This is a genomic window from Rhizobium sp. UBA1881, assembly GCF_002338015.1.
Classification (GTDB): Bacteria; Pseudomonadota; Alphaproteobacteria; order Rhizobiales; family Rhizobiaceae; genus Rhizobium.
Genome location: NZ_DDHH01000057.1, coordinates 1 through 51,803 on the forward strand (window position 1 = coordinate 1; position 51,803 = coordinate 51,803).

Annotated in this window: 46 protein-coding genes; 10 read left to right on the top strand and 36 right to left on the bottom strand. The window is 59.7% G+C overall.

What is annotated here, in order from left to right; all coding sequences use genetic code 11:
• The 4 genes from B3605_RS05560 to B3605_RS05575 all read left to right on the top strand — a co-directional run.
• The coding region (locus B3605_RS05560) for an NAD(P)(+) transhydrogenase (Re/Si-specific) subunit beta (protein ID WP_296433177.1) at positions 1–1,342 on the top strand (1,342 nt) is incomplete at its 5' end.
• 174 nt (positions 1,343–1,516) lie between these two features.
• Complete coding sequence (locus B3605_RS05565) at positions 1,517–1,810, top strand: BA14K family protein (RefSeq protein ID WP_296433180.1); 294 nt, start codon at positions 1,517–1,519, stop codon at positions 1,808–1,810.
• A 91-nt stretch (positions 1,811–1,901) separates the two neighbouring features.
• Positions 1,902–3,296 carry a sensor histidine kinase gene (locus tag B3605_RS05570; protein ID WP_296433386.1) on the top strand — a complete coding sequence of 465 codons (1,395 nt, stop codon included), beginning with the start codon at positions 1,902–1,904 and terminating at the stop codon, positions 3,294–3,296.
• The gene (locus B3605_RS05575; protein ID WP_112943462.1) at positions 3,293–3,913 is read left to right on the top strand and encodes a response regulator; all 621 of its coding nucleotides are present in this window, start codon (positions 3,293–3,295) and stop codon (positions 3,911–3,913) included. The genes B3605_RS05570 and B3605_RS05575 overlap by 4 nt, the downstream gene beginning before the upstream one ends.
• Positions 3,914–3,925: 12 nt before the next feature.
• Here B3605_RS05575 and B3605_RS05580 read toward each other — a convergent pair whose 3' ends face one another.
• The 14 genes from B3605_RS05580 to B3605_RS05645 all read right to left on the bottom strand — a co-directional run bounded on the left by B3605_RS05580 (position 3,926) and on the right by B3605_RS05645 (position 15,573).
• Positions 3,926–4,498, bottom strand: a complete 573-nt coding sequence (locus B3605_RS05580) for a hypothetical protein (protein ID WP_296433387.1) — start codon at positions 4,496–4,498, stop codon at positions 3,926–3,928.
• Between the two features lie 79 nt (positions 4,499–4,577).
• Positions 4,578–4,865 carry a hypothetical protein gene (locus B3605_RS05585; RefSeq protein WP_112943461.1) on the bottom strand — a complete coding sequence of 96 codons (288 nt, stop codon included), beginning with the start codon at positions 4,863–4,865 and terminating at the stop codon, positions 4,578–4,580.
• Positions 4,862–5,287, bottom strand: a complete 426-nt coding sequence (locus B3605_RS05590; protein ID WP_112943460.1) for a response regulator — start codon at positions 5,285–5,287, stop codon at positions 4,862–4,864. The genes B3605_RS05585 and B3605_RS05590 overlap by 4 nt, the downstream gene beginning before the upstream one ends.
• Before the next feature lie 8 nt (positions 5,288–5,295).
• A complete protein-coding gene (locus B3605_RS05595; RefSeq protein WP_112434214.1) occupies positions 5,296–5,613 on the bottom strand; it encodes a hypothetical protein in 318 nt (105 codons plus the stop codon).
• An 80-nt stretch (positions 5,614–5,693) separates the two neighbouring features.
• Positions 5,694–6,290, bottom strand: a complete 597-nt coding sequence (locus B3605_RS05600; protein WP_112943458.1) for a BA14K family protein — start codon at positions 6,288–6,290, stop codon at positions 5,694–5,696.
• A 111-nt stretch (positions 6,291–6,401) separates the two neighbouring features.
• Entirely contained in the window at positions 6,402–6,800 is a 399-nt protein-coding gene (locus B3605_RS05605; RefSeq protein WP_112943457.1) for a DUF1236 domain-containing protein, read from the bottom strand.
• Between the two features lie 161 nt (positions 6,801–6,961).
• Positions 6,962–7,687 carry a hypothetical protein gene (locus B3605_RS05610; RefSeq protein WP_113168291.1) on the bottom strand — a complete coding sequence of 242 codons (726 nt, stop codon included), beginning with the start codon at positions 7,685–7,687 and terminating at the stop codon, positions 6,962–6,964.
• A 255-nt stretch (positions 7,688–7,942) separates the two neighbouring features.
• Positions 7,943–8,785: an HpcH/HpaI aldolase/citrate lyase family protein gene (locus B3605_RS05615; RefSeq protein WP_112943455.1), complete on the bottom strand. Its 843-nt coding sequence runs from the start codon at positions 8,783–8,785 to the stop codon at positions 7,943–7,945.
• Positions 8,782–9,234 carry a MaoC family dehydratase gene (locus B3605_RS05620; protein ID WP_112943454.1) on the bottom strand — a complete coding sequence of 151 codons (453 nt, stop codon included), beginning with the start codon at positions 9,232–9,234 and terminating at the stop codon, positions 8,782–8,784. Before B3605_RS05620 ends, B3605_RS05615 begins: the two co-directional genes overlap by 4 nt.
• Positions 9,234–11,090 carry a biotin carboxylase N-terminal domain-containing protein gene (locus tag B3605_RS05625; protein WP_296433194.1) on the bottom strand — a complete coding sequence of 619 codons (1,857 nt, stop codon included), beginning with the start codon at positions 11,088–11,090 and terminating at the stop codon, positions 9,234–9,236. The genes B3605_RS05620 and B3605_RS05625 overlap by 1 nt, the downstream gene beginning before the upstream one ends.
• A gap of 26 nt (positions 11,091–11,116) precedes the next feature.
• Positions 11,117–12,712: a carboxyl transferase domain-containing protein gene (locus B3605_RS05630; protein WP_112943452.1), complete on the bottom strand. Its 1,596-nt coding sequence runs from the start codon at positions 12,710–12,712 to the stop codon at positions 11,117–11,119.
• On the bottom strand, positions 12,712–13,875 hold the full coding sequence (locus B3605_RS05635) for an isovaleryl-CoA dehydrogenase (RefSeq protein WP_113168289.1): 1,164 nt from the start codon (positions 13,873–13,875) through the stop codon (positions 12,712–12,714). Before B3605_RS05635 ends, B3605_RS05630 begins: the two co-directional genes overlap by 1 nt.
• Before the next feature lie 105 nt (positions 13,876–13,980).
• Positions 13,981–14,658 (bottom strand): gamma-glutamylcyclotransferase, encoded by a 678-nt coding sequence (locus B3605_RS05640; protein ID WP_113168364.1) that lies wholly within the window; start codon positions 14,656–14,658, stop codon positions 13,981–13,983.
• Between the two features lie 78 nt (positions 14,659–14,736).
• Entirely contained in the window at positions 14,737–15,573 is an 837-nt protein-coding gene (locus B3605_RS05645) for an alpha/beta fold hydrolase (protein ID WP_289727825.1), read from the bottom strand.
• On the opposite strand from B3605_RS05645, the gene B3605_RS05650 reads away from it, so the two are divergent.
• Entirely contained in the window at positions 15,554–15,868 is a 315-nt protein-coding gene (locus tag B3605_RS05650) for a hypothetical protein (protein ID WP_289727824.1), read from the top strand. The genes B3605_RS05645 and B3605_RS05650 overlap by 20 nt on opposite strands.
• On the opposite strand, the gene B3605_RS05655 is transcribed toward B3605_RS05650, so the two are convergent.
• Both B3605_RS05655 and B3605_RS05660 read right to left on the bottom strand, forming a co-directional pair.
• A complete protein-coding gene (locus B3605_RS05655; RefSeq protein ID WP_113168287.1) occupies positions 15,848–16,225 on the bottom strand; it encodes a nuclear transport factor 2 family protein in 378 nt (125 codons plus the stop codon). The genes B3605_RS05650 and B3605_RS05655 overlap by 21 nt on opposite strands.
• A gap of 24 nt (positions 16,226–16,249) precedes the next feature.
• The gene (locus B3605_RS05660) at positions 16,250–17,002 is read right to left on the bottom strand and encodes an SDR family NAD(P)-dependent oxidoreductase (protein WP_112943448.1); all 753 of its coding nucleotides are present in this window, start codon (positions 17,000–17,002) and stop codon (positions 16,250–16,252) included.
• A 126-nt stretch (positions 17,003–17,128) separates the two neighbouring features.
• On the opposite strand from B3605_RS05660, the gene B3605_RS05665 reads away from it, so the two are divergent.
• Positions 17,129–18,031 (top strand): LysR family transcriptional regulator, encoded by a 903-nt coding sequence (locus B3605_RS05665; protein WP_296433388.1) that lies wholly within the window; start codon positions 17,129–17,131, stop codon positions 18,029–18,031.
• 18 nt (positions 18,032–18,049) lie between these two features.
• Here B3605_RS05665 and B3605_RS05670 read toward each other — a convergent pair whose 3' ends face one another.
• The 5 genes from B3605_RS05670 to B3605_RS05690 all read right to left on the bottom strand — a co-directional run bounded on the left by B3605_RS05670 (position 18,050) and on the right by B3605_RS05690 (position 26,874).
• On the bottom strand, positions 18,050–19,183 hold the full coding sequence (locus B3605_RS05670) for an RHE_PE00001 family protein (RefSeq protein WP_289727823.1): 1,134 nt from the start codon (positions 19,181–19,183) through the stop codon (positions 18,050–18,052).
• A 1,168-nt stretch (positions 19,184–20,351) separates the two neighbouring features.
• Entirely contained in the window at positions 20,352–21,563 is a 1,212-nt protein-coding gene (gene repC, locus B3605_RS05675; protein ID WP_113168285.1) for a plasmid replication protein RepC, read from the bottom strand.
• A gap of 191 nt (positions 21,564–21,754) precedes the next feature.
• The gene (gene repB, locus B3605_RS05680; RefSeq protein WP_112943444.1) at positions 21,755–22,792 is read right to left on the bottom strand and encodes a plasmid partitioning protein RepB; all 1,038 of its coding nucleotides are present in this window, start codon (positions 22,790–22,792) and stop codon (positions 21,755–21,757) included.
• Positions 22,789–24,051 carry a plasmid partitioning protein RepA gene (gene repA, locus B3605_RS05685; RefSeq protein WP_112943443.1) on the bottom strand — a complete coding sequence of 421 codons (1,263 nt, stop codon included), beginning with the start codon at positions 24,049–24,051 and terminating at the stop codon, positions 22,789–22,791. Before repA ends, repB begins: the two co-directional genes overlap by 4 nt.
• Positions 24,052–24,489: 438 nt before the next feature.
• A complete protein-coding gene (locus tag B3605_RS05690) occupies positions 24,490–26,874 on the bottom strand; it encodes a membrane-bound PQQ-dependent dehydrogenase, glucose/quinate/shikimate family (protein ID WP_296433213.1) in 2,385 nt (794 codons plus the stop codon).
• Between the two features lie 240 nt (positions 26,875–27,114).
• Here B3605_RS05690 and B3605_RS05695 point away from each other — a divergent pair, with 240 nt between their 5' ends.
• Positions 27,115–28,023, top strand: a complete 909-nt coding sequence (locus B3605_RS05695) for a LysR family transcriptional regulator (RefSeq protein WP_113168284.1) — start codon at positions 27,115–27,117, stop codon at positions 28,021–28,023.
• Between the two features lie 164 nt (positions 28,024–28,187).
• On the opposite strand, the gene B3605_RS05700 is transcribed toward B3605_RS05695, so the two are convergent.
• Both B3605_RS05700 and B3605_RS05705 read right to left on the bottom strand, forming a co-directional pair.
• Positions 28,188–28,724, bottom strand: coding sequence for an OmpA family protein (locus tag B3605_RS05700; protein WP_113168283.1), 537 nt, complete (start codon positions 28,722–28,724; stop codon positions 28,188–28,190).
• Positions 28,725–28,737: 13 nt separating this feature from the next.
• Positions 28,738–29,412 carry a L,D-transpeptidase gene (locus tag B3605_RS05705; protein WP_112943439.1) on the bottom strand — a complete coding sequence of 225 codons (675 nt, stop codon included), beginning with the start codon at positions 29,410–29,412 and terminating at the stop codon, positions 28,738–28,740.
• A 390-nt stretch (positions 29,413–29,802) separates the two neighbouring features.
• Between B3605_RS05705 and B3605_RS05710 the strand changes: the two genes are divergently transcribed.
• A complete protein-coding gene (locus B3605_RS05710; RefSeq protein ID WP_113168363.1) occupies positions 29,803–31,137 on the top strand; it encodes a solute carrier family 23 protein in 1,335 nt (444 codons plus the stop codon).
• A gap of 288 nt (positions 31,138–31,425) precedes the next feature.
• Here the strand turns inward: B3605_RS05710 and B3605_RS05715 are convergent, their stop codons facing one another.
• From B3605_RS05715 to B3605_RS05735, 5 genes are all read right to left on the bottom strand, one after another.
• Positions 31,426–32,406 carry an ABC transporter ATP-binding protein gene (locus tag B3605_RS05715; protein WP_113168282.1) on the bottom strand — a complete coding sequence of 327 codons (981 nt, stop codon included), beginning with the start codon at positions 32,404–32,406 and terminating at the stop codon, positions 31,426–31,428.
• A 3-nt stretch (positions 32,407–32,409) separates the two neighbouring features.
• The gene (locus tag B3605_RS05720; RefSeq protein ID WP_296433226.1) at positions 32,410–33,234 is read right to left on the bottom strand and encodes a carbohydrate ABC transporter permease; all 825 of its coding nucleotides are present in this window, start codon (positions 33,232–33,234) and stop codon (positions 32,410–32,412) included.
• Positions 33,231–34,094 carry a carbohydrate ABC transporter permease gene (locus B3605_RS05725; RefSeq protein WP_113168281.1) on the bottom strand — a complete coding sequence of 288 codons (864 nt, stop codon included), beginning with the start codon at positions 34,092–34,094 and terminating at the stop codon, positions 33,231–33,233. Before B3605_RS05725 ends, B3605_RS05720 begins: the two co-directional genes overlap by 4 nt.
• 54 nt (positions 34,095–34,148) lie before the next feature.
• Positions 34,149–35,429, bottom strand: coding sequence for an ABC transporter substrate-binding protein (locus tag B3605_RS05730; protein ID WP_409457170.1), 1,281 nt, complete (start codon positions 35,427–35,429; stop codon positions 34,149–34,151).
• Between the two features lie 72 nt (positions 35,430–35,501).
• On the bottom strand, positions 35,502–37,823 hold the full coding sequence (locus B3605_RS05735; RefSeq protein WP_113168280.1) for an alpha-L-rhamnosidase: 2,322 nt from the start codon (positions 37,821–37,823) through the stop codon (positions 35,502–35,504).
• A 137-nt stretch (positions 37,824–37,960) separates the two neighbouring features.
• Between B3605_RS05735 and B3605_RS05740 the strand changes: the two genes are divergently transcribed.
• Together B3605_RS05740 and B3605_RS05745 are read left to right on the top strand one after the other, a co-directional pair.
• The gene (locus B3605_RS05740; protein WP_113168279.1) at positions 37,961–38,986 is read left to right on the top strand and encodes a LacI family DNA-binding transcriptional regulator; all 1,026 of its coding nucleotides are present in this window, start codon (positions 37,961–37,963) and stop codon (positions 38,984–38,986) included.
• A 113-nt stretch (positions 38,987–39,099) separates the two neighbouring features.
• Positions 39,100–41,049, top strand: a complete 1,950-nt coding sequence (locus tag B3605_RS05745; RefSeq protein ID WP_409457171.1) for an adenylate/guanylate cyclase domain-containing protein — start codon at positions 39,100–39,102, stop codon at positions 41,047–41,049.
• A 60-nt stretch (positions 41,050–41,109) separates the two neighbouring features.
• On the opposite strand, the gene B3605_RS05750 is transcribed toward B3605_RS05745, so the two are convergent.
• The 8 genes from B3605_RS05750 to B3605_RS05785 all read right to left on the bottom strand — a co-directional run.
• Entirely contained in the window at positions 41,110–42,927 is a 1,818-nt protein-coding gene (locus B3605_RS05750; RefSeq protein WP_296433237.1) for an ABC transporter ATP-binding protein/permease, read from the bottom strand.
• 192 nt (positions 42,928–43,119) lie between these two features.
• Positions 43,120–43,353, bottom strand: a complete 234-nt coding sequence (locus B3605_RS05755; protein WP_112943431.1) for a hypothetical protein — start codon at positions 43,351–43,353, stop codon at positions 43,120–43,122.
• A gap of 155 nt (positions 43,354–43,508) precedes the next feature.
• The gene (locus B3605_RS05760) at positions 43,509–43,961 is read right to left on the bottom strand and encodes a hypothetical protein (protein ID WP_113168277.1); all 453 of its coding nucleotides are present in this window, start codon (positions 43,959–43,961) and stop codon (positions 43,509–43,511) included.
• 65 nt (positions 43,962–44,026) lie between these two features.
• Positions 44,027–45,565 carry a SpoVR family protein gene (locus tag B3605_RS05765; protein WP_113008980.1) on the bottom strand — a complete coding sequence of 513 codons (1,539 nt, stop codon included), beginning with the start codon at positions 45,563–45,565 and terminating at the stop codon, positions 44,027–44,029.
• 12 nt (positions 45,566–45,577) lie between these two features.
• Positions 45,578–46,897: a YeaH/YhbH family protein gene (locus B3605_RS05770; RefSeq protein ID WP_296433242.1), complete on the bottom strand. Its 1,320-nt coding sequence runs from the start codon at positions 46,895–46,897 to the stop codon at positions 45,578–45,580.
• Positions 46,898–46,934: 37 nt separating this feature from the next.
• Positions 46,935–48,884 carry a PrkA family serine protein kinase gene (locus B3605_RS05775; RefSeq protein ID WP_018896655.1) on the bottom strand — a complete coding sequence of 650 codons (1,950 nt, stop codon included), beginning with the start codon at positions 48,882–48,884 and terminating at the stop codon, positions 46,935–46,937.
• A gap of 281 nt (positions 48,885–49,165) precedes the next feature.
• Positions 49,166–51,595, bottom strand: coding sequence for a glucose/quinate/shikimate family membrane-bound PQQ-dependent dehydrogenase (locus B3605_RS05780; RefSeq protein ID WP_112943427.1), 2,430 nt, complete (start codon positions 51,593–51,595; stop codon positions 49,166–49,168).
• Positions 51,596–51,604: 9 nt separating this feature from the next.
• Positions 51,605–51,803 (bottom strand): hypothetical protein (locus tag B3605_RS05785; RefSeq protein ID WP_296433246.1); only part of this gene is annotated, 199 nt, incomplete at its 5' end.

Sequence of the window (51,803 nt, forward strand, 5' to 3'; positions counted from 1 at the left end):
GCGCGCCGCCTGGTACGGCATCGTCGGCATGGCGCTTGCCATTGTCGCGACCATCTTCGGCCCCGGTGTGAGCAACTGGTTCATCATTCTTCCGATGATCCTGGCCGGCTCCATCGCCGGCTACTACGTGGCCAACCGCGTGCAGATGACCGAGATGCCGCAGCTCGTGGCGGCACTTCACTCCTTCGTCGGCCTCGCCGCCGTCTTCATCGGCTACAACGCCCACATCGAAGCATGGCGCGTTGCCGGCATGGATGAGGCGGCACGCGCTGCACTCGATGGCTTTGCCGGTATTCTCGCGCACAAGACCCCGGTCGAGCTCGCGATCATGAAGGTTGAGGTCTTCCTCGGCGTCTTCATCGGTGCGATCACCTTCACCGGCTCGGTCGTCGCCTTCGGCAAGCTGGCCGGCAAGGTCGACGGCAAGGCGAAGAAGCTGCCGGGCGGGCATTTTCTCAATGCCGCCGCCGCGATCCTGTCGCTGATCCTACTCCTGATGTACGCCAACGATGCTGGCGTCTGGACGCTGATCCTGATGACGCTGCTCGCCTTCTTCATCGGCTACCATCTGATCATGGGCATCGGCGGCGCCGACATGCCGGTCGTGGTTTCGATGCTGAACAGCTATTCCGGCTGGGCGGCCGCCGCCATCGGCTTCACGCTCGGCAACGATCTCCTGATCGTCACCGGCGCGCTGGTCGGCTCCTCGGGCGCGATCTTATCCTACATCATGTGCAAGGCGATGAACCGATCCTTCGTCTCCGTCATCCTCGGCGGTTTCGGCGGCACCACGGGTCCCGCGATGGAAATCGAGGGCGAGCAGATCGCCGTCGATGCCGAGGGCGTCGCATCCGCGCTCAACGATGCCGACAGCGTCGTCATCGTGCCCGGCTACGGCATGGCGGTCGCGCAGGCGCAGCAGGCCGTCTCCGAACTCACCCGCAAGCTGCGCGCCGCCGGCAAGACCGTGCGTTTCGCGATCCATCCCGTCGCCGGCCGTCTGCCCGGTCACATGAACGTGCTGCTTGCCGAAGCCAAGGTGCCTTACGACATCGTGCTTGAAATGGACGAGATCAACGACGACTTCCCCGAGACCGACGTCGTCATCGTCATCGGCTCCAACGACATCGTCAATCCGGCCGCTCAGGAAGATCCGAACTCGCCGATCGCGGGCATGCCGGTTCTCGAAGTCTGGAAGGCCAAGCAGGTCTTCGTCTCCAAGCGTGGACAGGGCACCGGTTATTCCGGCATCGAAAACCCGCTCTTCTACAAGGAGAACACACGCATGTTCTACGGCGATGCGAAGAAGTCGGTGACAGAGCTCGTCTCCCAAATCCAATAGTCTATCGAAGAAGCCAGCGGGCGGCTTACTCGTCCGCTGGCAGAATAGCAGCAAGACCACAGACAATGTTACCCTGGTAACCCGTACGTGTTTCCCGGTTAGACAGGCCGCACGGAACAAAAGTTAACGCCTATCGTTGTTACCCCGAGATATATTCCGGAGGCGGCGATGGCCATGACCTTTAAAATAGCACCTCTTGTTGCGACCGCTGTGTTGGTCGCGTCGTCCATTGGAACGGCCTACGCCTTCAGCATGGCCGGTGCCGCCGATGGAATGCAGGCTCGCTCGCAAGGCGCCGTTGCTGCGTATACCCAAGAAGGTGCCGTCGGGGATGGAGACAATTCCGTCCTGTCACCCGCCGAAATCAGCCATATCCGCTGGTGCGCCGAGCGCTATCTCTCCTATCACGCGACCGACAACACCTACGAGAGCTCGGCCGGCAAGCGCTCGGCCTGTGTTTCCCCTTGAGGGCATATCCATATGCGCATGGCATAGTGAGCGCCGAGAAAAACTCTTAATGCGCGATAGGTATCGGGGGTCACATTACAACTGGTTGATCATGAACTGGATTTCCCGCTGGACGGCCCGCTCTCTCGCCCTGCGATTTGTCGTGGTTGGTGGACTTGTCAGTTTGGCGGCGATGTTCATCGTCGGCTATCTGGTGTCGAAGGTCATCGAAGATGCCGTGATTCATAATTCCGGCGCCGCGACCGCCCTTTATGTCGACAGTGTCGTTGCTCCGCTCCTTCCCGACATGCAGAGGGCTGCACTGCTCGACGAAGCGAGCGCGCTGGCGCTCGATGAGACGCTTGGGCAAGGAGCGCTTGGAAAGCGATTGGTGTCGTTCAAGCTGTGGCGCGCGGACGGGACAATTCTCTACTCCAACGACAAGGCGCTTGTCGGAAAGCAGTTTGCCGTCAACGACAAGCTTCGCCAGGCATTCGCCGGAACGCTGGTTGCGCGCTATGAGATCGCCGACGACCCCGAAAGCACCACCGAACGTTCCCTCGGCAAGCCATTGATGGAGATTTACAACCCCGTGCTCCAGCCCTGGTCGGGCCAAGCTGTTGCGGTTCTCGAATTTTACGAGACGGCCGAAGGGCTGGGTGAAAGCCTGACGCGGGCGAGATTGTGGAGCTGGTTTGGCGTCGCAGGTCTCACATCCGTATTCTTCGCCGTCCTGTCAGGCCTGGTTTTTCGCGGGAGCCGAACGATCGAGGACCAACAAAGGGATCTCGCCAAACGCGTTGCGGAACTCTCCGCATTGCTTGCCGAGAACAAGGGGCTGCAGGGTAGGCTACAGCGCGCATCCCAACGCGCCGCATCGCTGAACGAGACATATCTGCGCAGCATAGGCGCCGATCTCCACGACGGGCCTGCACAACACATCGCCTATGCCTCGCTGCGGCTGGATAGCGAATTGCTGATCAGCGCGGAAACGCTGCCCGACGAGCGTGAGAAGGAGCTCACCTGGATCCGCTCCAGCCTCGCCGAGGCGATGACCGAGATCCGGGATATCTGCAAGGGACTGGTGCTTCCGGAGATCGAAAAGGCTTCGTTTGCCGGAATCGTCAACCGCGTCACCGAGGCCCACCAAATGAGAACCGACACGACCGTCAACACGGTGATCGAGCAGGACGGCTCAGAGCCGGTAGCGGCGGTCAAGATCTGTATCTACCGGTTTATTCAGGAAGCCTTGAACAACGCCCATCGCCACGCCGGCGGCATTCAGCAGGCCGTTTGGGCCACCCTTCATCGCGGGCATGTCACGATTGAGGTCAGTGATCGAGGCGAGGGCTTCGATCCGACCCATGTCAGGCCATCGAGCCTCGGGCTTGTCGGGCTCCGCGAGCGGGTCGATAGTCTTGGCGGAACGTTTGAAGTGAAGACCGGGGACAAGGGCACGATCCTGACCATGACCTTCGAACCGATGGAAACGGGAGAGCAGAGATGACGTCCATTACTGTTGGGATCGTGGATGACCATCCGCTATTTCGCGAAGGTGTGACGCGAAGCCTTTCCGAAATCAAGGACTTCCTGGTGGTGGGAGAAGGCGCAACCAGCGACGACGCGGCGATGATCGCAGCCGACAAACATCCCGATGTCATGCTGGTCGATGTGTCCATGCCGGGCGGCGGCTTGAGCGCGATAGGCGAGATATTGCAACACAGCCCATCGACGAAGGTGTTGATGCTGACCGCGTCGGAGGAGATCGACACGCTGCTGGGCGCGCTTCAGAGGGGCGCGATGGGATATGTTCTAAAGGGCGTCGGCTCCAGGGGGCTCGCAGAGGCGATCAGGACGATCCTAAAGGGAGCCCGCTATGTGTCACCAGCCATGTCCGCGAAGGTGGTGGATGTCTCGCTGGACAAGGAACCATCCAAGAACAGCCTGACGCCGCGCGAACGCGAGGTGATGGACCTTGTGGGCGAAGGCCTCTCCAACAAGCATATCGGCCTGCGGCTTGATCTGCAGGAAAAGACCGTCAAGCACCACATGACGCAAATCCTGACGAAATTAGGCGTTTCCAATCGAACCGAGGCAGCTCTGCGCTGGCGCGGGAAGGGTTAGGGTCTACACGCTCTAGCGAACGAACCGGTTCAGCCGCCGAACATCGTTGGCTGTCGCCTGCCTGTCAACGATGGTGCGGCCTTTCGAATCGCGCATGATGTAGCGACCGCGCCGCAGCGTTTCGGTTATGCCATTGCCGTGGCGGACATCGACACTGCCGTCTGAACGTTCCGTGGCCTTAACGCCTGAGGCTGATGATGCGGAGGGAGACGACGGCGAAGAACTGCCTGCCCTGGCAGAGTTGCCGCTTGCGCCTGCACCTCCGTTGCCATTGCCGCTTGCGCCTGCACCTCCGTTGCCATTGCCGTTTCCGTTGCCACCCGCGTTACCGGAGCTGTTTCCGGCGCTGCCCGCGCCATTTCCGTTGCTTGAGCCGTTGCCGTTCCCATTACTGGAACCGTGTCCATTGTTGCCCCCATTGCCGTTTCCGCCGCCGTTGCCGTTATTGCCATCCTTCGCATGCGCGGCATTCGTCGTCGGCGCTTGAAACGGCCCGAAGCTCAGCGTCAGTGGCATCACCGAGATAACAAGGGCGACAGTCGCCCCGCATCCCAATTTCAACAGGCAGCGCCTTGAAAGCATGATTGCGCCCCTTCCGGCCTTGTGCCCTTGTCTACGCAGATGACGGCGCATGGATCTGCGCGGCACCGATCTTTCGCGTCGTTTATTCGACCTCCGGCTGATCGGTCCGCTGCTTGTGGCGAAATTCAAACACCTGCCGCATCTGCGCCAGCCGGAGTTCAAGTGCGGTTCTATCCATCGATGGGGCAAGCTTGGCGAGCTCATCGGCCAGGATGTCCATCTCCCGGAGGAAGAACAGCAGGTCGAAGCCACGTTCGAGTTCGGCGGATGCGTCGTTGGTATCAGGCGAACTGGTCCGCAACGACGTCCGGTCCGCCAACATGATCTCGGCGACCAAACCGCCAGCGTGCCTGGCTCGAATGTTTGTCACGATATGCTCCTGTCAGTGCTGTTGCGGTTTGGCGTGACATTTCCCGCGCCGTCTTGTGCATTCTGTTGCCGCGCGCGGCGGCTGTGCCACGCTGCGGCCTGGCGCAAGCCATCGACAACGCTCGGTACACTCGGTGGTTTGACGACGACGTGCACCCCGTCCCGGTCTCCAACAAGATCAGGATTGCCGGTCAGGTAGACGATGCCGACGTTGAAATGCTCGACCAGATGCCTTGCGATTTCCGGCCCTGTCAGCCCATCGGCGAGGCGCACGTCCAGAATGGCGATATCGGCCTCGGGAGCCAACTCCATCGCTTCGGCGGTGTTTCGGGCGATACCCGCGATTTCGAAACCTTCGGCCATCGCGATGTCTTCCACCATCAGCGCAAAAGCCGGCTCGTCCTCGACAATCAGAACACGCATGATCGCTCCTAATGTATCGTCGGTGACAAATGGCGAAGGTCGGGGTCCGGCGCGTCAAAAATTCCGAGCAGTTTCTCGAACTCAATCAGCACCAGCTGAAATTCCACATCATCCATGGCAGCGATCTGGATAAGCTCCGAAGACGCCCGCGCGATCAGCGTGTCTAGCCAGACGCATTTGTCCGCTCGGATACGGCCCAGCACGTCCTTCCTGATATCTCGCAACTCAGACAGAATGCGAGACACCAGTTCAATGCGCTCATCGTGACCCATCCACTGCAGGCCGTTTCGGGCTTGCCGAATCTCGGCTGTCATTCTCGACGGCATAACCCGCCCTCCTGTCGTATCGATGAAGCTAACCACGACGAACCAGCCGACAACACGGGCTTTGGTCCCAGATGGCTCGACTATTCGTTTGCGGCGACCGTCTGGGCTTCAGCCGGCGGCGTGCACTTGATACGGGGGCCATCGTAGGGCTGATAGGTATTGTCGTCCGCGCGATAGGATTTGTAGCGATTGGCACACCACATCGCAGCGTTTGCCAATGGGTCGGCGGCAGTTGATGACGTGGACGTCATGGCGGCACCGCTCGTTTCCGATGGGGGCTGGCAGACGCGAACTTGGCCCTGGAATGAGCGATAGGAGTTCGTCGCCGGGTCAAACGACCGGTAGTGCGACGCGCACCAATTTAGATGTTCGGCCGAAATTTCAATTGCTGGCGGCGGGATATCGGCGACCACAGGTGCGGCCGCGGCCGGTCGCTTTGCGGCGACCCTCCGGCTGTCAGCCATCGCATATGTCGAAAGTGCGGGAGGCAACCGCTCATAGGTTTGAAGCGCGGGATCGACACGCGTGGGCTCTGCCGTCCAGAGATCGGCGTCCCTCAGACCGCGCAAGCCGTGCTCCGTGTTCTCCGCCATGCCGATCGAGGCCACGGATGCGGCGAGCGTAACCGTGCCCACGACCGTGGCTATTCCAAACGCAACGCTTGCGAGCCCGTTCATTGTCGTCATCCGTTGTTATTGTGTGGGGACATTCGTCTGCCGTCATATCGTCGGCGCCGGATCGATGGGTCAGGCGGCACGGCATGCGCCAAGCCGCCCAACCGAGCGCGATCAATTGATGACCTGGATCACCTTGCGGGACGAAGGTTCGATGATGACCCGCTCGTTGTTGACGATCGCGTAGCCGTATTCCGGGTTTTCGGGAATCGGCGTGACGACGACTGTTTCCGGCAAGGCATGGCCGACGACGACCTTTTCCTGCACGACAACAGGCGCTGCCGGAGCCGGCGCTTCGCGAACGTAGGTGACGACCTTTGCCGGCGGCGGATCGATGATGGTACCGACCACGGCGCCCGTGACGCCGCCAACAGCCGCACCAACGGGACCACCGACGATGGCACCGGTAACCGCTCCGCCAGCCGCGCCATTAACGGTACCCGACTGTGCCATGGCGACGCCGGACATGAGGGTGATGGCTGCGATTGCAGTCGCTGCAAGTTTGAAAGACATTTTCATCTCCTCTTCTTTGCGACGCTCTGTCGCTGGGAGACAAACGGCTGTAATTGCTGCAGGTTCCGGGGTCGGACCTCAGTCGGAGACACGTCAGACCTTGGTCTGATACGGCTTGAACCTGTAGTGCCGAGAACCTGAAATGCAATCCGTCGGCGCCACTAAAGACCGTTGCTGAGCACCCGCTGGCATGCGGGCGCCAGGCGCGCGAAGTTATCGCGCAGACAATTGATGCCGCGACCGCCACCAAGCGGCACGGAGTGACAGAGCGCCCGGAAATCTGGACCGCAGCTGCGGCGCACGACGACCAGCTCTTCTCGCGGCGTGAAAGACGCCATCGGCGTAGCAACCGCCGCCCCACCGCCGGCAGGCGGCTTGGCAGGATTAGTCACGTGGGCTGCCCCGTCTCCACCAAGCGCGCCGACCGCGGCCTGGCATGATGGCGAGAGCGTTGCGCTGTGTTGCTGCAGACAGGCAAGTGCCTGCGTTCCCCCAGGTGTTACGCCCGAGCACTGCGTCATGAAGTCAGATCGGCAGGACGATTTGACGGCATCGCGCTGCGCGGCGGTCGGCTGTTTCTGTGCAGCGGCTGCCGTCGTTGTCGGCGGTGTCACATCCGATTGCGGCGGGGCCTCGTTCGAACTCTTCTTCGGTCCTTCAAGGTTCGAGATCGCTTCGCGACACGGCTTTGACAGCGAAGCATTGTGCTGCTGAAGGCAGGTCAGGGCTTCCATGCCCCCCGGCGTCACACCGGAGCATTGCGCGATGAAATCCGACCGGCAGGCGGATCGAACTGCATTGCGCTGCGCATCGGTCGGCTGCTGCGCCTGCACGCCGGCAGCGAGGCATAGCACCGAAAGGAACCCGACAACCGAGATGTTCGTCATTGACGGGATCAAGCTCACATCTAAACGGGTTGTGAAAAAGGCCTGCAACCTTTGCATTGCTCCCTCCCTCTCAGTAACAAATCTGTTGTGCCGCTGAAGCATCAGGCGGACCCAACCCCGAACACCGTCACGCCGATTTCTTATATTAGCAGTATTTAATGTTGATGAGAATACAGCTTCTGGTTCTCCTACGCGCCGCGCAAGTAAGCTAACGCAGAAAACCCGCCGCTCGAAGCTCGAGACCGTGAAACAGCGTCATGTAAAGTGTGCGTCCGCGAGCCCCAATATGCGGCGGGCATGCCGCAGATGGGGGGCGTCGATCATCTGGCCGTCAAGTTGAAGCACACCTTTTTCCGGGTTCGCTTCGAATGCAGCGACGATGGCCTGAGCTCTCTCGATTTCCGCTTCCGTTGGCGAGAAGGCCTCGTTGATGACGGACACCTGTGATGGATGAATTGCCATCATTCCCGTAAAGCCATCGCTGCGCGCCCGGCTTGCATAGCGTCGCAAGCCCTCAAGGTCACCGAATGCCGGGTAGACCGTCTCGATAACAGCGGCACCGGCAGCGTGACCGGCAAACAATGTCAGCGAACGCACCATTTCATAAGGATGGGTATAGCTGCCATCCTCATTCCGCGAACTTGCCGCGCCGATTGCCGCCGGAAGGTCCTCTGCCCCCCAGGTCAATCCCAGCATCAGGTGGCGAACGGCCGCATAGCTTCCGAGTTGAAAGATTGCGGCAGGCGTTTCCGTCGCGATCGGCATGATCGGCACACCAGGGGCTAGCGCCGCCAAGGCCTCGACACTTGCACCGCCCTCGGCCTTCGGCAAGACAAGTGCGTCAGGCCGGGCATCTAGAATGATCGCGAGATCCTGTTCCAGGAGGCCACCCTCAAGCGCGTTGACCCGCACGAACAGTTTGGCCCGCCGTTCGGCCGATCGCAGGAAATTAGCGACAGCCTCTCTCGCTGCTGGCTTCTCGGCAAGCGCAACGGCATCTTCCAGATCGAGAATCAGGGCATCAGCGGAAAGCCCGAGCGCCTTCTGCATCCGATCTGGACGATCTCCTGGCACAAAGAGCAGTGAGCGCAGCCTCATGCCGACCTCCTTTGTACCATCGCACTACGCAGGCACCGGCAAACCACTTCGCTGCGCTGATTGATCAATTCGTGCTGGAAGGTGACGATGCCGGCCGTCGGCCTCGATCGGCTCTCCCTTAGATCGGCGATCTCGGTTTCTGCACGCATGGTATCGCCGATAAAGACCGGTTTCGGCATGACCAGCTTGTCGTAGCCCAAATTCGCGACCAGCGTCCCCATAGTCGTATCGCCGACCGAGAGCCCGACCATCAGCGCGAAAGTGAAGGTGCCGTTGACGAGTATCTGGCCGAATTCGCTTGCCTTTGCCGCTTCCGCATCGATGTGCAGCGGCTGCGGATTGTGGGTCATGGCGGAGAAGAGGAGGTTGTCTGTTTCGGTGACCGTGCGACGGATTTCGTGCACAACCCTGTCGCCGATGGTCCAGTCCTCGAAATGACGGCCAGCCATCATGGGTCTCCTTCCAGCTGCATGAGGACACTGCCTTCGACGACCTGTGCCTCGGCAAGGACCTTCATCTCCGAAACGACGCCATCAAACGGCGCGCTCAGCGTCTGCTCCATCTTCATCGCCTCGATGACGACAAGGGGTTGCCCTCTGGTCACCCGATCTCCCTTGGCGACCATGAGCGCGATCACCCTGCCCGGCATCGGCGCGATAATCGCGCCGTCGGAATGGCCGGCGCTTCCGCCGGTATGGCCTGCGCGTAGCGGCCCATAAGCCCAGGCTTCGCCATCCACAAAGACTACGCCGGCATCGGTCACGGCCGGATCGCCGCCATCGCGCAGTTCCACGCGATAGGCTGCACCGCCGATCTCGACACCGACCTCCCGCGACGGCGGTGCGTTCATCCGGAACCCGCTTGCCGCAGTCCATATGTCGCCGCCCGGTTTCGGCAGGATCGCCCGCGCGGCTGCTTGCAACACGCGCTCGCTGGGCTCGGCCGGCGGGATGAGATCGGTCGCGTGCCTTTCGATGAAGCCGGTGTCGACCGTGCCGGCGCGAAAATCGGGGTGATTGAGCGTGCGTGCAAGGAAGGCGGCGTTGGTGCGCACGGGCCAGACCTCGACGTCAGCTGCCGCACCGGCCAATCGCCGCGCCGCGTCTTGGCGCGTTGCAGCTTGGCTGATCAGCTTGGCGATCATCGGATCGTAATAGGCGCTGATCTCGTTGCCCTCTTCGACACCGCTATCGACCCTGATGCCATCGGGAAACCTCAGATGGCTCAGCCGCCCGACCGACGGCAGAAAGCCGGTCGATGGGTTTTCGGCGTAGAGCCGCGCCTCCATCGCCCATCCGTTGATCGATAACTGCTCCTGGCGCAGAGGCAGCGGCTCGCCGGATGCGGCCAGTATTTGCCATTCCACCAAATCCTGGCCGGTGATGGCCTCGGTCACAGGATGTTCGACCTGAAGCCGGGTATTCATCTCCATGAACCAGATGCGATCGGCGCGAAGCCCATCAGACGCATCCGCGATGAATTCGATCGTCCCCGCCCCGACATAATCGACCGCTCGGGCCGCCTGAACCGCGGCCTGGCAGACAGCCTCGCGCGTCGATGCATCCATGCCCGGCGCCGGCGCTTCCTCGATGACCTTTTGGTGACGCCGTTGAAGCGAGCAATCCCGCTCGAACAGGTGGACGACGTTTCCGTGTGTGTCGCCGAAGACCTGGACCTCGATGTGTCGTGGCGAGTGGATGTATTTCTCCAGCAGCACCCGGTCATCGCCGAAGGCCGCTACGGCTTCGCGCCGGCAGCTGGCAAGCGCCGCCGGAAATTCCGCGGCGCTATCAACGCGACGCATCCCCTTGCCGCCGCCGCCGGCGACGGCCTTGATGAGAACAGGATAACCGATCGCATCCGCTTCCCGCTGCAACCGCTCGTCCGCCTGGTCCTCTCCGAGATAGCCTGGCGTGACCGGGACGCCCGCCGCGATCATCCGTTTCTTGGCCGCATCCTTGAGGCCCATGGCCCGTATCGAAGCCGCAGGCGCCCCGACCCAGATCAAGCCGGAGGCCGTGACCCGTTCTGCGAATTCGGCATTTTCCGACAGAAAGCCGTAGCCCGGATGGATCGCCTTCGCGCCGGTCCGCATCGCGGCCTCGATAATCCTGTCGACGTTGAGATAGCTGTCCTTGGCCGATGCCGGCCCGATGCACACCGCCTCATCCGCCTCGCGAACGAAGGGCATGTCGCCATCGATCTCGGAATGGACGGCGATGGTGCGGATCCCGAGCCGTTTCACCGTTCTAATGATCCTCCTCGCGATCTCGCCGCGATTGGCGATCAGCAGGCTGTCTATCACGGTCTCTCCTCTCCCTGCCCTTACGGCTACATGCGAAACAGCCCGAACTGGGCGCGCTCCGGTATCGACGCATTCAGCGTCGCCGCAAAGGCGAGGCCGAGCACATCGCGTGTCTGCGCGGGGTCGATGATGCCATCGTCCCATAGCCGCGCGGTTGCGTAGTAGGGGTTGCCCTCGTCCTCGTACTTCTGCCGGATGGGCGCCTTGAAGGCTTCGGCCTCTTCGACGCTCCAGCTCTCTGCATCACGATGCACGGTCGCCAGCACCGAGGCGGCTTGCTCGCCGCCCATGACGGAGATGCGCGCATTCGGCCATGTGAACAGAAAGCGCGGCTGATAGGCGCGGCCGCACATGCCGTAATTGCCGGCGCCGAAGCTGCCGCCGATCAAAACTGTTACCTTCGGCACCGATGCCGTCGCCACCGCCGTCACCAGTTTCGCGCCGTTCTTGGCGATCCCCTCGGCCTCATACTTCCCGCCGACCATGAAGCCCGAGATGTTCTGCAGGAAGAGCAGCGGGATGCGCCGCTGGCAGGCAAGCTCGATGAAATGGGCGCCCTTCAGCGCGCTCTCGGAGAAGAGCACGCCATTATTGGCGAGAATGGCAACGGGTATGCCCCAGATCCGCGCAAAGCCGCAGACCAGCGTGGTGCCGTAGAGTGCCTTGAATTCCTGCAGCTCCGAACCGTCGACGATACGGGCGATGACCTCGCGGACGTCATAGGGCGTGCGAACATCGCGCGGAACGATGCCGTATAGCTCCTGCGGATCGAGCTTCGGCGGCTGTGGCTCGGCCACCTCGATATCAACCCGCTTCTGCCGATTGAGCGTGGCGACGATGTCGCGAACGATCAGAAGCGCATGCTCGTCGTTCTCGGCGACATGGTCGACGACGCCGGATTTCCGGCCGTGCGTATCGGCGCCGCCGAGTTCCTCGGCGGATATGATCTCACCCGTCGCCGCTTTCACCAGCGGCGGGCCGGCGAGGAAGATCGTTCCCTGGTTGCGCACGATGACGGTTTCATCGGACATCGCGGGTACGTAAGCGCCACCCGCGGTGCAACTGCCCATGACGCAGGCGATCTGGGCGATGCCCGCCGCCGACATCTGCGCCTGATTGTAGAAGATGCGCCCGAAATGATCGCGATCCGGAAAGACTTCCGCCTGATGCGGCAGGTTGGCACCCCCAGAGTCCACGAGATAGATACAGGGCAGCCGGTTCTCCGAGGCTATTTCCTGCGCCCGCAGGTGCTTCTTCACCGTCATCGGAAAATAGGCGCCACCCTTCACGGTCGGGTCGTGCGCCACGATCATGCATTCGACGCCTGAGACACGGCCGATGCCGGCGATCATGCCCGCGCCGGGCGCCTCGTCGTCATACATGCCATTGGCGGCAAGCTGTCCGATCTCAAGAAACGGCGAGCCGGGGTCGAGAAGGCGCTGGACGCGGTCACGCGGAAGAAGCTTGCCACGTTCGACATGCCGCTCGCGATGTTTCGCAGAGCCGCCCAAAGCTGCCTGCGCCGCCTTGGATCGAAGTGCCTCCACCAGAGCCAGATTGTGCGCTTGATTGGCCGCGAACGCTTGCGAGCTGGGATCGACCATCGTCTGCAGCGCCGGCATCAGCCCCTCCCCTCAGCGCCTATGACTTCGCGACCGATCAGCATGCGGCGCACTTCGTTGGTGCCGGCGCCGATGTCGAGCAGCTTGGAATCCCGCCAGTAGCGCTCGACCGGCCAGTCTTTCGTATATCCCGCGCCGCCCAGCGCCTGGATCGCCTGCTCGGCCACTTTGACCGCACTCTCCGACGCGTAGAGAATGGCCCCGGCCGCATCATGCCGCGTCGTCTTGCCGGCATCGCAGGCTCTCGCCACCGCATAGACATAGGCGCGAGCCGAATTCAGCGCCACGACCATGTCCGCCACCTTTGCCTGGATCAGCTGGAAACTGCCGATCGGCGCACCGAACTGCTTGCGCTCTCTGACATAAGGTAGCACCACATCCAGGCAGGCCTGCATGATGCCGAGCTGGATGCCGGAAAGCACCACTCGCTCGTAGTCGAGCCCGGACATCAGCACTTTAACGCCGCCGTTCAGCTGGCCCATGATGTTTTCTTCCGGAACGAAGCAATCATCGATGACCAGTTCCGCCGTCGGCGAGCCCCGCATGCCGACCTTGTTGATCTTCTGACCGATCGAGAAGCCCGGAAAGCCCTTCTCAACCAGAAAGGCGGTAATGCCTTTCGAGCCGCCATCTGGCACGGTCTTGGCATAGACGACCAGCGTCTCTGCGTAGGGCGCGTTGGTGATCCAGAATTTGGTGCCGTTCAGGCGATAACCGCCATCGACCCTATCGGCGCGCAGGCGCATCGAGACAACATCAGATCCCGCTCCGACTTCCGACATGGCAAGGCTGCCGACATGCGCGCCCGATATTAAAGAAGGAAGGTATCGCTGCTTCTGTTCGGCCGATCCCCAGCGCGAGATTTGGTTGATGCAGAGATTGGAGTGCGCGCCGTAGGACAGGCCGACCGATGCCGAGGCGCGGCTGATTTCCTCGCAGGCGATGACATGTTCGACATAACCCAGCCCAAGCCCGCCAGAGTCTTCGGGTACGGTCACGCCATGAAGGCCAAGCGCTCCCATCTCGGGCCAGATCTCGACCGGGAACCAGTCTTCTTCGTCTATCCTCGCGGCAAGCGGGGCAATACGATCTGTCGCAAACCGATGCGTCGTCTCACGGATCGCCTCCGCCATTTCGGATAACCCGAAATCCAACTCCAGCATGTCGCCAGTCCTCCCAGACTGCGATCATGCTACCGCGACGAATGCGATTAGTAAAATCGTATCAACGCTATGGTCTTCCGGCAGATCGCCGGGGAGCACGATGGGCTACGCCTTCTGGCGCGCCAAGATCTCGGTCGCGACCAGCGCCTGCAGGCGCCACAGGTTGCGGTCGCGGATGCCCTCGGCTTGAAGATCGACGATCGTATTGTGCAGATACTCGGCGCAGGAGCCGCCCTCACCGCACGCCGCCGCGATCAGCGAAGACGCTTCCGCTGCGGGCAATTGTTTTGTCAGTCCGGCCCGCTTGGTGCTGGCCCAGAATGTCAGCGCTTTTCTGACGCCGCTTTCGGTTCTCACCGGAAGCCACCGCACCATGTCGATCACTTCGCTATACTTGATCTCGCGCGCGACGAGAGCACGCAGATCCTGGCGGCGGCGATCGGCTGAAAGCTCGAAGACGATACCATCGCACTGGCCGCCGCGCTCAAGCGCCATCATCAGCCCTGGCTGGTCGCTGGTTGCGCGCCAGCGCTGGATTTTCAGTGAGAAAGACCTGTGCCAGCCGAATGCAGTCGCGCGCTCGCGGCTGGCTGGTTCGAACTCCGGGTTCCAGATCAGGGAGCCATAGGCAAAGACCAGAAGAGGCTCACCTGCCGCTTCACGTTCGATCCTGTCGACGAGATCGTCAAGCTCAGCTTCCGAAAGCGGCGTCCAGCCCGGCTCCGGTCCATCATCACGGACATCTCGGATGGTCAGGGCAACAAGTTCGGGCGTCAGCTGCATGGTGGTATCGATCTGTATCAGGTCAAGGAAATGGAGTAACTGGCCGCGGCAGATGTCTGCCACGGCCAGATCTTTTCGTTAGGACTGCACGAAAGCGAGCAGGTCGGCGTTCAGCACGTCGGCATTGACAGTCAGCATGCCGTGCGAGAAGCCCGGGTAGGTCTTCAGCGAGCCGCTCTTCAGAAGCTTGGCCGACTTCAGTGCGGAGTCCGCGATCGGCACGATCTGGTCGTCTTCGCCGTGCAGGACAAGCGTCGGAACGGTGATCGCCTTCAAGTCTTCCGTCTGGTCCGTTTCGGAGAAGGCCTTGATGCCGTCATAGTGTGCCTTGGCGCCGCCCATCATGCCCTGGCGCCACCAATTCTGGATCACGCCTTCCTGAACCTTCGCGCCATCACGGTTGAAACCGTAGAAGGGGCCGGCTGGGACATCGCGGAAGAACTGCGCGCGGTTGGCGGCGAGCGCTGCACGGAAGCCATCGAACACTTCGATCGGCAGGCCCTCGGGGTTGTTTTCGGTCTTCAGCATCAGCGGCGGAACCGCCGACACCAGAACGGCCTTGGCGACACGGCCGGCCGGCTGGCCGAACTTGGCAACGTAGCGGGCAACTTCGCCGCCACCGGTGGAATGGCCGATGTGCACGGCATTCTTCAGGTCCAGTGCTTCGACGACGGCAAAAGCGTCAGCGGCATAGTGGTCCATATCATGACCGTCGGCGACCTGGGCCGAACGGCCGTGGCCACGGCGGTCGTGGGCAACGACGCGATAGCCCTTCGAGAGGAAGAACAGCATCTGCGCATCCCAGTCATCCGACGACAGCGGCCAGCCGTGGTGGAAGACGATCGGCTGCGCGTCCTTCGAACCCCAATCCTTGTAGAAGATTTCGACGCCGTCCTTGGTGGTGATCGTAGACATTTCAGTATTTCCTTCTTTTGTAGAGCTTGTGGATGCAGCGTTTGCCGCAAAGGTAAAGGCGGGTGAAATTGCCATGGTCGCTGCGGCTGCACCAGCGGAGAGCAGTGCGCTGCGGCGCGTCATGGAAGAAAAATTCTCGGTCATGTCATATCCTGCAATTTTGTCGTTTCAAGCGTCAGACGACGCTGTTGCTCGGCTGATGGGGAGATATTGCCGCGAAACACTCGCGCCAACAATTGCATCAATAATTTCTAGTTTATTGCACTTTCCGCAATTATTGATGCGTCGTGTCTAGAGACCCATCGAAGAAGAGATAGATGGCTGCAATCTTGCCATCCCGCGCCACAATGAAATCGGTGCCGGCATAGGCCGGTGGCTGGCCCGGTGCACCGGCGGACCATCTGAGCCGGCCGGCCTGATCTTGAAGAACCTCTGCCGGTGCGATCGGCGTATATTTGAAATCCGGGTGCATGGCGCGGATCACGCCGGCGATGCGAACGATCTCCTCCCGGCCCCGATAGATGCCGTGCGGCTCTGTGAAGACGGCGTCCTCGTGGAGGATCTCCTCCGCGGCCTTCTGGCGGAGGACGGCATCGCCCTCCCCGAAGATCTCGTGCAGGTTCCGCTCCAACAGCGTTGCAATGTCTGCCATGACTTTTCTCCTTGAGACCGATCCTTAGATCTGAACCTGACCGCCATCGACAAACAATTCGACGCCGTTGACGAAAGAGGCTTGATCCGATGCCAGGAAGAGAACTGCCTTGGCAATTTCCTCCGGCTGTCCGATCCGACCGGCCGGGATCAGGCCGGCGAGATAGTTCTTCGTGTTTTCGGCGTTGTCGCCGTTACCGAAGAGCTCGTTCAAGCCAGCCGTCTCGGTAACGCCCGGGCTGACGGCATTGACGCGGATATGGCGATCCTTGAGATCGAGGATCCAGTTGCGTGCGAAATTGCGGACCGCCGCCTTTGTCGCCGAGTAGACGCTGAGTGCTGGCGTTCCCGAGATGCTCGTGGTCGACGAGGTCAGCACGATCGAAGCGCCATCGCGCAGCAGAGGCAGCGCCTTCTGAACCGTGAACAGCACGCCCTTCACGTTCGTGTCGAAGGTCTTCTCGTAGTGCTCCTCGGTGATGGCACCGAGCGGTGCGAATTCACCGCCGCCGGCATTGGCGAAGACCACGTCGATTTGCGAGTGCTTCTGCTGGACGGCATCATAAAGGCGGTCGATATCCACGAGCTTGGCCATGTCTCCCTGAACGCCTGTCACCCGGCCGCCGATTTCCTTGACGGCTGCATCGAGCGCATCCTTGCGGCGGCCGGTGATGAAGACCGAAGCGCCTTCGTTCGAGAAGGCCTTTGCGGTGGCCAGTCCGATGCCGCTGGTACCGCCGGTGACCACGACGACCTTGTTTTCGAATGTCTTGCTCATTGTCTTTGCCCTTCTCTGTGTTTGGCCCTGTGTTTCGCGGCCCGTTGCCGTTGAGAAGAACATGCCATCAGAACGCTGATGCAAATAGTCGGCAAAAATGCTACCCATCGTTCCATATGGAGAACGATGATGCAGTCTGACCTGAACGACCTCGTCTATTTTGCCGGAGTGGTGGCCCACGGTGGCTTTGCGGCAGCGGGACGAGCGTTGCGCGAGCCGAAGTCGAAGCTTAGTCGTCGCGTCGCGGGGCTGGAAGCTCGGCTTGGGGTTCGTCTGATCGAGCGCTCCAGCCGACGCTTCAGAGTGACCGATGTCGGCCAGGCCTTCTATGAACGCTGCAAGGCGATGGTCGCCGAAGCGGAACGGGCGGAAGCACTGGTCGCGGAAGCGCAGTCGGAACCGCACGGTCTTATTCGCATGAGCTGCCCAACCGGGCTGGTTGAACCTATCTCAGCTCTCGTGACCAAGTTCCTGGCCCAGTATCCGCGAGTGCGGCTTCAGCTCGTTGCCGTGGATCGCCCTGTCGATCTCATCGAAGAGCGGATCGATGTGGCGCTTCGTGTGCGCACCGCGCTGGAGGGTGACGCATCGCTGACGATGCGCTCGCTCGGGAATTCCATTCGCATCCTCGTCGCGACCCCCCAGCTTGCCAGCCGTATCGGCAGCATCAACGACCTAGCCAACCATCCGACGCTGTCGACAACAGACGATCAGAGTGAAGTGAACTGGCTTCTTGAAACTGACGACGGCCAAAGGCAAACGGTTCGACACGAACCGAGGATCGGCTGCGCCGACTTCGCCGCGGTAAGGACCGCAGCGCTCGCCGGGTTGGGGGTCGCGCTGTTGCCTGATCACACCTGCAAGCAGGCGCTGCAGGACGGAAAACTCGTGCGCGTCTTGCCGGCATGGCGGGGAATGCGGGGACTGGTACATATCGTCTTCACGACGCGCCGAGGACTGCCTCCGGCGGTACGCAACTTCATCAACGCTCTGGCCGCCAGCTTTCCGAAGGACGCACTTGCGGAATAGCCGGCCACGTGGTTACGGCTAGATGATACCCCACGCCTGAAATCTTCCCCGGCCCGTCATCTCGCGAAGGCCGAGTTCCGCGAGGATGCGCCGCGCGGCCTGGGGTGTGACACCCAAGATCTTGCTCACCATGCCCGATGAGACGATCGGCTTCGCGACGACGAGTTCAACAAGCTCGGGAAGTTTTGAGGACGATCGACGGCCAACGAGTTTCCGCTCCATCATCTGCCGCGCCAACGCCAGCCGATCGTGTTCCTTTAGTCCTGTTTCCGTAGCCGCGATCAGCCCCTGGGCACTGGCCAACAATCGCGTCTCCCGGTCCCGATGCCGTCGACGATCAACGGCTATGGATTTGAGGCCGAGATTGAAGGCCACGAGATGAGCCGCGGCGGTCACGCCCTCTTCTCGCAGGATCGACGCGGCCAGCAACCGGCCGAGCCACGGGGCATGTTGCAAGACGGCGAGCTCTGTCCAAGCATCCAACGCGATCAACGCTTGCAGCACCGGCGGCAGATTGTGGTTCTGCCGCAAGACGCCCCTCCATTCATCGAGCCGCTCGTCCTCATTCCAATCGAGATCATAGGCCAACGATTCGCGCTCGCGGGCGGATGAGCGTGCCGGACCTGTTACATTCGCCAACACCGCTTCGCTTCGTGCCAGCACGGCGTCGATCTCGGCGAGCTCCGCGTCGAACGCGTTGGAGAAGGCACCGTTGTCATTTCCCTTCGTTTCCAAGGGAGGCATCGGGTCGTTTTCGGCTTCGTGGCGATCCTGAGAATAGGCATTGCCCTTCATTGGACTAGCACCGCGCAAGCTGCGCATCCCTTCGGGACTTAACGCCCAGGCGGGCGATTGCGACGCAATCCTTCTGCGCGTACGCAATACGTCGCGCGCGATGGTCAGTTCGTGGCTCGGTGCGCGAATATCTTGTCCGGCGTCGTGGAGTACGAGATCCTCTAGATGAACAAGCTCACCATCGATCCATAGAGAGGCACAAGCGTCAGTGAAATGGGAGCGTTCGATCCAGCCTTGTCCAACCGGCGATCGCCCGATCCGTTCATCCAGCCGCGCCAAGCCAATGCCTGCTTCTGAAACCGGTCTGAGCAGGCTCTGGATGGATAATTTAGTGGAATCGTAACGCATTGAAATCATGGTAAATGATTTCCTTAAGGAACTCCATATCGGAGTTAGCGTTCCTCACTGCGTATGGGGACGAAGCAGCATTGCGAACTCATATAGTGGGCCGCTGCTACTAAAGAATCTTACACGATTCTCTCGATGTTTGCCGCGATTTTCCGCAGCCGAGCGGAGAAATCAACAGATGTAAACGCATGTGATCATCGTCGCACAAGCCCCAGGGATCTCGGCGAAATGACAGAGTTTCTACGACGAGAGTACCAATGGCGGATGTGGTCAGACGGCCTAAGCGCCGTGAACCAGACTACTGCGGGTCTTCGCTCGACGCTTGCCCGGGACACTTCGGACCGTACCTATCTGATCGAGCGTGCAAGTGAGCGGGCACCGCTCTTTCTACAGGAGGCTCGCCGAACACTTTGTCGGCGAGTCGGTATTGACGAACCCAAAGCCTACGTCTTGCTTGTCTGAACCATTTCGCCGAGCACAGCGCAATTGCGTCTGGCGTAATCGCGGGCACTCATCATGGCGTCTAGCAACTGAGTTCATCAGAACATGTCGGCGAGATTTCCCTTCCAGACGTCGAAACCAGGAAGCACCCAGCCAGCTTTCTTCGTCACTCAACGATATCGGGACGAGCCACGATACGAACCTCTAGCGCCCTCTCCGTCTTCTTATCGAGCAGAGCAGAGCCGAGTTCGACGCGATCGCGGCAATCGAACCTGCACTCGGTTTCAACTGAGTGCAGGTTCGATCTACTATCCCCTCCCCCGTTTTTGGCCTGGATGAAAGCCACTCCGAGGCTCGCTCCTTACAGATAATCTACGACGCGGTATCTGGCGCCCTGTTCTCACCTACTTGGCATCATCAACCGTGCGCTTAGTCTCAACTTTGCCGCTGAGCATCGACACAGCTAGAAACGGGCGCCTCTGTTTGTAGACCATCAAACTCCATTCCAAAACATTGACAGCTGTCAACATTCCTGACGCTCACTCGGTGTCCTAAGCCTGATAGCCCGGGCCCCGGACCAGTCCCCACCATACCTGCCTAGATCGGCTACTCTCAGAACAATTGCGATGAAGCATGCTGAACATCTGCCATCCATTAAACGAACCAGGCACTCGCCCTATCCAAGCTCACGCAAATCTCAAAACCTTGACAGCTGGCAATATTCCTTTCGCCCGTCTCACGACGCCTCCTTCTCCGTTCCGCCATTTGCCCGCAGGAGAGCCATCAAAACCGGGCCGAGCGAAAACTCTTGTCTTTGCGCCCTTGCCGTCAAATCCCTGAGGTAGCCGCCCGCCGAATTGATATGCCCAGCCCGCTGCAAGATGCAGGCCATCGTCGCGGCGGCGTTCTCTGGCCCCATGATCTCACAGGCGTTTCGATAAGCGCCAGGCGTCACGCCGAGCATTGACCGAACAAGTACCGCAGCCTCCATGAGCTCTCGCCACGTCGAAACCGCACCACCTGGTCCATAGCTCCTTATCTCCGGGCAGGCCCGCAGCACCATGCTCAGCGGAAAGGTTCTTGTTGGCTCATGCTGCCCCTCAGCGCGAACCACAACATTTGCATCTTGCTCTTCGCCGCGTGGTTCAATTTCAATAATGGATTCTGTATTTGAATTCTGTATGTGGCAGCCAAATCCGATGTCATCGGTGCCCATTTTTTCGGAATTCAACTTATTTTCCAAAAGATTAAGCACGGTTTGACGAAGGGCCTCTATACTTTCGAGGCTGTTCTGAAGATCATGAAGCGACGGCGTACGCGGAATGGCGCCGACGAGTTCCACGTAGCGCAATTCAATGGCCTCCCAATCGCCGGAAACGTCTTCGACGATGGCGGCCGAAATCAGCTTGCGCACATCGCGACGGCAGATCGACAAGGTCTCTTTCGTTCGCCGAAACAGCGCTCGCTCGGTCGCAATTCGGTCCGATAGCACGGCCAATTCCGATGAGCGGGCAAGCAAAGGCGACAAGTCAAAACCGTAGGCCTGCTCAATATCGCCCGCGCGATCCTTTCGAGCATAACGCTTTCCGTTCGCACTATCCCTGCGCAGGATCAGTCCCGCATCAACGAGCGCTGCAAGATGACGACGCAAAGTGGTGCCCGTAATGCCGTGAGCGCGGATTGAAAGCTGCGCATTGGACGGGAACACGATCATCGCGCGGTCCGAAGCCAACTCGCTCTCGGGATAGAATGTCAGAAGTGCATTCAAAACCGCGAGTGCTCTGTCCTGAATGCCAAGCAAATTCCTGGCCTCGGATGCATCGCGGAACACTTTCCACTTATCGACGGATGATCCCGATTCGATTTTTGCCGATGCGGCCTGACGTTTCATCAACGCAAGCGTCATTGGCCGCCGCCCAAAGGGCGTCGTTATATCTCCAACATGCATTTTTTCACCTTTCAAAAGGCAAAAGAAAGCTGTCCACCAAATTAGGTGCCAAAGTGTCTTGACTGTGATTCGGGGAAATGCGATTCTCTAGTTGCTACACAGAGAGAGAGGCTTCCACGACGGCAACGTTTGGGGGCCTTTTTCTTTTGCTAGTTGTCCTTTCCTGCATCAGCTGACAGCTTTGATAGCGATCAGAGCTTTGTTTCCCGCATGGCCGCAAACCGCTCGACAAGCGCTGGCAGCTCCGTTCCAATGAATTTCAAAAAGTCCCGCTCGCGGCCATTCTCGGCCACAAGCCGGATTTCCTTCGGAGTGACCACGTACGTACCGTGACGCGTGCCATTGCTGTCGACGATCGGCGTTGGTGTCGGTCGCGGTTCAGCACTGGGCTTCAGGCTGACCAATACACGCTGGAACCTCTGGTCAGAGAACTCCGCAGGATCACCCTTGAGCGCCAGCGTCTCTCTGGCGATCTCCAAAGATCCAGGCTCACCGGAAATCAGCTTCGCCAGGTCCAGCCATCGTGGCCGGCCGATCTTGGGGGCACGGCCGATTGCTTCGATAATGTCGGCAGGCACGGCGCGATAGACGCTACGCATGCGCGCAAGCTCGGCCGCCTCGATCGACAAGGCGGCATAGATCTCGCGCGCCTTGATACCGGCATCGTCCATGCGTGATGCAAACAATGCGCGCTCGATCCAGGTCAGGTCTTGCCTGCTGGCATTCTCGATGCCTTGGGCCACGACGAGATCGAGGTCGGACATATCGACTTCGACAGCCCTGACGGACTTGTTGAGCTCCTTGGCTGCACGCCAGCGCCGATGTCCGTAGACAATCTGAAAACGCCCCTGATCGGAGGGATGCTTCCGGATCTGGATAGGAACCTTCTGCCCATCGGTCTCGATCGAGCGCTTGAACGCGTCAAAGCTCGCGGCATCGTCGTCAGGGAGACGGTCAGGGTAGGGCGATGGGTCGATCAAAGACGCATCCACGTCACGCACGGTCGCTCCGCCCGATTCCACAAGTGCCTTCAGGCGATCGCGTTCCGTACGAATGTCATCGATCGCGCGATGCGCGGCGCCGATGACGCCTGCACCAACACGATTGCCCGTCGCGGGCGACGGGGCAGGGGGGGCTTCATGGCTGACGTCGGTCGTCTTGCCGCTTTCCAGTTCGGCAGAAAGAAGGCCGAAACTCGCGACAATGGATTTGCGCGGAGACTTGCTCATGGACGCCCCCAGCTCTTGTTGAGAAGCCCGACAATCGCCTCATTGACCGCGTCAACCGCTTCGCGCGCACGCTTGTGGGTGTCGCGTCCGAGTTGGCCCATTTCGAGCTCATAAATGGAGCGCTTAGCCAGGCCGGCTGCCTCCACTGCGGTGCTCTCGATGGCCGTGGGCAAAAGGACGTCGGGACCGAACAGGTGGCGCATCATTGCCACGACCTGCGACTGTGGTGCATCGTTCGGATTGTGGCGGGTCACGAGGTAGCGAATGAAGTCCTGGTCCAGCTTGGCACCGCTTTCGTTCAACACGCTGATCAGGTCACCCATCATGAGAAGGAACTGGCTCATCGAGGCGACATCGAGCATGGCCGGGTGAACGGTGATAATCATGCTCGTCGCGGCATAGATCGCGCTCAGCGTTAGAAAGCCGAGCGATGGTGGCGTATCGAGAATGACGACATCGTAGTCGTTCTCGACCTCGGCAAGGGCAAGCTTCAGGCGTTCGAAGAATATAGCGCCCGATCCGGAGCGGTTGGCAAGAACACGAGGCGTTTCGTGCTCGTATTCCATGACCTCCAAGTTGCCTGGAATAAGATCGACACCATCGAAATAGGTCTTGCGAATGATATCGCGAATGGGCCGGCGCTCCGCTTCGTCGTATCGGAGTGCTGCATAAATAGTCTCGTTGGCACCGACATCCATCTCAGGCTGGGCGCCGAAAAGCGCCGACAGAGAAGCCTGCGGGTCCAGGTCTAGAGCCAGGACGCGGTAGCCGTGCATGGCGAGATAATGCGCAAGATGAACGCAGGTGGTGGTCTTGGCGCTCCCGCCCTTGAAGTTGGCGATCGCCAGAACCTGAAGATGCTCGCCTTTCCGCCGGCGAGGAAGAAAGCGCAGCGCATCCGCCGGTTTCTGTTCCGCGAAAAGCTCGCGCAACTCATTGATCTGGGAGAGCGTATAGACGCGGTGATTGTTCTCGAGCCTGCTGGGCACCGGACCACGCCCTTCACTCGACATCAGCTTCAATGTCGAATCAGGGATTGAAGTGAGCTTGGAGACCTCGTTGGTCAGGAACTGACGAAGCATCTTTTCAGATTTGGGCGGGTACATCCGCATACGCAGTTGCTGGAGCTGCCCAGAGAGAAGACTTGCGTGGCGCAAGATCTTGCTGCCAGCATCTTCCTTCGAAGCGACCACCGATTCCGTCCGTTGTGCTATTGCCATTTTACCCTCTTGGCGGCTCCAAGCCGATTTACCGGCCATTGCCCGCCAAATGGTAGACCACGATTCTCGAAAATCGTCCAGAACTATAGGGTTAACGAAAGCTTAAGGAGGGAGGGGCAGGGTTCACACAATCAAGGCTAACACAACGAAATCGCTCGAACTTCTCGCTGCCGAGATTTCTCACCACCGTTTTGGCTCGCCAGCGCGCGAAGCCCGAGCCGCCGACAGCCGTATCCTTGATATCTTTTAACCAGCTACCTAACGCGGGATCAACGCGGCGATCTAGGCGATCAAATCCGTGCGCGGATGATAGAAAACTGCGCCCAGTCGACGCGATGTTTCTCTTGATTGCAACCCCAGCCAGCTCAGACGCGCACGCGCAATAAAGATCCGGCTGTTTGGCAAAGGGAGGGCGATTTGAGCAAGTGAAACCACTCGAACGGGTGGTAGGCCCCGCCTGAACGGGGCCCGCCATTGTCATTTCGGCAAGGCAAAGGCGATGATGTAGTCACCGTAGTCCGGGGAGGACCGTGCGCCACCCGCGGTAACAATAACATACTGGCGTCCATCTTCTGGCGAAAGATAAATAAGAGGCGTCGAGCCCCCGCCGACTGGAAGCGGGCTTTTCCACACGACTTCACCCGTTAATACGTCGAGAGCGCGGAGATAATAATCAGACGTGGCGGAGAAGAAGACCAATCCAGAAGCCGTCGGGACCGTGCCACCCAATGACGGCATCCCCAGCTCGATCGGGAGATGCGTTTTCATGCCGAGCGGTCCAAACTGCTCCGGCGTGCCGATGGAGCGGTGCCAAAGCATTTTTTTCGTGCGCATATCGATTGCGCCGATGGTTCCGAAAGGCGGTGTCGTGCAGGGAACGCCGAGGAAGGACTGCACCATGCCGCGCTCTGCGCCGTAGGGCGTGTTGCTGAGAGGCACGACACCGCCGACGCCGGCTTGCGTCTTGCCGGTTTCGGCAGTGCGGCGGATTTCGTCTTCACGCTTGAGAAGGCGTCCCTTCATTGCAACACGCATATCGTTGACGATCATGATGTCGTGCTGCTTGTCGATGGACTGGCCACCCCAATTGGTGGTGCCGTACCAGGACGGGTTCTGAAGATACCATTGCAATTGCGGTGGCGTGTAATCGCCCTTGTAGTAGAGTTCCTTGAACTGGATGCGGCAATTGAGCTGGTCGATGGGTGTGATACCCCACATCGAAGCTTCAGTGAGAACCGCGTCACGCATCGAAGGCATGCCCACAGAGTAAGGCTGCGTCTTGGAAAGAAACTCACCATTGACCCCTTCGGTCGGAACAGAGCGTTCCTCTACCGCAGTGAGTGGCTTTCCAGTGCGACGGTCCAGCACATAGATCTCGCCGTTCTTGCCGGCCTGGATCAGAGCAGGTATACGTCCGCCCTTGCCATCTGGCATGTCACAGAGCACTGGCTTCGACGGCATGTCGTAGTCCCAGACGTCATGATGAACGAACTGGTAGCTCCACTTCTGTTCACCGGTCGTCGCATCGACCGCGACAACCGACGAGCTGACCCGCTCCGTCTCGGGCGAGCGCATTCCGCCGAAAAGATCCGGCGTGCCATTGCCCGTAGGCAGGTAGACCATGTTTAGCGCCGCGTCATAGCTAGGTGTTGCCCAGGTGTTCGGAGTGCCGCGGGTATAATGTTCGCCTTCCGCCGGCGGGTTCGGTTGACCCGGGCGGCCGACATCCCATGCCCATGAGAACTTGCCTGTTACGGCGTCGAACGCGCGCACTACGCCGGAGGGTTCATCCGTGGACTGATTGTCCATAACCCAGCCGCCGACAATGAGATTGCCTCCGGCAAGCAGCGGCCCCGATGTCGGATTGTAGAAGCCGGGATCGACCTTGCCCATCCCTTCAGCGAGGGAAACTATACCGTTCTCGCCAAAGCCTGGAACCGGCTTGCCGGTATTCGCATCCAATGCAATGAGGCGCATGGTGCCAGTTGTCAGGTAGATGCGCTTCTTTCCAATGGCGTCAGCCGGGAGTGCCGGCACCTCAAGATAGGCCAGCGAGCGGCAGCGGCTCCAGTTGGCTGTATCCTTGACTGTCACTTCCGGGTTGTAGTGCCAGAGTTCTTCTCCGGTATCACCACGCAACGCAAATACCTGGTTGGTAGGCGTGCAGGCGTAGAGCGTATTGCCGATCTGAAGCGGCGTATTTTGATTTTCCCGGCCGTTTCCGGTGACGTCGCCGCTGCGGAAAGTCCAGGCCACCTGAAGCTTGCCGACGTTCTCGCGGGTAATCTGGTCATAGGGCGCGAACTGTTCACCCGATGGTGTACGACCAAAGCCAACCGAGTTGGTAGGCTCGGTGGACGATTTGTAGTCGGCTGCAATCTCCGGGCTGTGGTCGGGTTTTACGATCCAGATGGGGAAGAAAGCGCTGATAAAGGCAGCAGCCAACCCCACGGCGGAAATCCCTGCCAACAGATAAGATGCCTTGCGGAAGGCACCCGACGTCTTCGGGAAGCGAGGAACGACCAGCGCGATCAACAGACCGCCAACGGCGAACATTCCGAGGCGCGCGGCAAGCGGCCAAAACTTAAAGCCGACTTCCCAGAAAGACCAAAGCGCTGTGGCAAGGAAGAAGGCCGCGTAAAGATAGGCTGCCTGAACGCGCAACCTGACCAGCAGGAAAGCCGTGACCAGCAAGACAATACCGGCGGCGACGTAATAAGGCGAGCCGCCAACCTTGAGGAGTTCGCTCCCACCGTAGATGAAATATGCGCCGATCGCAAAGAGTATCAGGGCAACAAGCCAAGATGCTATCCGCGTCGCCAATGAGACGCCCACGGATCGTGGTTTAAATTCAGACGTCAAGTTCTCGCTCCTGGGGCACATTTGGGAGGAAATGCCCCTGGCACACGGCACGCAAGCGACAGGGATGCATCGCTCAGTATAGCTGCGCTAAATGAGTTACCCGTCTACTGGATTGGGATGCCGTGAGAAAGGAACAAGGAAAGTGGCTGCCCCAACTGCCACTTACGCAGCTTGATTAATGGGGCATTCCGCCGCATACAAACAATAGGTTCTAAATCGTGATGAAGCTAGTCTAAACCAATGCCGCGCCTTTCCGTGCCCTTAGCCAATCTTGAAGTCTTTGCCGAAGCGGGCAGGCTGAGCTCGTTTAAGCTCGCGGCCGACAATCTGGCTTTGACGACCAGCGCTGTCAGCCAGTCGATTCGCAAGCTGGAGGATCGTCTGGATTGCCAGTTGTTTTTGAGATCCAACAATAGACTGGCTCTGACGCCCGCAGGCAGGCTCTTGCTTCGACACATTGAGGATGGCTTCGATCACATTAGGCACGGCTTGACCGCGATCACTCCGGACAGTGGGCGCCCGTTATCCTTCTCCAGCCCACCGGGTATAGCCGCGCAACTGCTCGGCCCCGCTCTTGTGGATTTGATGAGCGAACAAGCGACTGACATTAGAATTACGGCAGATGAAACACCCGACTTTCAGTCTTATCGCGGCTTTGATGTCGCAATTGTCTATGGCGCGGGCGCGCGGGCAATTCCCGATATCGAACCGTTGGGTCCGGATACTTTTGTACCGGTTTGCGCCACGCATCTCGCAGAACATATCAGGACGATTGCCGACCTCAAGTCACATTTGCTTCTGGCCAATGAAACGAACGCGGTGACTTGGAAGCATTGGTTCGATTTCAACGGCTTCGATGATGCGAGCATTCGACGGCTCAGTTACAACCGGATCAGCTACATTGTCCCAACGCTTATCAACGGCGGCGGTGTCGGTCTTGAAGCTCTGAGGCTCTTGTCGCCACAAATCGCACGGGGTGAGCTCGCAATCTGTGCCCCACCGGGCACGCAACCGGTCGTTCAAGACCTCACATTCCTGCACGTGACTGACAATGCAACTCGCCGTCCTCGCGCGTTGAACGTCGCTAAACTTATTCGTGACCGATGCAGAACTGGGGACGATGGCCTAGTTCAGAACGCAACGTTCTAGGCTGAACGAGGCGCCTACCGCGCATTACTCTCGCAATAGTGCTGTAGTCACACAATATCTGTAGGGCTGCGCCAGGGCTGAACTAGAAGCCGCTTAAAAAGTTCATCCATGCATTGTATCTTGGCGATGCTGCTCCAACCGATCTATGCCCCTTGATAGAAGGCTTACACTGAATCGCGTTGCGAGCGAAGGTTGGTGACGACGCGCCTGTTCTGCACCTTGCAGGATCGGTTTGTGCAATCCCTGACTTCGCGGTCGTTGCCATAGCCCTTGGCCCACAGCCGATCCGATGCGACGCCTTTCTCTACTAGATAGGCCATCACCGCGTCAGCACGTTTTCGCGACAGCGAAGTCATCGCTGCCCCAGATCCAGAATCGTCGGCAAAGCCCTGTAGTTTGACAAGCCATTGAGGGTTATTATTAAGCCAAACAGCCTGCTTATCCAATGTCGCCTTGGCGACGGAATCAAGCGTTGCCGAGTCCTGTGCGAAATAGGTGCGACGGCCGACATTGAGAATGAAGTCTTCTTCGCTGCCAGATGCTATATTCTCGAAGCCGGGCGCCGGATCGTTGGTTTGGCCCGTCATCTTCGTTGGCAATGGCTCTTCCACCTCGGCGAGTTCAGTCGTACTGCATGCAGCAAGCGTCGCCACGATGATTGCAACAGCATGTATTTTCGGCAATCCGGTCAAATCAAACATCAGTGTGATTTCCTCATTCCGCCGAGAGGGGCTGTCTGGCCTGGGCAGCATTTTGCGCCTGATCGGCTATATGTGGCAGCACCTGCACCGCAGTCCCGATCGGACAGCGCTGATAAAGATCGATCGCATCTTCGTTGAACATGCGGATGCAACCGCTAGAGGCATCCCTGCCAATGCTCCCAGGCTCCAAAGTACCGTGGAAGCGATAGCCGGTATCCACGCCGTCGCGCAGCAGATACATGGCACGCGGCCCCAGCGGGTTGCTCGGTGAACCGCCATCGACGGATTCTGGAAGCTCCGGGTGCCGATTGCGCATCTCAGGGGGCGGTGTCCAGCGCGGCCAGAGCGCCTTGCGGTCGATAGTCGCTCGTCCGTACCATTTGAAGCCCTCACGGCCGACGCCGACGCCGTACCGGATCGCGGTCTTGTTCTCCATGATCAGGTAGAGAAAATGATGCGTGGTATCGACAACGACAGTGCCGATTGGCTCATCACTGAAATACTTGACGACCTGCCTATGCCACTTCTTCTCGATTTTCGCGAAATTTGTGCTTCTGAAAGCGACGCCGTTGTCTGTGCTGGTACCAGCAAAATAGGACGGAGCCACTGCTACGACCGGCTTTTGGAGCGCAACGGCGCCGACTGAAACCAGTCCACCGAATAGTAGGCTCCTGCGCGTCCACATCATCGGCTATTCCCCCGAAAGCCAAGTAGCAATCGCTCATATAAAGCAGATTTTTTTCCGCTCACAAGAGCAAAAATCGCATACTTCTTCCGTATCGAGGCCTAGAACTCCCTCGCCCACGATCGTAGACGAGCATCGGCGCAACGGCTTCACATAAGAGCAGGTCGCGAAGTGTGCCTGGTGGTGTCTCCAGTTTATTTCCCCTCATGTGCACCCGACGGCTGACGATGGATAGACTGAACAGCCCAGCCACTGTGGGTAAACTCTGCACCCCAATGACATTAGATGTCAATTTGCGTATGCGATGGGCGATAACCCTAATCTGGACCGGTGTCACAGCGCGTACAGGCGCCTCGGGCGCGGTTCTGCGCAACAACATCGAAGGGACGAATGATGAGCGAGACTGGCGGCTATTTTCCGCGCTGGCGGTTAAAGGCGGAAGGGCGGATCCAGCCCGATGAACGGTTGCCGGCTGCGCAGACGTTGGTGCTGGGACTGCAGCATGTCGTTGCGATGTTCGGCTCGACCGTGCTTGCTCCGCTTATCATGGGCTTCGATCCCAACGTATCCATTCTGTTCTCGGGAATCTCGACGCTGATTTTCTTCATTGCCGTTGGTGGTCGAGTTCCGAGCTATCTTGGTTCATCTTTCGCCTTCATCGGTCCCGTACTTGCTGCGACCGCAGCGACAGCCGGCGCGCCAAATCCGAACATCGCGCTGGCTTTGGGCGGTATCATTGCCGCTGGTGTGCTTTATGCGCTGATCGGTGTCTTGGTTGCGTTCGCAGGTCACCGCTGGATCGAGCGGTTGATGCCACCTGTCCTCACCGGTGCGATTGTCGCGGCAATCGGACTTGTGCTGGCACCGATCGCGATATCGAGCGCGTCTGGTATCAATGCTGCTAGCCCTGATGGGAGCCAGCTCTCGCGTTGGATCGCGATCCTGACGTTCGTGGCTGTTGGCGCCATCGCGGTCTATGCACCAGGCATGTCACGCCGCCTGCCGATCCTCATCGGCGGTGCGCTCGCCTATTTCGCCTACTACGTCGTCGCCAACGTTTTGAGGCTTGGCGCTCCCATCGACTTTACCGGAGTGGCTGCTGCTCCATGGTTCGGTTGGCCGCACTTCACAACACCCATCTTCTCTGCCTCCGCCGTGGCTCTAATTGTGCCCGTTGTCGTTATCCTCATCGCGGAAAACCTGGGGCACATCAAGGCAATCGGTGCCATGACCGGACGTAACCTGGACCCTTACCTCGGTCGCGCCTTCATTGGAGATGGTGTCGCTACCATGTTATCGGGTGCGTTCGGGGGCACAGGAATGACGACCTATGCGGAAAACATGGGCGTTATGGCTGTTACACGCATTTTCTCGACACTCGTGTTCCTTGTCGCGGCCGCGGTCGCGATCCTACTTGGTTTTTCGCCGAAATTCGGAGCCCTGATACAGACCATCCCCGCCCCTGTCATCGGCGGCCTCTCGATCGTCGTCTTTGGGCTTATCGCAGCGACTGCCGGCCGCATCTGGGTTGAAAACAAGGTCGATTTCGCCGAACCGCGCAATCTCATCACTGTCGGCGTTGCGCTTGTGCTGGGCGCGGGCAACTTTAAGCTGGCAGTAGCAGGATTTACGCTAGATGGCATCGGCACCGCAACGATCGGTGCGATCCTATTATATCATGGTCTCGGTTGGTCGAAAACTTCAACTACCAAGAACGCGAATCTATAGCGGCAATACATCTGCTTCGCCATCTGCGCGTAGCAGATGTAAAATTGAGGCCGCCTTCATGAGAGGCGGCCTTGTTTGTTCGACGTCACTATTTATTCTACGGCCGCCATAATCTGCAACCGATAATGGGTTGCATTGGTTGCCCGGCGGTTTGGACCACGCCGCAAATGCGGGGTTTTGATGCTCGCGCGATCGCAGCTAGCTTTTCGTAACTGCTCCGATTTTCACCACGGTTACCTCCAGCGTCTGCCAACGCTAGTCGGTTTTCCCCGATATTTAAGGCAGCGCCTAGCTAAAACGATGTTCTTTGCTCGGCATTGGTGAGGCGAACGCCGCGTCGCCGATGGTGATGGCCTTGTCGCCGTCGGTGCGAACCAGCAACGATCCCAGCGTCTCGACATCGAGATGGACGATAGAATCCGCGCCCAGCCGCTCGATGTGCCGGACGGTGCCTCGCCACTTGCCGTCGGTCGGCGAAAGCGACAGGTGCTCGGGTCGGACACCGTATATGCGACATCCCTCTGCCTTGGCGATCGCTCCCTCAAAGAGGTTCATCTTGGGGGATCCGATAAAGCCCGCGACAAAGGCTGTCTGCGGCCCGTTGTAAAGCGTCATCGGAGAGCCTACCTGCTCGATATGGCCGCCGTTCAACACGACGATCTTGTCGGCCATGGTCATGGCTTCTACTTGGTCGTGCGTGACGTAGATCATGGTCGCGCCGAGTCGCGCATGCAGTTCGGTCAGCTCCATGCGCATCTGTGATCGTAGGGAAGCGTCGAGGTTGGACAGCGGTTCGTCGAATAGAAACACCTTCGGATTTCGGATGATGGCCCTTCCGATCGCCACGCGTTGTCGTTGGCCGCCGGAAAGCGCTTTCGGTTTCCGATCGAGCAGATGCGACAGTTGCAAGATATCGGCGATTTGCTTGACCTTCTCCGCGATTTCCGCCTTGGGTCTTTTCGCGAGCGAAAGGCCGAAACCGATATTTTCAGCGACTGTAAGATGCGGGTACAAGGCATAGGATTGAAACACCATTGCAATACCGCGCTCGGAGGGTTCTGCGTCGGTCACATCCTTGTCGTCGATGACGATTTTCCCGGCGCTCGATGTTTCAAGCCCTGAGATCATTCTGAGCAACGTTGACTTTCCGCAGCCTGACGGGCCAACGAACACGCAAAACTCTCCGGCGGCAATGGTGAGATCGATGCCCTTGATGACTTCGAGGCCGCCGAAGCTCTTTTTTACGCCGTCGAGAACAACACTTGTCATAAATTATCCTTTCACTGCGCCGGCAGTCATGCCCGCTACGATCTGTCGGTTAAAGAAGATGAAGACGATCAGCGGCGGTATGGTCACGAGCAGGATGTTCATGAACAGCAGATTGAACTGCGTTTGGAACTGTCCCTGGAAGTTATAGAGAGTGAGCTGCACGGTCACGTTTTCCCGGCCGGGCAGGTAGTAGAGAGGGTTGGTGAAATCGTTGAAGATCGCGATCGATTGGACGACGATGACGGTTACGGTCACCGGCTTCAACAAAGGCAGGACGACACGGAAGAAGATCTGCGACGGCTTTGCGCCGTCGATAATCGCTGCTTCGTCCAGATCGCGTGGAATTGTCGCGATGAAGCTCCGAAAGAGCAGCACGGTGAACGACAGGCCGTAGGCAACCTGGATCAAAACCATGCCGGAGAGCGTCTTGAACAGGCCAAGAGCCTGCAGCACCCAGATCGTCGGCACCACGGCAGGCGGGATCATCAAGCCGGCCAGCACAAAGGCATAGATGACCGCGTTCCATTGCGATGGCCGGCGCTGCAGGACATAGCCGACCATTGCGCCGAACAGGACGAGCAATGTGACGGCAGCCACCGTGATGATCGTCGAGTTGAGATATGCCAGCAGCAGCATATAGTTGCGGGCTTGGATCACATCTATGAAGTTCGTCCATAGATGCCACTCGCTTGGCAGGGTGAATTTCAGTGCCGCTGCATCCTGCTTGGTTTTCGCGGCCGTCAGAAAGATGAACAGGAACGGCATCACGAAGATCACGCAGCATGCGACCAACGCGGAGGCTCCGGTGTAAAACTGGCGCCGGGTCATATGTCGACCTCCTTGCGATTGAGCCAGAAGGTGAGCGGCAAGACGATCGCGGCGATCAGGACGAACAGGATGACGTTCCCGGCCGTGGATAATCCATAGAAGCCGGCCTGATATTGCTTGTAGATCACGCTCGCGAGCACGTCCGAGGAAAAGCCGGGGCCGCCCTTTGTCATGGCCCAGATCAGATCGAAGCTACGCAGGCCGCCGATCAACGAGAGGGTGATGACGGTGATCGTGGCCGGCTTGACCAGGGGGATGGTCACGCGGAAAAACATCTGCGTTCTCGTTGCACCGTCGATGCGCGCTGCCTCGTAGTAGTCGGCGCTGATGGATGCCAATCCGGCGATATAGATCACCGTCGCAAGTCCGATGCCCTTCCAGAGATCGACGAGAACGATCGAGTAGAGCGCCAGCGCCGGATCCGTCAGCCAGCCGGGACCGTGGATGCCGATGGCAGCCAGCGCGACATTGATGATGCCACGCGTCGGATGCATGAGAACGGAAAAGGTTATGCCGACGCCGATGGTCGACACCAGAACGGGAAAGAAGATTACCGTTCGAAGAAGACCCTGGGCCCAGAGTCCGGATGTCAGCAGGACAGCCAGAAGCAGGCCGAGAACCGTCTTCGCGGCCGACGTCGCCACCGCGTAGATGACGGTGTTCGTCAGTCCCTGGATCAGGAAGGGCTCGCGGAAGAACTGCTTGTAGTTCTCAAGTCCGATGAACACGGTCGTGAACAAGTCCCAACGTGTCAGGCTGAACCAGAAGGATGCGATTGTGGGGGCCAGAAACAGGACGGTGAAGATGACCGCCGCCGGCAGGATGAACCAATAGGGGTAGGGTGACTTGCGTATAACCATAGCGGCTCCTAGCAGCTTGCCCAGATATCTGCCGGGCAAGCTGCGTCTGGGAGGTTACCAGTTCGGCAGGCCGAGCTGCTTTGCCTGCTTTGCGACGTCCTGGTCGTAAAGCGCGGCTGCGTCCTTGGCGGAGCGGATACCCGTTCCGACCTCGACGGTGATCTGCTCGAGTGCCGGTCCTTTCACGGGCGACAGGAATTCCAGCGCCGGGCCGTTTCGGCCTTCCGTCTGGAAATACGGAAGCATGTCCGTGACTGCCTGCGGCACGTCCTTGGGAAGCTCGCAGCCCTTGATCAGATACGGACCCGACGGCACCGCCTTGGCCATCAGCTCGCAACCTTCCTTGGAGGCTACGAAATCGAGGAACTTCTTAGCCTCCTCGAGATGTTCGGCCTTCGCAGAAAGATAGAGTGCTGCCGGCATCCAGATCGTCAAGCCGTTCTTGGCGGCATCGGTCCCGGGTTCAGCGAAAAATCCGACGTCTTGAACGTTGTCGGGAAAGTTCTGCTGGATGTTGCCGATGCCGAAGGTCAGGCTGGGGTAATGTGCTGCTTCGCCCGTCGAGACCATGCGCATGCCGTCATCGAAGGTTGCGGCGCCGAAATCCTCGTTGAAGAAGCCTGCTTTCGCCACTTCTTCCTGGTGCTCGAAGCCGCGAAGTGCCGCAGGTGTCGTGGCATACTTCACCTTGTTGGCAGTGTAGTCGTCAGCAAAGGTCGGCACCTCGGTCTGAACGTTGAAGAAATCAGCCAGGACAAAGATCTGCGATGTCCAGGTCGTGCCGTAAGTTTGGGCGATGGCGACCTTGCCGGCAGCCTTGACCTTCTCGTTGTTGGCGATGAATTCGGCCCAGGTCTTTGGCGGCTGCAGGCCGAGCTCGGCATAGATCTTCCTGTTGTAGAAGATGCCGCCACCCATCGCCGGACCAAACGGAATACCGCGGACGTGACCGTCGGCTCCGCTGACGACCTTCTTGAAGCTCTCAAGGATGCCCGCGGCGGATGGCAGATCGGAGAGATCGGCCATTGTCTGCTCAGGCTTCAGGGCTTTGAAAAGCGAGCCGCTGTTATACTGGAAAACATCCGGCATCTCGCCGGTTGCCAGACGGGTCTTGACGATGTTGTCGCCTTCGGAACCACCCGCACGCTGCTCGACGTCGAAGGTCACATCGGGGTTTTTCTCGCTGTAAGCCTTGGAAACGGCATCGAACGAAGCGATCGTTTCCGGGTTTGTGTCGATCAACACGCTCAAGGTCACATCGGCGTGGGCGACGCTACTCGCCAGCGCCAACGTAGCCGCTGCGATGATGCTGCATTTCGTCATTCGCATTGTCATCTTCTCCTCCAAAGACGGGCGATTTGCCGTTACAATTAGTCATGTCGTTCGCGCGCTTGCCGCGCTTTCTGATCAAATGTCGAACGTTATCGAGTGGCGTCCCTGTCTGATCTGGACACGCGCGTCACCCGCCATGTCGGCACCGTTCACCTTCATGTTCTGCCTTACACGGTTTGCGCGTATGTGTGCCGTAATGCCATCAGGAATTTCAAGATGGCACGTCACCTTTCCGCCCTCAACACTCCATCCGGCCTCGATGCGACCAAGCCGTGTGTCGTGCCATGCCGAAACGGGAGACAGAGTCGGAAGGATCGCGGGATCGAACTCAATTTCCTCAAATCCCGGCTTGTCCTCGAGGGGCCGGATCCCGGCCACATCCTCGAATAACCATTGGCAAACGGCACCATAGGCATAGTGGTTGTAGCTGTTCATGTCGGGGTCATAGATCGACCCGTCTTCTGCAAGCGCATCCCAGCGCTCCCAGATCGATGTCGCACCGCGCTCCACCTGGTAAAGCCAACCGGGAACCTTGCGGTTGAGGAACATCTTTTCCGCGAGGTCGAGCATGTCGAGACGGGTGAGGGCAGGCAGCAGTGCGGGCGTTCCGATAAAGCCGGTGCCGATCACGCCATCGGTCTCTTCCGCGACCCGGCGGAAATAGCCGCGACCTGCCTCTTCGTACTCAGGTGGAACGAGGCCATACAGGAAGGCGATCGCCCATGAGCTCTGATCGTTATGCGCAATGCGGCCCGACGGAGAGAAGAACTCGTTCTTGAATGCCTCGCGGATATTTTCAAGCTTGCCGTCGAGGCGCTGCGCCTCGTTCGTATTGCCGAGCACCCTTGCGATCTTCGCCGTCAGCTGCGTGGCGACGAAGTGGTAGAGCGTTGCGGCGCAATCGTCAGCAACGGTCGGGCGCGGCTTGCGATTGTCTCCGACCGGCTGCAGCCAGTCGCCGAACGTGAAGCCGTGTTCACCCCAAACCGCCGGGGGACGAATGATCGGGCCATCGGAAATACCCCAGAGGTAGTCCAGCCAACGTAGCATCGCGGGGAAGCATTCCTGCAAGGCGGCCTTGTCGCCATAGTGGAGATAGAGTTGCCAGGGGATGATGACGATCGCATCGCCCCAACCGGTCGAGCCGGCCCAATCGCCACGGTTGCTGATCGGATGCAGACGCGTCGGATCCGGCGAGAAGTGCGGTACCGCTCCGTTCTCTCTCTGATCGTGCATCACATCGCGAAGGAATTTCCGGAGGAACAGCTGGCTATCGGCAAGCCAGCACGCAGTGCCGGCAAAGACCTGGGCGTCGCCCGTCCATCCCAGACGTTCGTCGCGCTGCGGGCAGTCTGTCGGTATTTCGATGAAGTTCGATCGCTGCGACCAGATCGTATTCTCGACGAGGCGGTTGACGGCGGACACACCCGTCGTGATGCCCCCTGTCGCGACCGGGACCGAGGTGATCGGGATCATCTTGATGGAGGCCAGCTTCGCGTCGCCGGTGACTGTAACGCGGGCGTAGCGGAAGCCCATGAACGTGAACAGCGGCGCGTATGTTTCGACACCGTCACCCGACAGGGTGTAGACGAGTTCGGCGCGGGCGCTGCGATAGTTGCGATTGTCGAAGAAATTGTTGGGGCCGAGGACTTCGGAATGCTCCACGCGAACGCTGGCGCCTGCCTCGCCCTGTGCCTCGACGCGGATATATGCGCCGGCATTCTGGCCGAAATCATAGACCAGCCGACCATCCTCTTCCGCCCAGCTGTCGATCGGCTCAAACGGTGCGAGTTCCACAACGGCGGCCGCCTCATGCGGAACAAGCAAGGTCTTGTCGAAAACAAGCTCTTCCACGCCGAATGCGGCTTCTGTGCTCACGCGGGCGTCGTAATCTTCGCCGTAATAGATGCCGTTCCGCGTCACGGGTGTCAGCCCGCTTTTCCAGGTGGAGTCCGTCTTCAGCGCCAAGGCGCCATCGATGCTGAGCTCGGCGATGGCGGCCGTGCGTTCGCCCCAGCAGTTGAAGATCGGGTTTGACGCCCACATGAGCTGGCCGCGATACCAGCCGTCGCCGAGCCAAATCTCGATGTTGTTTTCGCCTGGCTGAAGCAGGCTGGCCACGTCATAGGACTGATAGGCGATACGATCGTCATAGCAGGTCCAGCCAGGCGTAAGCAGATCCGAGCCAACGCGGCGACCGTTGATGAAGGCGCGGTAAAGCCCGAGAGCGGAGATATTCAGCAACGCTTCGCGAGGGGCGCGTTCAAGCTGGAAGCTGCGAGAGACGAAGGTGCCAGCGGTACCTTGGCCCTCATCGCACAATGGAGCTACCATGGCTGCCGTGAACTGAAATGACGAACCAGCAGCGACCCTCGGGCCGCCTCGCAAAATATCCATGTTTCCTCCCAATCCGCTTTGGCGCGGGCATATAAAACGAAGTGTGTATCGTTATATGTATATCATTCTACATTCCTGTTTGATGTGCAACAGAAAAATGCCTATACTCGCGCCACGATTGACGAGAACGGCGGATTATGCAGAGCTTTCAAAAGGATAGTGACGGGCCGCAGACGCGAGTGACGATCCGCCATGTCGCGGAAGATGCCGGCGTCTCAGTTGCCGCGGTATCGAAAGTCCTTCGCAACGCATATGGCGTCAGCGCGCCTCTGCGCACGAAGGTCGAGGCTTCGATCGAGAAGCTCAACTATCGCCCTTCCGTGGCCGCACGCGCGATGCGAGGACGGACGAACACGATCGGCGTACTTGCGATCGAACTTTCCAACCCGTTCCTGCCGGGGCTGATCGAGACGGCGAACAACACCCTCGCCGACAGCGGCTTCAAGGCGCTCGTCGGTCTCGGGCGCTCCGCACAGCCGATCGAGGCATCGATGATCGAGTCGATGATCGACAACAGGATGGATGGCGTTCTGATCATAGCGCCTCGCATTTCCGGCAAGGTGCTCGAGCGCTACGCCAAGCAGATCCCGATCGTGGTCATCGCGCATCACGAGCCGGACGCTTTGACATACGACACGGTCAACTCCGACGATCGGAAAGGCGCCTGTCTCGCCGTCGAAGCCGCTCTTTCGAAGGGCTACCGTGACATCGCCATGCTTGGCTACGACACGGACGGGTCGCCGGCCACCATCGTCGCCATGCAGCGAGAGCTTGGTTATCTGGAGGCGATGCAGGCAGCTGGGTTGAAGGGGCAAGTGCTGCGGCTCCCGCCGGTTGATGCCGACAGGACCGTGGCTTTGAACGATTTCCTATCCGCGCCCGATCGTCCGCGAGCGGTATTCGTCTGGTCGGATCTCGATGCTGTCCCGCTTATCAACATCGCGCGGATGCGAAACATCCGTGTCCCCTCGGAACTGGCCATCATCGGCTATGATAATTCGCCGGTCTCCGCTCTTCCGCTGGTCGGGTTGACAAGTGTCGACCAGGACGTCGTTCAACTGGCTCGAACCGCGACGCAAATGCTGCTTGAGCGCATCGACGGCAGAGGCGATGCGAGGCATGTTTTGATCGCGCCGCATGTCGAGCATCGCGATAGCGCATGAAATGACGGCAATGCGCGCTTCGTAGCCTTGGACTGCAACCTTCAGCCATCTTGTGCGCTCGCTTAAAACACGCTTAGCTGGCGTTAAGGGAGCACGGTTGGGGGAGTGGGATGATGGGGCATGGCACGCCCAAGGGGCTTGTGGATTGGTCCCGGCCGCTCAGGCTGCATCTTGGCGTTCTCGTCGTCGGATCGCTTCTTTGCACGTCGATACCCATCATCTGGATGGCCTTCAGCCAGGGAACGAGCGCGGCAGTCACCGCGGGCGCGCAGCAGATGCGCGAAATGAGCCTGCGACTGATCGAGGGATATCGCAACACGTTGCAGGAAGGCACCGAAGCGGTGGCGCTTGCCTCGACCATGCAACAGCTCGTCTCCGTGCCGCCAGCCGATATCCGAGCGAAGGAAGATTTCTTTCTAGAAGTTCTGCGCAACGTCCCCAATGCGACAAGCGTCTATACCGGGTATCCCGATGGCTCGTACCTGCAGGTGATCGCTACCGCTCGCGATGACGTCAGGCAGACGCTGTCGGCACCGGAGGGAGCGGCTTTCGCGATCCGGACGATCGCCAACAGAGGCCAGCCAGACGCCGTGTCGACGCTGCGGTTTCTTGATAGCGACGCCCGAGTGATCGAGGAGCGCCCAGTCGAGTCCGCATCCTTCAACCCACGGCAGCGGCCCTGGTATCAGGCGGTCGTCCAGGATGGAAAGGCGGTTTCCGTCGGGCCTTACGTCGCTGGAACGCTCAAGACGCCGACATTGACGATCGCCGCGCCGATGCGCGACGACGGCAAGGTCGTGGTCGGCATCAACATCCACCTGAGAACGATCAGCCGCCTCCTGGATACCAGCCAGATCTCGCCGCGCGCCCGGGCTTACATCATCGATGACGAAAATCAGCTGGTCGCGCACTCAGACCCCGAAATCATGGGCAGGCTCATGGACCTGTGGTCCCGAAGCGCCGGCGGCATTGGCGCAACGGCAAGCGGTTTCGATACCAGTCTGGCCACCGTGGCCAACCTGAGACGAGATTCAGCCTTCGGCGCCGGGGGGCTCGCGCGGCTGGACCTCGACGGCGAGCGCTATCTGATCCAGGTCGCGCCGATCAGCGTGTCCGGCCTGTTTGCCGGAAGCGAGGCGGCGATCGTCGTGCCACTGGCGGATCTCGTCGAGCAGGCCAACCGATCGCTAATGCACAATCTCATTATCGCTGCTGGCTTTGTCATTGCCGGTGTGGTCGCATCGGTGCTTCTGTCGCGCATGGTCAGCCGCTCTCTCAACCAGCTTGCTGGGGAAGCACGCGAGATCGGCAACCTCGATGTTCACGAAAAGATCACCTCGCATTCCTTGATCACCGAGATCAACATGCTGGCGACTGCGCTGGCTGCAAGCCGCCGCGCCATCAGCCAATTCGCGCTCTATGTGCCCCGCGAGGTGGTTCGGCGGATCGTTGGGCCGGGCGGGCCGGCGATCGTCCAGGCGAAGCGGCAGGAAATAACCGCGCTGTTTACCGACATACGCGACTTCACGACCATATCCGAGCAACATTCCCCGGAGGATGTCGTCGAAACGCTGTCCACTTACTTCGAGCTGCTGAACAGCATTGCCGAGCGACATGGCGGGACGGTTGTCCAATATCTCGGCGATTCCATTTTCGTCATGTGGAACGCGCCCGTTGAGACCGCAACCCATGTGGAAGAGGGCTGCCGGTGCGCACTTGCGATGAAGGCAGCCGTGGATGCGTTGAACGATGCCAATCGGAAGGATGGGCGTCCGCTGCTATTGACGCGATTTGGCCTGCACGCCGGGCCGGCGGTTGTCGGCAGTTTCGGCGCGGCTTCGCGCCAGCAGTACACGGCAATGGGTGACACGATCAACGTCGCATCAAGGCTCGAAGGATTGAACAAGGAATTCAACACGGCGATCCTAGTCAGCGCGGCTGTGAGGAATGCGGTCGGCGATGGTTTCGATTTTCGACCGCTCGGCCTGGCGCAGCTCAAGGGGCGGTCGGGCAAAGTGGATGTGCTGGAACTTGTAGGGGCGCGCTCGACTGGTCCGGGCTGATGAGCTTTGGGTGGTTCACGGCTCAGCCCCGTCGGGAACGGGCGTTCCGCCGCCACCGCGTCAGCGTCGATGTCGCACAAGCCGCGACAGGACGTTGCGCTTTTTCTTCCGTGGGATCAGGTCGACGTCGCTCACGAGCCTTGCGCCGCCATCGCGTTTTTCCAACGTAATCTTGCGACTGTGAAACTCTTCCAGTTCGACCCGGTGCCCGACGCTTAGGATGGTGGCCTTTGGCAATTCGCCGATCAGCATTTCCATGAGCCGATCCTGGCTCTTTTCGTCGAGAGCCGAAGTCGCCTCATCGAGAACGATGATATCGGGATCATGCAGCAGCAGTCTGGCAAATGCCAGCCGTTGTTTTTCGCCACCGGACAGTGTCTGGTCCCACGGCGCCTCGTCTTCGATCCTCTCCTTCAGATGACCAAGTCCGACCTGCTCAAGGACACCACCAATCTCCTCGACTGTCCATGTGTCGGCGCCCGCCGGATAGGTGACCGCCCTGCGAAGTGTTCCCGATGGGATGTATGGTCGCTGCGGCAGCATGAAGAGGCGTTTGTCGGGGCGGAAATTGACAGCGCCGTCGCCCCATGGCCAGAGGCCGGCGATCGCCCGGACCAGCGTGCTCTTGCCGGATCCGGACTCACCGGCCACAAGCACCCGCTCACCTGGCTGGATCTCCACCTCGGTCTCCTTGACCACGGCCGTGCCGTCGCCCAGCGAGACAGAGAGATCGTTCAAACTGAGGATCGCATCGCCTTCGGTTTCGCCTCTTTTGATACGTCCAAGCGCATCGCTCTGTTCAGCCCGCTCCAGCCCATCGATAGACATCATCAAGGACGCGACGCGCCTTGCGCATGCATTCCAGTCGGCAAGCCTCGGGTAGTTGTCGACCAGCCATCCGAACGCGCTTTGGACGATGGTGAACGCGGACGCGGACTGCATGACCTGGCCCAGGCTCATGCTGCCATCTAGGAATTTGGGCGCGCAGAGCAGGACGGGCACGACGGGCGCAATCAGCATCGAGCCATGCGAAACCAGGGTCGTTCGCATGTACTGACGCGCGAGCAGAGCCCACTGGTGCAGAACGTTCCCGAAGGTCTTGTCTAGGTCGTTGCGCTCTTCGTCTTCCCCGCCAAGCAGGGCGATACTTTCGCCATTCTCGCGTACACGCGTCAGCGTGTAACGGAATTCGGCCTCGACCTGGTTCTTCGCCTCCGAGACCTTGACGAAGTGGCGGCCGATATAGGCGATCGAGGTCGAAGTGATAACGGCATAGAGAACGGCCGTGACGACGAGAAAGCCGGGAATGGTGATCACGGTCCCCGCGATCGGCAACGACAATGCTCCACCGATCATCCAGAGCACCACGATAAAGGTCGAAGCGGAGACGAAGGCCGCTATGACGCCGGCGACGAAATCGACGGGGGATTCGGTGGCGATGCGCATGTCCTCGGAAATGCGCGCCTCCGGATTCTTGTGGTCACCGCCGATGAGATTTAGCTGATAGTAGCGACCGCTGGCCAGCCACCGTCCGATGAGCGCCTTCGTCAGCCATGACCGCCAACGCCGCTGCATCTTCATGCGCATGTAGACCTGAATGGTGACGAGGGCGACACTTCCCAGCACGAGCGGCGGGAAAAGGGCGCCGAGGAAATAGACCGTCGGCGCATCGCGCTTCTCGATCGCGTCAAAAAGGCCGCGGTTCCAGACGTTTATGCCGTATTGGAAACCGACATTCAGTCCGATGAGCGCCAGCAGGCCGATGGATAGTGGCCAGGCCAGCGTATCGCCGCGCCGTGTCCAGTAGCCACGCGCGCTGATCCAGAACCTCTTGAGCAGGTAAGCCTTGCGTGCCGCCTCGACTTCCTCGGGCGTCATGTTTTCTTCGGGTTTCGGGATGTCCGGTGGAGGGTCTATGTCAGCTACATCAGGCGTCGGCGCCTGATCGTGGACCGGGTTTACATCGTCACCCGGTCGGGTGCTGCCAGCATTGGTCGGATCAATATCATCGTCCCTCATAAGGGCTAAACGTTCTGAAAATCAGAAAGTTTCAAGACTGAAGGACAGAGATCAGTGTCTGCCGCGTGGCTCATCGCTTTCGTCGACAATCGACGGCAGAAACGATTGCACCTCCGCCCGCTCTCTGTCGGGAAGGATTGCAATCCTGGTTTGCCAGAAGCGCTCGGCTTCGGGCGTGTCTTTGTCCCAGGCTCGGGTGGAGGCCTTGTTGTCGTCAAAAGCTGCCAACCGCCGCCCTCCGAGATGGCGATATTCGTCTGCTGTCTGCTTGGCGCGGTTGATCATCCTAGTCTCCTTTCCACAGAGCCCGATGGCAAAGCGCCCGGCACTGCGAGCGCTTCGCCACAGGAGAGTCTCGGATGGGTCTATTCCGAGATAGTTATTGAACGAGGTTTCCAGCAGGTTTGTTCCCGGCCGGCCCTGGCACAGATGCCCAGACGCTAAACCTGAACGGATATTATCGTATCCACAGACACCGATCCCTCGATAACGCCTCGTCTCACGTCCTGGCGCCCGTGCTCGATCTCGATCACGGTGTAAAGCTTGTCGTCCCGGAAGGCGCTGGCGTTCACCGTCGTGACGTCATCCGCCGGTGCGGTGTCGACTTCCATGAAGTCGAGCTCCTTGGACGCCGCAACGATGCGAGCGTCCCCTGCCGTGCGGGCGGCAACCACGAGACTGCCATGTCCGGGCGAATTATCCCAACGCGGATCCCTTGGCTCGGCAATGGGCTCGAGACGATAGATGTTGAGAGCTTCGCCCTGTCCGACAGCCTCGGATCCCGTGCGTGCTGCATCTTCGATTTGCGCCTGGCTTTCGACGGATTTCCCGAAGGTGTTTGCGGTCGTGGCATTGTTGTCGGCGCTTTCACCGTTTCGTACGACGTTTGACATGGCTTTCTCCTTCTCGTGAATGGAAAACGAGAAGCACTCGATGTCGTTCCACGGATCAGTGCCGGCTATCCGGTCGAGTGATCGTAGAGGGCGTTGCCGGTCGCGCCATCGACACCAGAGAGGCTGACCTCATATCCCCAGAGATGACGGATATGGGTGAGGGTCTCGTTGCGGCTGGTTTCTTCGAGAAGAAGGCCGTCATTGACCGTGTGCTTCAGCCGAAGCCTGCGGTCGCCGAGGAGATCGACGTCGACGACCTGGATATCGGGCTGCCTGGCGCTGACATCGTAGCTGCGGGCGAGTGCTGAGCGGATCTCCGCGTAGCCGCGTTCGTTGTGAATGGATGAAACCTCGCAGAACTTGTCGGCCGCCATGTCGGACAGCCTGAAAAGCCGGAACTTGCGGATCACGGCTGGGCTCAGATATTGCAGGATGAAGGATTCATCGCGGTGGTTCGCCCATGCGTCGCGCAAAGTCCCCATCGGATCGTTGTTGCCGGCCATGGAGGGAAACCAGTTCCGGTCCTCGTCCGTCGGATTGGTACAGATGCGTTCGATATCCTGCATCATCGCGAAGCCGAGCGCGTAGGGGTTGATGCCCGAGAAGCGGGGATCGTCGAAGCCCGGCTGGAAGACGACATTGGAATGGCTGCTCAAGAGCTCCAGCATGTTGCCTTCGCTGATCTTGCCCTGATCAAACAGCCGGTTGATGATCGTGTAGTGAACGTAGGTCGCGCACCCCTCGTTCATCACCTTGGTTTGCCGCTGCGGGTAGAAGTATTGGGCGATAATGCGCACGATCCTGAGGATCTCGCGCTGCCAGGGCTCAAGGATCAGACTGTGCTTCTCGATGAAGTAGAGAAGATTCTCCTCCGGGAGGTTAAGCGCTTTCTTGCGTTCTGAGGCATTGCGCTCCGCCTCGTGCGGATCGCGGCTGTCGACGGAAGAAGGCAGGGTGCGCCAGAGGTCGCTATAGGTCTGCTCCTCATATTCCAATCGTTCACGCGCCCGCTCGCGCACCTTCTCGGAGGAGAGGCGGGGAGGGCGGCGGTAGCGGAAGACGCCGTTGTCCATCAGCGCATGGGCGGAATCGAGGATCGCCTCGACCGCCTCGGTGCCGTGTCGCTCCTCGCACTTGGCGATATATTTCTTGGCGAAGTCCATGTAGCCGAGAATGGCGCCGGCATCCGTCCACTGGCGAAACAGATAGTTGTTCTTGAAGAAGTGGTTGTGGCCGAAGGAGGCGTGGGCGATGACCAGCGTCTGCATGGCCATCGTGTTCTCCTCCATCAGATAGGCGATGCAGGGGTTGGAATTGATGACGATCTCGTAGGCGAGCCCCCGGTGGCCTTTGCGATAGAGGCTGTCTTCGTAAATGAAGCGCTTGCCGAAGGACCAGTGCTGATACATCAAGGGCATGCCGACCGAGGAATAGGCGTCGAGCATTTGTTCCGACGATATAATCTCCAGCTGGTTCGGATAGATATCCAGTCCCATCTCGCCGATCGCGATATCCTGGATGGCATCGTGGACGATCGATAGCGTTCCGAAATTCCAGTCGGAGCCTTCAAACAGCAGCTCGGAACTCTCCGCTCGCTTCGCCATATCGGTGTTCCCTCAGTTATGCGTACGCGCGCCGGCTTTGCGGCTGAAGAGCTTACGGAAGACCGGGTAGATATTGCCTGGTCTTGCGATGCGGGCCATGTGGAAGTTGGGGATTTCGCCATCGACGGTTCGGTAGGCGCGCCAGAGCGATGTGCCATTGTCGGTGGCGCCGAATATTTCGGTCTCGCGCTCGTCGATGATTTCGACGTAAGCGTAATATTGGCAAAGCCGCATCAGATCGCCGCGCAGGAGTGCCGCACATCGCTCCGAATCGCCGCTGCTGTTGTCGCCATCCGACGCCTGCGCCGCGTAAATGTTCCACATGTCGGCCGGGTAGCGCGCTTCGATGATTCGCTGCATCTCCTCGAGAGCCGTGGAGACCACCGTGCCGCCGCTTTGCTTGCTGTAGAAGAAGGTCTCCTCATCGACTTCATGCGCCTCATCGGTGTGCCGGATGAAGATGATGTCGATCCGGCCGTATCTGCGCTTGAGAAAGAGGTGCAGCAGTACGAAGAAGCGCTTGGCGAGATCCTTCTCTCGCTCACCCATCGAGGCCGAGACGTCCATCAGGCAGAACATCACGGCATTGGCGTTCGGCACCGGCTGACGCTCGAAGCGGTTGAAGCGAACGTCGACGGGATCGACATAGGAAATCCGCCGCCGGCGGCGCTCAAGTGCTGTAAGCTCGTCGCGCAAAGCCGTCAGTTTGCGGCGGGACTCAGTCGATAACGGTTTCTCGGTTTCGAGAGCGGCAATCTCGTCGGTAATGAGCTTCACCTGCCGCTCGCTCGGTCGTTGCAAGGCCATGCGTCGGCCAAAGCTGTTGCGCATGGTGCGGCCGATATTGATATTGGTGGGTGAACCCGAGGTGGTGAAGCCGACGCGTTGCGGCTTGAACGTCACCGTTTCCTTCAGGCTCAGCTTGACTAGATCGGGCAGTTCGAGATCTTCGAAGAAAAGATCGAGTACCTCCTCGCGCGACAGGATGAACTGAAAGTCGTCATCGCTTCCGCCGCCGCCCGCGCCATGTCCGCCACCGCCGCCCGCGCCGCCATCGGGTTTGGAAATCCGGTCGCCTGCGGAAAACTCCTTGTTTCCCGGCAGCACATGTTCCCGATTGCCCGATGTGGAAGAGGGTCGGAAACTCGGCTCGCCGGCGCCCCGCGCGGGCATCGGAACGCCATGAGCGGTGTCGATATCCGCTATCTTGTCGGATTTGATCTGATCCTTTATCGCCCGCTTCAGCTCGTCGCGGGCGCGTTTAAGGAATCGTTGCCGGTTGCCGAGGCTCTTGTCCTTCGGGTTAAGCCGGCGGTCGATGAAATTCGGCATGCGCCAATCCCTCGCTTTGGCTCCGGTTTTGGCATCGTTAACCGGCCTTGTTCACCCGCATGTACCAATCGACCAGGCGGCGGACCTGGCGTGCGGTATAGCCGCGCTCAATCATCCGCTGAACGAATTCGTCATGCTGCTTTTCAGTCGAGCTGTCCTTCTTGGAGCCGAAGCTGATGACGGGCAGCAGATCCTCGACCTGACCGAACATCCGCTTTTCGATCACCTCGCGAAGTTTTTCGTAGCTTGTCCATGCCGGATTGCGGCCGCCATTGCGCGCCCTTGCTCGCAGGGTGAACTTCACTACTTCGTTGCGGAAATCCTTGGGATTGGCGATGCCGGCGGGTTTTTCGATCTGCGAGAGTTCGCTGTCCAGAATTTCGCGGTTCAGAATCTGGCCGGTATCGGCATCCTTGAAATCCTGGTCCTCCAGCCAGGCATCCGCATAGGATATATAGCGGTCGAAGAGGTTTTGGCCATATTCACTATAGGACTCCAGATAGGCCTTCTGGATCTCGTGACCGATGAACTCGGCATAGCGGGTGGCGATCTCCGACTTGATGAAGTCGAGGTAGCTGGCCTCCATTTCCTTCGGAAACTGCTCGCGCTTGATCGCCTGCTCGAGGATGTACATCAGGTGCACGGGATCGGCGGCGACTTCCTTGGTGTCGTAGTTGAAAGTCTCCGAGAGCACCTTGAAGGCAAAGCGGGTGCTGATGCCGTTCATCCCCTCGTCCACGCCGGCGACATCACGATATTCCTGCACGGACTTGGCCTTGGGGTCGGTGTCCTTCAGGTTCTCGCCGTCATAGACGCGCATCTTGGTGTAGAGCGGTGAGTTTTCGTGGCGGATCAGGCGGGTCGCGACCGTGAAGCGGCTCAGGTTTTCGAGAACCTCCGGCGCGCAGGCGCTCTTGGCGAGCTCGCTTTCGCGCAGCAGCTTCTCGTAGATCTGCCGCTCCTCGGTCACGCGCAGGCAATAGGGCACCTTGACCACGAGGATACGGTCGAGGAAGGCCTCGTTGTTGCGGTTGTTCTTGAACTGCTGCCACTCGGATTCGTTGGAGTGGGCAACCACGATGCCCTGATAGGGGAAGGCGCCGAAGTTTTCGGTGCCGTTATAGCTGCCCTCCTGTGTTGCCGTCAGCAGCGGGTGCAGCACCTTGATCGGCGCCTTGAACATTTCGACGAATTCGAGCAACCCTTGCGTCGTGCGGTTGAGGCCGCCGCTGTAGGAATAGGCATCGGGGTCGGCCTGGCTGTAGTTTTCCAGCTGCCGGATATCGACCTTGCCGACCAGCGCCGAGACGTCCTGATTGTTCTCGTCACCCGGCTCGGTCTTGGCAATCGCGATCTGACGAAGCCTTGATGGCATCAGCTTGACGACGCTGAAGCGCGAGATATCGCCGCCGATCTCGTCGAGCCGCTTGGTGGCCCAGGGGGAAATCAGTCCGGTGAGGCGGCGTCTGGCAATCCCGTACTTGTCTTCCAAAAGATCGGACATGCGCTCCGGCTGGAATAGGCCCAGCGGCGATTCGAAGACCGGGCTCACCTGTCCGTCGATCGCCAGCGTGTAGATCGGGAAGCGCTCCATCAGCTTCTTCAGCCGTTCGGCGAGAGACGACTTGCCGCCGCCTACAGGACCGAGGAGATAGAGGATCTGCTTGCGCTCTTCGAGACCTTGCGCGGCATATCTGAAATAGCCGACGATCCGCTCGATCGTGTCTTCCATTCCATAGAAATCGGCAAAGGCGGGATAAATCTTGACGGTGCGGTTGGAGAATATGCGGCCCAATCGCTCATCGGCGCTGGTGTCGATTAGTTTAGGTTCGCCAATGGCTTCCACCATGCGTTCCTGCGCGGTGGCATATAGTCGTTTGTCATCACGGCAGGCCAGGAGGTATTCCTGGAGACTTAGCTCTTCTTGCGCGGCGTTCGTATAGATCTCCGAAAACAGATCGAATACGTCGCTTTCGCTCTTCTGCATCTTTGCTCTCCCGCGGCCGGTTGAATGAGGACGGGATCGCTACGTGTCGGCTCGCGAGATAGAACGCGTCAGACTATTTTATTACAATGCGCTTACGAAGTTCGGGACAGTCTGTAGCCGATAGCCGCGATACTCGTCAGACTCACATTATGCAGCCGACGCGGCAGATCGCCAAGGGCGCAGATAGGTTTTCACTCTTTTTTGCACGATATGTGACAAATCTCGTCCATGCACAAAAAAGGGGCCGCTGAACGGCCCCTTTCTGCTGCTTGCGCTGACGTTTAGTTCGGCAGAGCGTAGGCGATGACGTAGTCGCCACGAAGATCCGACTGGCGTGCGCCGCCGGCCGAGATGATGACGTACTGCTTGCCTGTCTTCGGCGACTTGTAGGTCATCGGGCCGCCTTGGCTGCCAACGGGCAGACGGGCTTTCCAGACTTCCTTGCCGGTCGCCGTGCTGAAGGCGCGCAGGTAGAAGTCCTGCGTACCGGCGATGAAGATCAGGCCGCCCTGGGTGGCGAGCGTGCCGCCGAGCGTCGGCATGCCGATCGGGATCGGCAGACCCATCTTGATACCGAGCGGGCCGGTGTCTTCGACGGTGCCGACAGGAACCTGCCAAGCGATCTTCTGCGTCTTCATGTCGATCGCCGTCAGGCTGCCGAAGGGCGGAGCCTGGCAGGGAATGCCGAGCGCCGACAGGAAGCGGTTCTTGTCGACCGCGTAGGGCGTACCCTTCATCGGCACGAGGCCCATGCCGGTGTTGACGGATTCGCCACCGCTGTTGACGGCCTTGGTCGGTGCGGCTTCCTTCATCTGGATCCACAGGCCGAGGCGCATGTCGTTGACGAAGATGTAGTTCGAGTTCGGGTCGGTCGAAAGGCCGCCCCAGTTCATGCCACCCAGCGAGCCCGGGAAATTGAGCGCGAGGTCGGTGCCCGGAACCGTGTAGACTCCATCGTAGCGCATGCCCTTGAAGGCGATGCGGCACAGCAGCTGGTCAAACGGCGTCGCACCCCACATGTCGCTTTCGGTCAGCGTCTTGGCGCCGATCTGCGGCATGCCGACGGAGAGCTTCTGGGTCGGAGCGTAAGGCTCGTTCGGGATGTTGCCCGGCTTCACCGGTACATCGTCGACCTTGGTCAGCGGCTGACCGGTTGCGCGATCGAGCACATAGAGTTGGCCAGCCTTGGTGCCGAACACCAGAGCAGGAACCGTCGTGCCGTCGGCCTTCGGGAAGTCGATGAACGAAGGCTGCATCGGAACGTCGAAGTCCCACAGATCGTTGTGAACGGTCTGGTAGACCCACTTCTCACGGCCGGTGGTGGCGTCGAGCGCCAGCATCGAGGCGCCGTACTTGTGGTCGAGATCCGTGCGGGTCGCGCCGTAAAGGTCGACCGACGGGCTGCCGACCGGCATGAAGACGGTGTTGGAAGCGGGATCATAGGACATCGACGCCCAGACGTTCGGGGTCGAACGCGTGTAGCTTTCGCCCGGGGGCGGCAGGAGCGTGATGTTCGGGTTGCCCGGGTCGAATGCCCAACGCAGCTGACCGGTCACGACATCGAAACCGCGCATGACGCCGCCAGGCATGTCGGTGCTGACGTTATCGGCAACGCGGCCGCCAACGACGACGGTGGTGCCGGCAAGCGTCGGCGCCGAGGTGAGCACGTAGCTCGGATCAGCCGCCTGGCCCATGCCGACCTTCAGGTCGACGCGGCCGTTGGTGCCGAAATCCGGGCAGAACGCGCCGGTGTCGGCGTCGAGCGCGATCAGCTCGGCGGTGATCGTGTTCATCAGGATACGGCGTTCGCAAAGCGCACCGGGTGCGACGTTGACCGCGGTGACCGGCGTGGAGTTCGGTGCCGAAGGCTGTTCGAGTGCGCGCGTCGCATCGAAGTAAGCGAGGCCGCGGCAGCGCATCCAGACAGACGACTTGGCGTTGATCTCGGCCTTCCAGATTTCCTTGCCGGTATCGGCGTCAATCGAGATGACGTTGTTGTGTGGGGTGCACACAAACACACGGTCGCCGACCTGCAGCGGAGTTTCCTGGTCTTCCGCGCCGTTGGCGCCGGGGCTGATCGGCGTGTCGCCGGTGTGGTATTCCCACGCAACCTTCAGATCGTTGACGTTGTCGAGGTTGATCTGGTCGAGTGCGGCGAAGCGGCTGCCGCCCGAGGTGTTACCGTAGGCTTCCCAGTTCTTCTGTTCGCGGGCCGGATCGACCGGCGTGCGGGCCGGGCCGGCGCCAGTGGCGACAACCGGCGGATGCGGGATGAACATGCCGTAGAAGGCCGCGCCAGTGCCGATCGCGAGGATCAGAGCCAGACCGAACGAGGCGCCGTAAGCGGGCGTGCGGCCGGCCGAGCGACGCAGCAAAGGGAAGGAGACGGCAACGACTATGGAGCCGACGGCAATCGCCAGCAGCCGCGAAATCAGCGGCCAGAACTCAAAGCCTGCGTCCCAGATGGCCCAGATGGCCGAAAGAACGAAGACGAGCCCGAAGAGCAGTGCGCCCAGCGGCCTGCGGCGGATGATGAGCAGGCCTGCGATGACCAGTCCGATGCCGGCGAGCAGGAAGTACCAGCTGCCGCCCAGCGAGACGAGCTTGCCGCCGCCGATCGCGAAAAACAGCCCGGCGAGCGTGATGATCGCGCCGAGCAATACCAGCCACAGGCGACCTAACAGCGCCGGTGGGTTCGGTGAATTATCCATTGAATAGCCTCATTGCATATCCGGCAAACGAAGATGGAAAGCCTGTAAATACGAGATGCTCGCCTTGCGCGTTCGCCGTTTGGTTAGCTGTCTTAACGACAGCAGGCGAAAAGGAGCGATTTCGAGCGCATGTGCGCTGGCGAACCATGATCTGCGAAAAGCGGCGCGTTCGGCGCCAATTCGGGAAATCTGCAAAAGTCCATCAGGC

Bases quoted from the DNA above. Each gene is read 5' to 3' on its own strand.
- B3605_RS05660 (WP_112943448.1), bottom strand. From the start codon at position 17,002: ATGAGCAAGACATTCGAAAACAAGGTCGTCGTGGTCACCGGCGGTACC.
- B3605_RS05645 (WP_289727825.1), bottom strand. From the start codon at position 15,573: ATGTCTACGATCACCACCAAGGACGGCGTCGAAATCTTCTACAAGGAT.
- B3605_RS05730 (WP_409457170.1), bottom strand. From the start codon at position 35,429: ATGACAATGCGAATGACGAAATGCAGCATCATCGCAGCGGCTACGTTG.
- B3605_RS05710 (WP_113168363.1), top strand. From the start codon at position 29,803: ATGAGCGAGACTGGCGGCTATTTTCCGCGCTGGCGGTTAAAGGCGGAA.
- B3605_RS05780 (WP_112943427.1), bottom strand. From the start codon at position 51,595: ATGGATAATTCACCGAACCCACCGGCGCTGTTAGGTCGCCTGTGGCTG.
- B3605_RS05695 (WP_113168284.1), top strand. From the start codon at position 27,115: ATGCCGCGCCTTTCCGTGCCCTTAGCCAATCTTGAAGTCTTTGCCGAA.
- B3605_RS05750 (WP_296433237.1), bottom strand. From the start codon at position 42,927: ATGACGCCCGAGGAAGTCGAGGCGGCACGCAAGGCTTACCTGCTCAAG.
- B3605_RS05670 (WP_289727823.1), bottom strand. From the start codon at position 19,183: ATGATTTCAATGCGTTACGATTCCACTAAATTATCCATCCAGAGCCTG.
- B3605_RS05770 (WP_296433242.1), bottom strand. From the start codon at position 46,897: ATGCCGAATTTCATCGACCGCCGGCTTAACCCGAAGGACAAGAGCCTC.
- B3605_RS05735 (WP_113168280.1), bottom strand. From the start codon at position 37,823: ATGGATATTTTGCGAGGCGGCCCGAGGGTCGCTGCTGGTTCGTCATTT.
- B3605_RS05565 (WP_296433180.1), top strand. From the start codon at position 1,517: ATGACCTTTAAAATAGCACCTCTTGTTGCGACCGCTGTGTTGGTCGCG.
- B3605_RS05620 (WP_112943454.1), bottom strand. From the start codon at position 9,234: ATGGCTGGCCGTCATTTCGAGGACTGGACCATCGGCGACAGGGTTGTG.
- B3605_RS05755 (WP_112943431.1), bottom strand. From the start codon at position 43,353: ATGATCAACCGCGCCAAGCAGACAGCAGACGAATATCGCCATCTCGGA.
- B3605_RS05665 (WP_296433388.1), top strand. From the start codon at position 17,129: ATGATGCAGTCTGACCTGAACGACCTCGTCTATTTTGCCGGAGTGGTG.
- B3605_RS05590 (WP_112943460.1), bottom strand. From the start codon at position 5,287: ATGCGTGTTCTGATTGTCGAGGACGAGCCGGCTTTTGCGCTGATGGTG.
- B3605_RS05720 (WP_296433226.1), bottom strand. From the start codon at position 33,234: ATGACCCGGCGCCAGTTTTACACCGGAGCCTCCGCGTTGGTCGCATGC.
- B3605_RS05725 (WP_113168281.1), bottom strand. From the start codon at position 34,094: ATGGTTATACGCAAGTCACCCTACCCCTATTGGTTCATCCTGCCGGCG.
- B3605_RS05570 (WP_296433386.1), top strand. From the start codon at position 1,902: ATGAACTGGATTTCCCGCTGGACGGCCCGCTCTCTCGCCCTGCGATTT.
- B3605_RS05705 (WP_112943439.1), bottom strand. From the start codon at position 29,412: ATGATGTGGACGCGCAGGAGCCTACTATTCGGTGGACTGGTTTCAGTC.
- B3605_RS05640 (WP_113168364.1), bottom strand. From the start codon at position 14,658: ATGCAGCTGACGCCCGAACTTGTTGCCCTGACCATCCGAGATGTCCGT.
- B3605_RS05715 (WP_113168282.1), bottom strand. From the start codon at position 32,406: ATGACAAGTGTTGTTCTCGACGGCGTAAAAAAGAGCTTCGGCGGCCTC.
- B3605_RS05765 (WP_113008980.1), bottom strand. From the start codon at position 45,565: ATGGCGAAGCGAGCGGAGAGTTCCGAGCTGCTGTTTGAAGGCTCCGAC.
- repC (WP_113168285.1), bottom strand. From the start codon at position 21,563: ATGCATGTTGGAGATATAACGACGCCCTTTGGGCGGCGGCCAATGACG.
- B3605_RS05605 (WP_112943457.1), bottom strand. From the start codon at position 6,800: ATGTCTTTCAAACTTGCAGCGACTGCAATCGCAGCCATCACCCTCATG.
- B3605_RS05600 (WP_112943458.1), bottom strand. From the start codon at position 6,290: ATGAACGGGCTCGCAAGCGTTGCGTTTGGAATAGCCACGGTCGTGGGC.
- B3605_RS05610 (WP_113168291.1), bottom strand. From the start codon at position 7,687: ATGACGAACATCTCGGTTGTCGGGTTCCTTTCGGTGCTATGCCTCGCT.
- B3605_RS05615 (WP_112943455.1), bottom strand. From the start codon at position 8,785: ATGAGGCTGCGCTCACTGCTCTTTGTGCCAGGAGATCGTCCAGATCGG.
- repB (WP_112943444.1), bottom strand. From the start codon at position 22,792: ATGAGCAAGTCTCCGCGCAAATCCATTGTCGCGAGTTTCGGCCTTCTT.
- B3605_RS05700 (WP_113168283.1), bottom strand. From the start codon at position 28,724: ATGTTTGATTTGACCGGATTGCCGAAAATACATGCTGTTGCAATCATC.
- B3605_RS05635 (WP_113168289.1), bottom strand. From the start codon at position 13,875: ATGCTGGAGTTGGATTTCGGGTTATCCGAAATGGCGGAGGCGATCCGT.
- B3605_RS05655 (WP_113168287.1), bottom strand. From the start codon at position 16,225: ATGGCAGACATTGCAACGCTGTTGGAGCGGAACCTGCACGAGATCTTC.
- B3605_RS05575 (WP_112943462.1), top strand. From the start codon at position 3,293: ATGACGTCCATTACTGTTGGGATCGTGGATGACCATCCGCTATTTCGC.
- repA (WP_112943443.1), bottom strand. From the start codon at position 24,051: ATGGCCGGTAAATCGGCTTGGAGCCGCCAAGAGGGTAAAATGGCAATA.
- B3605_RS05760 (WP_113168277.1), bottom strand. From the start codon at position 43,961: ATGTCAAACGTCGTACGAAACGGTGAAAGCGCCGACAACAATGCCACG.
- B3605_RS05745 (WP_409457171.1), top strand. From the start codon at position 39,100: ATGGGGCATGGCACGCCCAAGGGGCTTGTGGATTGGTCCCGGCCGCTC.
- B3605_RS05630 (WP_112943452.1), bottom strand. From the start codon at position 12,712: ATGCCGGCGCTGCAGACGATGGTCGATCCCAGCTCGCAAGCGTTCGCG.
- B3605_RS05775 (WP_018896655.1), bottom strand. From the start codon at position 48,884: ATGCAGAAGAGCGAAAGCGACGTATTCGATCTGTTTTCGGAGATCTAT.
- B3605_RS05595 (WP_112434214.1), bottom strand. From the start codon at position 5,613: ATGCCGTCGAGAATGACAGCCGAGATTCGGCAAGCCCGAAACGGCCTG.
- B3605_RS05740 (WP_113168279.1), top strand. From the start codon at position 37,961: ATGCAGAGCTTTCAAAAGGATAGTGACGGGCCGCAGACGCGAGTGACG.